Here is a 56,624-nt window from a genome sequence, read left to right on the forward strand (position 1 = left end):
CCGCCTGATGCTGTTCGCCGGGGGCGCAAAGGTGACCTGAGTCAGAAACAAACATCACTGACACCGCAGAACCGCAGTGTGGCGCTGAGCGTCACGAAAAGCATCGCCATGCAGCACAGGAGCGAGAGTCAACGCCCTATTCTGCGAAGGCTGTGCCGACCTCTTCGCGAGCAATGCGGATCGCCGCCCCGCCACATCCCACAAGATACCCGGCACTGCTCAACTGCACCCGCGAGCGTAACCACTTGTGTCCGCTACATCCCCATTCCGTACAACTCTGGCATAACACTTGCTCTGCCTCTGTCACGTAGTGAAGAAACTCTTGAATAGTGACGGATTATTGGCATGGCGCAGAGCGAAGACGTTAAAGACCCCGCACCCAAAGGCAAAGGTAAACTCAAGCTCATCATTATCGCCGTCGTGGCGCTGTTGTTGGCCGTGGGTCTGTTAGTGGGCGCGACCTGGTTTCTCATGCACAAGGGCGAAAGCAAGGTAGACCCGGCGGCAGCGGCAGCGGCGGCCAACGTCAAGCCAGTGGCGGTCTATGAACCGATGACGCCCGCGTTCGTAGTCAACTTCAACGCCAATGGTCGTCAGCGCTACATGCAGGTCAGTATCACCATGCTCGGGCGCAACGCTGCTGACATGGAAGCCCTGAAAGTGCACATGCCGCTGATTCGTAACAATCTGGTCATGCTCTTCGCAAGTATTCCATTCGAGTCGCTGGCGTCGCCGATCGGCCAGGAAATGCTGCGTCAGAAAGCGACCGCGAGCATTCAGGAAGTCGCACAGAAAGAACTCGGCAAGACTGTGATCGAACAGCTGCTCTTCACTAATTTCGTATTGCAGTAGGATTTTCACATGGCTGTGCAAGACCTGCTCTCCCAGGACGAAATCGACGCGCTGCTGCATGGTGTTGACGATGGTATGGTCCAGACCGACGGCCCCGGCGAGCCGGGCAGCGTCAAAAGTTATGACCTGACCAGCCAGGACCGGATTGTCCGGGGTCGCATGCCGACCCTGGAAATGATCAACGAACGATTCGCCCGCTACACCCGCATCAGTATGTTCAACCTGCTGCGCCGCTCTGCGGATGTGGCGGTGGGCGGTGTGCAGGTCATGAAGTTTGGCGAGTACGTGCATTCGCTATATGTACCAACCAGCCTCAATCTGGCCAAGATCAAGCCGTTGCGCGGCACCGCGCTGTTCATCCTCGACGCCAAGCTGGTGTTCAAGCTGGTGGATAACTTTTTCGGCGGTGACGGTCGTCACGCCAAGATCGAAGGTCGTGAGTTCACACCGACTGAATTGCGCGTCGTGCGCATGGTGCTGGATCAGGCATTCATCGACCTCAAAGAAGCCTGGCAGGCGATCATGGAAGTCAACTTCGAGTATATCAACTCGGAAGTGAACCCGGCCATGGCCAACATCGTCGGCCCGAGCGAGGCGGTGGTGATCTCGACGTTCCACATCGAACTCGACGGCGGTGGCGGTGATCTGCACGTGACCATGCCGTATTCGATGATCGAGCCGATCCGCGAAATGCTCGATGCCGGCTTCCAGTCAGACCTCGACGATCAGGACGAGCGCTGGGTCAACGCGTTGAAAGAAGACGTACTCGACGTCAACGTGCCGCTGACGACCACGATTGCCCAGCGTCAGTTGCCATTGCGCGACATCCTGCACATGCGCCCCGGCGATGTGATACCGGTCGAACTGAGCGACTCGCTGGTCATGCGTGCCAACGGCGTGCCTTCATTCAAGGTCAAGCTTGGCTCGCACAAGGGCAAGATGGCCCTGCAAGTAATCGAACCCATAGCACGACGTTGACCGGTCAGGTCGGCGTCGGACATTTTGCGTAACTGAAAGACTGCGTACAGAGGACAACTGATGGCTGATGAAAACGATATGACGTCTGCTGAAGATCAGGCACTGGCCGATGAATGGGCGGCTGCACTGGGCGAGGCCGGCGACGGCGGGCAAGCGGACATTGACGCGTTGCTGGCTGCGGATGCGGGCAATTCGGGTAGCCGTCTGGCGATGGAAGAATTCGGCAGCGTGCCGAAGAACACCGGCCCGGTAACGCTGGATGGTCCGAACCTGGACGTGATTCTGGATATTCCGGTGTCGATCTCCATGGAAGTCGGCAGCACCGATATCAACATTCGTAACCTGCTGCAGCTCAACCAGGGTTCGGTGATCGAGCTGGACCGTCTGGCTGGCGAGCCGCTGGACGTGCTGGTCAATGGCACGCTCATCGCTCACGGCGAGGTGGTGGTGGTCAATGAGAAGTTCGGCATCCGTCTCACCGACGTGATCAGCCCGAGCGAACGCATCAAGAAGCTGCGCTGAATGAAGCGCTGGCTGAGTGTTCTGTTGACCCTGCCGTCGTTGGCCTGGGCCGCCGAGCCTGCTGTCCAGGCGGCACCTGCGCAAGTGGCCACTACCGTGTCCGGCGGGATGGGCGGGCAATTGGTGCAGCTGCTGTTCGGTCTGATACTGGTGGTCGGTCTGATTTTCGTGCTGGCCTGGCTGATGCGCCGCGTGCAGCGCATCGGACCGAACAACGGTCAGGTTATCGAACTGGTGAGTACGCGTGCCCTGGGGCCGCGCGATCGTCTGGTGCTGGTGCAAATCGGCGACGAACAGGTATTACTGGGTATTACGCCGGGTCGAATCACGCCCTTGCATGTACTCAAGGAGCCGGTGAGTGTACCGGTGCGTGAACAGGCGACGCCTGAATTCGCTCAGCGTCTGATGGAGCTGATGGGCAAGGATAAGGACAAGAAGTAATGGGCGCCTTGCGTTTCCTGATACCGCTGTTGCTGGTCATGGTGGCGCCATCTGTTCTGGCGGCCGATCCGCTGTCGATACCGGCAATCACGCTGTCCAATGGCGCGGATGGTCAGCAGGAGTATTCGGTCAGCCTGCAAATCCTGCTGATCATGACGGCGCTGAGTTTCATCCCGGCGTTCGTCATGCTCATGACCAGCTTCACCCGGATCATTATCGTGTTCTCGATTCTGCGTCAGGCCCTGGGCTTGCAGCAGACACCGTCGAACCAGATCCTGACCGGCATGGCGCTGTTTCTGACCATGTTCATCATGGCGCCGGTTTTCGACCGGGTGAATCAGGACGCCTTGCAGCCTTATCTGGCGGAAAAGCTTACGGCGCAGGATGCGGTTGCCAAAGCGCAGGTGCCGATCAAGGATTTCATGCTGGCGCAGACGCGTACTAGTGATCTCGAGCTGTTCATGCGCCTGTCCAAGCGTACTGATATCCCGACGCCGGATGCCGCGCCGTTGACTATTCTGGTGCCGGCGTTCGTGATTTCCGAACTCAAGACGGCGTTTCAGATCGGCTTCATGATCTTCATTCCATTCCTGATCATCGATCTGGTGGTCGCCAGTGTGCTGATGGCCATGGGTATGATGATGCTGTCGCCGCTGATCATCTCCCTGCCGTTCAAGATCATGCTGTTTGTGCTGGTGGATGGCTGGGCGCTGATTGTCGGCACCCTGGCTGGCAGTTTTGGTGGCGTATGAGTCGTTTCACTGAGGAGTCTGCCCGATGACGCCGGAAGTAGCCGTCGATCTGTTTCGCGAAGCGCTGTGGCTGACCACGGTTCTGGTCGCCATACTCGTGGTGCCGAGCCTGTTGTGCGGTCTGCTGGTGGCGATGTTTCAGGCTGCCACCCAGATCAACGAACAGACATTGAGCTTTCTGCCTCGCCTGCTGGTGATGCTGGTGACCTTGATCGCTATCGGGCCCTGGCTGCTGAAAATATTCATGGAATACATGCTGGCGCTGTACACCAGTATTCCGACGCTGATCGGCTAGCGCCGCATGCAGTCGATGCTCGCGCTGACCGATACCCAGATCAGTACCTGGGTGGCGGCCTTCATGTTGCCGCTTTTTCGGATCATTTCGCTGCTGATGACCATGCCGATCATTGGTACCACGCTGGTGCCACGTCGGGTGCGTTTGTACCTGGCGGTTGCGATCACCGTCGTGGTCGCGCCGGCGTTACCGAACATGCCGCCGGTCGAAGCGCTGGATCTGAGTGCGTTATTGCTGATCGGCGAGCAGATCATCATCGGTGCCGGGATGGGGCTGTCGCTGCAGTTGTTCTTCCATATCTTCGTGATTGCCGGGCAGATCATCTCCACGCAGATGGGCATGGGCTTCGCCTCGATGGTCGACCCCACCAACGGCGTGTCTTCCGCGACGATCGGTCAGTTCTTCACGATGCTGGTCACGCTGCTGTTCTTGTCCATGAACGGCCATCTGGTGGTGCTGGAAATTCTTGTCGAGAGCTTTACCACGATGCCCGTCGGCAGTGGTCTGCTGGTCAATAATTTCTGGGAGCTGGCGAACGGGCTGGGCTGGGTATTGAGTTCCGGGCTGCGGCTGGTACTGCCTGCGATCGCGGCGTTGCTGATCATCAACATCGCCTTTGGCGTAATGACTCGCGCCGCGCCGCAGCTCAACATCTTCTCGATCGGTTTCCCGCTGACCCTGGTGATGGGCATGGTTATTCTGTGGCTGACCATCGGTGACATTCTCAATCAGTATCAGCCGATTGCCAGCCAGGCATTGCAGGCGTTACGCGATATGGTGAGGGCTCGTTGAAATGGCAGAAAACGAGAATGGCCAGGACAAGACAGAAGACCCCACGGAAAAGAAGGTCAAGGACTCACGGGCCGATGGCCAGATTGCGCGCTCCAAGGAGCTGACCACGCTGGTGGTGATGTTGATGGGGTCGGGCGGGTTGCTGATCTTCGGCTCCGACATCGCCGAGATGATGTCCGCACTGATGCGCGACAATTTCACGATAACGCGTGAAACGCTGATGGATCAGTCCTATATGGGCAAAGCGCTGCTCAGTTCAGGCCTGCATGCCCTGGTGGTGGTGCTGCCGTTTCTGATAGTCATGCTGCTGGCTGCCCTGGTGGGGCCGATCCTGCTGGGCGGCTGGCTGTTTACAGCCAAGCCGCTGATGCCCAAGTTCAGCCGCATGAACCCGGCAGCCGGGCTCAAGCGCATGTTTTCGCCAAGCGCGTTGGTCGAACTGCTCAAGTCACTCGGTAAATTCCTGATCATCCTGGCGGTTGCGTTGGCGGTATTGAATAGCGAGCGCAAGGATCTGATCGCCATCGCCCACGAGCCGCTTGAGCAGGCGATGATTCACAGCCTGATCGTGGTGGGCTGGAGCAGCTTCTGGATGGCCTGCGGTCTGGCGTTCATTGCAGCAGCGGACGTGCCGTTTATGCTGTATCAGGCGCACAAGAAACTGCTGATGACCAAGCAGGAAGTGCGCGACGAACACAAAAACAGCGACGGTAACCCGGAGGTCAAGCAGCGCATTCGCCAATTGCAACGTGAAATGTCCCAGCGGCGGATGATGGCCTCGATTCCCGAGGCCGACGTCATTATTACCAACCCGACGCACTTCGCCGTAGCCCTGAAATACGATCCCGAGCAGGGCGGGGCGCCTATGCTGCTGGCCAAGGGGTCAGACCTTGTGGCGCTGAAAATTCGCGAGATTGGTGCGCACAACCAGATACTTATTCTGGAGTCGGCAGCGCTCGCTCGCTCCATCTACTACAGCACCGAGCTGGACCAGGAAATCCCCGCCGGGCTTTATCTGGCCGTGGCCCAGGTGCTGGCCTACGTCTACCAGATCCGCCAGTTCCACGCCGGCCAGGGCAAGCGCCCCGACCCCCTCGGCGACGTCAAAATCCCCCCGGATCTGCAGCGCGATGCGTAGCCGTTAGCACGTCCTGAAGTACTGTATTTTTCTGCCACAAGGCATTCCCGCAGATGGGTGACGCTCTGCCTCCGCTCCTTGGGTGCGCAGTGCAAGGTTCTCTGGCTTCACTGATCGCGCTCGTCTTGCGCAATTTCTACCTCAAAGCCTTGCCTGTAGTGGCTTTATAAAAGTTGGACAGGTTTTTGCAACAGGGTCGATACAGGGCGCTTTTGGCGTCAATGTTTTGATCTAGTGCGCAGGTAACGAATCAGTGGATCGCTCTCAATTACTCAGTAGCGCACGCAGCAATATCAGTGGCCTGGGCCGTGGTCAGTTGGGCGTTCCGTTGTTGTTGCTGATCATGCTGGCAATGATGATGTTGCCCATGCCGCCGTTCCTGCTGGACGTGCTTTTCACGTTCAACATCGCACTCTCGATCGTCGTGCTGCTGGTCTGCGTCTACGCATTGCGGCCACTGGATTTCTCGGTATTCCCGACCATTCTGCTGGTCGCCACGTTGCTGCGTCTGGCGCTGAACGTGGCTTCCACCCGGGTGGTCATGCTGCACGGTCAGGACGGTCACGCGGCGGCGGGCAAGGTGATTCAGGCCTTCGGTGAAGTGGTCATCGGCGGCAACTACGTGGTCGGTATCGTGGTGTTCGCGATCCTCATGATCATTAACTTTGTGGTAATCACCAAAGGTGCCGGTCGTATTTCCGAGGTGAGCGCGCGCTTCACCCTCGATGCGATGCCCGGCAAGCAGATGGCCATCGACGCTGATCTCAATGCCGGTCTTATCGATCAGCCAGAGGCCAAGCGCCGGCGTGCCGAAGTCGCCCAGGAAGCCGAGTTTTACGGTTCCATGGACGGTGCCAGCAAGTTCGTGCGCGGCGATGCGATTGCCGGCCTGTTGATTCTGTTCATCAACCTCATCGGCGGGATGCTGGTCGGTATCTTTCAGCACAACATGAGCTTCGCCGATGCCGGTCGCGTCTACACCCTGTTGACCATCGGTGACGGTTTGGTGGCGCAGTTGCCATCACTGCTGCTGTCCACCGCGGCCGCGATCATGGTGACCCGTGCTTCCGGTTCGGAAGACATGGGCAAGATGATCAATCGTCAGATGTTTGCCTCGCCGAAGGCGCTGGGTGTTTCCGCCGCGATCATGATCGTCATGGGTCTGGTGCCGGGCATGCCGCACTTCTCCTTTATCAGTCTCGGGCTGGTGGCCGCTGGCGGTGCCTACCTGTTGTGGAAGAAAGAAAATCAGGTCAAGGTCGAAGCCATTGCCGAAGTGCAGCGCCAGCAAGACCTGCTGCCGTCTCCGACCCGCGTTCAGGATTCCAAAGAGCTGGGCTGGGACGACGTGACCCCGATCGACATCATCGGCCTGGAAGTGGGTTATCGCCTGATTCCGTTGGTGGACCGCAATCAGGGTGGTCAGTTACTCGCGCGTATCAAGGGCGTGCGCAAGAAGCTCTCTCAGGAGCTTGGCTTCCTGATGCCGACCGTGCACATCCGCGACAACCTCGATCTGGCCCCCAGTGCCTATCGCTTGACGCTGATGGGCGTGATCCTCGCCGAGGCCGAGATTTATCCGGATCGCGAGCTGGCGATCAATCCCGGGCAAGTCTTTGGCACCCTGAACGGCATCACCGCCAGAGACCCGGCGTTTGGCCTTGAAGCGGTCTGGATCGAAATCAGCCAGCGCAGCCAGGCGCAGTCGCTGGGCTACACGGTGGTGGACGCCAGTACTGTGGTCGCGACGCACCTTAACCAGATTCTGTACAAGCACTCCCATGAGCTGATCGGTCACGAAGAAGTCCAGCAGTTGATGCAATTGCTTGCCAAAAGCTCGCCCAAGCTCGCTGAGGAGCTGGTTCCGGGTGTGCTGTCGTTGTCGTCGTTGCTCAATGTGCTGCAGGCGCTGCTGGCCGAACACGTGCCGGTGCGTGATATCCGCAGCATCGCAGAGTCCATCGCTAACAACGCCGGAAAGAGTCAAGATACCGCCGCGCTGGTCGCGGCTGTGCGGGTCGGTTTGAGCCGCGCAATCGTCCAAAGCATTGTAGGCGTTGAGCCGGAGCTGCCTGTTATCACTCTTGAACCAAGGTTGGAACAGATATTGCTCAATAGTCTACAGAGGGCTGGTCAGGGTCAGGAAGAAGGCGTTTTGCTTGAGCCGAGCATGGCTGAAAAGCTCCAGCGTTCGTTGATCGAGGCCGCCCAGCGTCAAGAGATGCAAGGGTTGCCGGTGATTCTTCTGGTAGCAGGTCCGGTCCGGGCGATGCTGTCACGATTTGGACGATTGGCTGTACCGAACATGCATGTGCTGGCGTATCAGGAAATACCGGACAACAAGCAAGTAACCATCGTAGCGACTGTCGGGCCAAACGGCTGAGGTAGTGAGTCATGCAAGTTAAGCGATTTTTCGCCGCCGATATGCGTCAGGCCATGAAACTGGTTCGCGATGAGCTGGGCGCTGAAGCGGCCATCATCGGTAACCGGCGGATTGCCGGTGGCGTAGAGCTGACTGCTGCTCTGGATTACAAGCTGTCTGCCCTGGCCCCGCGCGTACCGAACATGGAGCTTGAAGACGAACTGCGCAAAACCCAGTCGCGCATCGTCTCCGCTCAGGCTGAATTGAACAATCGCAGCGACAGTGACACCTCGGTCAATCTTCAGCTGTTTTCCGGCAAGACCGGCAGCGCTGTCGATACGCACATCGAACCGACGCTCGAAGAGCCGCCACGTCCGTTTGCCTACGCGCCGGCACCTGCCGCAGAGCCTGCTGGCGGCCAGCGTGCCTTTGACTCGATGCGTTCGGAATTGAATGGTCTGCGCGAGCTGCTGGAAGTCCAGCTCGGCTCCCTGGCCTGGAATCAGCTGCAGGGCAGCCGTCCGCAGCAGGCCAACCTGTGGCGCCGTCTGCAACGCGTCGGTCTGTCCGGCCCGCTGTCCCGCGATCTGCTGTCGATGATTCCGGATATCGACGAGCCCCGTCAGGCCTGGCGCATGTTGCTGGCGCACCTGGCGCGGATGATCGCAGTGCCTGAAGTCGAGCCGCTGGAAGAAGGCGGCGTGATTGCCATGGTCGGCCCGGCTGGCATGGGCAAGACCACTACGCTGGCCAAGCTCGCCGCCCGCTACGTGCTGAAATACGGCCCGCAAAACATCGCGCTGGTCAGCATGGACAGTTTTCGTATCGGTGCTCAGGAGCAGCTCAAGACATTGGGCCGCATCCTCAACGTGCCGGTCACTCATATCGATCCTGGCCAGTCGCTGGTTCAGGCGCTGGAGCCATTGCTGCGCAAGCGTGTGGTCCTGATTGACACCGCCGGGCTGCAAGCCAGTGATCCGGCGTTGCGCATGCAACTGGAAAGTCTGGCAGGTCGTGGCATCAAGTCGCGCAACTATCTGGTGCTGGCCACTACCAGCCAGAAGCAGGTACTGACGGCGGCTTATCACAGTTACAAACGTTGCGGTCTGGCGGGATGCATTCTGACCAAGCTCGATGAAACAGCCAGCCTCGGCGAAGTCCTGAGCCTGGCAATCAGTCACGAATTACCAGTGGCCTACCTCACGGACGGCCCACGTATTCCTGATGATCTGCACATTCCACGGCGTCATCAGTTGGTCAGTCGTGCCGTCAGTGTGCAGATGCAGGATGAGCCTAGCGAGGAAGCGATGGCTGATATGTTTGCTGACCTCTATCACACCCCTGGCAAGAGAGTGGGTTAAGTGATGGATAGTATTGGAATGTCCCTGCATCAACGGTCTGCCAGGCATTGTTCATTTGTGAATGTGCGGTTCTCGGTGTGGTTTCGGTCTACGCAAGACAAGGTAAAGAAATAACATGGGCAGCATGCATCCCGTACAGGTGATCGCGGTGACCGGCGGCAAAGGTGGCGTCGGTAAGACTAACGTGTCAGTGAACCTCTCACTGGCCCTCGCCGAGCTTGGCCGGCGCGTCATGCTGCTGGATGCCGATCTTGGTCTGGCCAATGTCGACGTTCTGCTCGGGCTGACACCCAAGCGCACGCTTGCCGATGTGATCGAGGGTCGCTGCGAATTGCGCGACGTTCTGTTGCAGGGGCCGGGTGGTGTTCGCATCGTGCCTGCCGCTTCCGGCACGCAGAGCATGGTGCATCTGTCCCCGGCCCAGCATGCCGGTCTGATCCAGGCATTCAGCGAGATTGGCGACAACCTCGATGTGCTGGTGATCGACACGGCTGCCGGCATCGGCGAATCAGTGGTGAGCTTTGTGCGCGCTGCTCAGGAAGTACTGCTGGTGGTGTGCGACGAGCCCACGTCGATCACCGATGCCTACGCCCTGATCAAGCTGCTCAATCGCGATTACGGCATGAACCGCTTCCGGGTGCTGGCCAACATGGCCCAGAGCCCTCAGGAAGGGCGCAACCTGTTCGCCAAGCTGACCAAGGTCACCGACCGTTTTCTTGATGTTGCCCTGCAGTATGTAGGCGCCGTGCCGTACGACGAATGCGTGCGCAAGGCCGTGCAGAAACAGCGTGCCGTCTATGAAGCATTCCCGCGTTCCAAATGCGCACTGGCGTTCAAGGCCATTGCCCAGAAGGTTGATACCTGGCCGTTGCCAGCCAACCCGCGGGGTCACCTCGAGTTCTTCGTCGAGCGACTCGTCCACCAGACCAGTGCGGGGCCTGTGCAATGACTGCGAGCGGCTATCAGATGTACAGCAAGAGTTCTCGTAATTCGCAATACGAGTTGATCGAGCGGTATGCGCCGCTGGTCAAGCGTATCGCCTATCACCTGCTGGCGCGTTTGCCAGCCAGCGTGCAGGTGGAAGATCTGATTCAGGCCGGCATGATCGGTCTGCTTGAGGTCTCCACCAAATACGATTCCACCAAGGGTGCGAGTTTCGAGACCTACGCCGGCATTCGCATTCGTGGCGCGATGCTCGACGAAGTGCGCAAGGGTGACTGGGCGCCACGCTCGGTCCATCGCAATACACGCATGGTCAGTGACGCAATTCGCGCAATTGAAGCTAAAACCGGACGTGACGCTAAAGATCACGAGGTTGCGGCCGAACTCCAGTTGAGTCTTGATGATTATTACGGGATTTTGAATGATACCTTGGGCAGCCGCCTTTTCAGTTTCGACGACCTGCTGCAGGACGGCGATCATGAAGGGCTGCACGAGGACGGCGCGAGCGGTTCGCTCGAGCCGTCGCGCGACCTGGAAGACGAGCGCTTCCAGGCCGCGTTGGCCGATGCAATTGCCAATTTGCCGGAGCGTGAGCGTCTGGTGTTGGCGCTGTACTACGACGAAGAGCTGAACCTCAAGGAAATCGGAGAGGTTCTGGGGGTCAGCGAATCGCGAGTCAGTCAGTTACACAGCCAGTGCGCAGCTCGTTTGCGAGGGCGTTTGGGGGAGTGGCGAGCGCGTTGACGGCAGTGCGCGGCATTTGTCGCGCGTTGTCTGCATGCCGGCTGTGCAAAGCGTTACGTGGTAACAGGAAAGACGAGGCAAAGGCCTGTCGGGCAGTGTCTCGATGGGCTTTAGTCGCAGTCTCGATTGTCGTTGTGCCAAGCCCGTCGCCGTTTCGTATAGCTGGGAGTGTGCTGTGCCAGTATTGAGTGAACAGCGTGTTCAGGTGCTGAACGCGTTAAAGACTGCTTGGAGGTCGAATTGGACAAGAACATGAAAATCCTCATCGTTGATGACTTCTCAACGATGCGGCGGATCATCAAGAACCTGTTGCGCGATCTGGGGTTTACCAACACGTCGGAAGCGGACGATGGTCTGACCGCATTGCCGATGCTGCAGAGCGGTGCCTTTGACTTTCTGGTGACGGACTGGAACATGCCTGGCATGTCCGGTATCGATCTGCTGCGTCAGGTGCGTGCGGATGATCGGCTGAAGAGCCTTCCCGTGCTGATGGTCACTGCCGAAGCCAAGCGTGAGCAGATCATCGAAGCTGCCCAGGCCGGGGTGAACGGTTATGTAGTCAAGCCATTCACGGCTCAAGCGCTGAAAGAGAAGATCGAAAAGATCTTTGAACGCGTCAATAGCTGATGCATGCCGTGAGGGCGCTATGGATAACACAGATTCGATGGCCGACTTTGAGTCGACCCTAAAAAGACACGCGCAGGAACTCGTCACCAGCCTTGAAAAAGGCCGTTTTGGCGAAGCTGTGCAGCTGATCCATGAGCTCAACCAGACACGTGACCGCGGCCTTTATCAGGAAGTGGGCAAGCTGACTCGTGAGTTGCACAGTGCAATCGTCAATTTCCAGATCGATCCGCACATGCCTCAGGCCGAAGAGGTGTCGCAGATCACTGACGCCACCGAGCGGCTGTCGTACGTTGTACGGCTGACCGAGAATGCGGCCAACCGCACCATGGACCTGGTCGAGGAAAGCACGCCGCTCATGAACGGTCTGAGTACCGACGCCAAGGCGTTGAGCGAAGACTGGGGGCGTTTCATGCGCCGTGAAATCGGTGCCGAGGAATTTCGCGAACTCGCCAAGCGGGTTGATGGTTTTCTGACGCGTACCGAGAAGGAAACCCACGAAGTTTCTGCCCACCTCAACGACATTCTGCTGGCCCAGGATTACCAGGACCTTACCGGTCAGGTCATCAAGCGTGTCACGCAGTTGGTCACTGAAGTAGAAGGCAATTTGCTCAAACTGGTGCTCATGGCCAGTCATGTCGATCGCTTCGCAGGCATCGAACATGACGAAGAATCCATCCTTGCTGAAAAAGATCCTAAAAAACATCTCGCCAAGGGTGAAGGTCCGCAGATTCATGCCGATAAACGTGAAGACGTCGTATCCGGACAGGATGATGTAGACGATCTGCTATCGAGCCTCGGCTTCTAAGGTCTGTTGACGGTTAATTTTAGGGAGCACCCCATGAGCTTCGGCGCCGATGAAGAAATCCTTCAGGATTTTCTGGTAGAGGCCGGCGAAATTCTGGAGCAGTTGTCAGAGCAATTGGTCGAGCTGGAAAGCCGACCGGATGATGCTGATCTGCTCAATGCAATTTTTCGCGGTTTTCACACTGTAAAAGGGGGCGCCGGCTTCCTCCAGCTCCATGAGCTGGTGGAGTGCTGCCATATCGCCGAAAACGTGTTCGACATCCTGCGCAAGGGTGAGCGACGCGTTGATTCCGAACTGATGGATGTAGTCCTGGAAGCTCTGGACGCCGTCAACAGCATGTTTGGTCAGGTGCGTGAACGGACTGACGTAACGCCCGCTACACCGGAACTGCTGGCCGCGCTGGCGCGTCTGGCCGAGCCACAGTCTGCGGATGCGCCTGTGGCTGCGGAACCAGAACCTGTCGTCGAGGCTCCTGCCCCGGCGGTGGCGCAGGCAGCAGGCGGCGATGACATCACCGATGATGAATTCGAACAGTTGCTGGATTCGCTGCATGGCAGCAATCCGGCGTCGGCCGCGCCGGCCGCTGCACCAGTCCCTGCTGCCAGTGCAGCTTCGGGCGACGAGATCACCGATCAGGAATTCGAATCCCTGCTCGATCAGTTGCACGGCAAGGGCAAATTTGCGGCGGAAGTTGCAGTCGCACCTGCCCCGGCGGCAGCTGCGCAGAGCAGCAAAGCCGCGTCCGGCAATGATGAAATCACTGACGATGAATTCGAAGCCTTGCTTGATCAGTTACATGGCAAGGGATCGTTTGACGGCGCTGTAGCGGCGCCGGCTGCTGCTCCGGTTGCGGCGGTTGCCAAGGCACCTGCTGCCTCCAAGGCGGCTGCGTCGGATGAAATCACCGATCACGAATTTGAAAGCCTGCTTGACGAGTTGCATGGCAAGGGCAAATTCGAGCCTCAGGTGGTTGTTGCCAAGGCGCCTGCTCCAGCGGCCGCTCCGGCGCCTGCTGCCAAACCTGCACCGGCACCTGCTGCGAAAGCCGAGCCAGCCAAAGCGGCTCCAGCGCCGGCCCCGGCTCGCTCTGCGGCTGCTCCGGCTGAAAAACCGGTAGCCACCGAAGCTGAGACCACTGTTCGCGTCGATACCGCCCGCCTGGACGAGATCATGAACATGGTGGGTGAGCTGGTGCTGGTGCGTAACCGTCTGGTTCGTCTGGGGCTCAACAGCGCTGACGAAGCCATGTCCAAGGCGGTGTCCAACCTGGATGTGGTGACCGCAGATCTGCAGACGGCGGTGATGAAGACCCGCATGCAGCCGATCAAGAAAGTATTCGGCCGCTTCCCGCGTCTGGTTCGCGACCTGGCTCGCCAGCTCAAGAAAGAGATCAACCTGGAACTGGTCGGTGAAGAAACCGACCTCGACAAGAACCTCGTAGAGGCGCTTGCCGACCCGCTGGTCCACTTGGTGCGCAACGCGGTCGATCATGGTATCGAAACGCCGGAAGAGCGCGAAGCCACGGGCAAGTCCCGTGGTGGCCGCGTGATTCTCTCGGCCGAGCAGGAAGGCGACCACATTCTGCTGTCGATTTCCGATGACGGCAAGGGCATGGACCCGAACGTCTTGCGCTCCATTGCGGTCAAGCGTGGCGTGATGGACAAGGATGCCGCCGACCGGTTGAGCGACACCGATTGCTACAACCTGATCTTCGCGCCGGGCTTCTCGACCAAGACCGAGATTTCCGATGTGTCGGGCCGTGGTGTGGGCATGGACGTGGTGAAAACCAAGATTTCCCAGCTCAACGGGTCTATCAACATCTACTCGACCAAAGGCCAGGGTTCGAAAATCGTCATCAAGGTCCCGCTGACCCTGGCGATCATGCCGACCCTGATGGTGATGCTGGGCAACCAGGCGTTTGCCTTCCCGCTGGTCAACGTCAACGAAATCTTCCACCTGAACCTGTCGACCACCAACGTCGTCGATGGTCAGGAAGTCGTCATCGTGCGTGACAAGGCTCTGCCGCTGTTCTACCTCAAGCGCTGGCTGGTCAGTTCGGCCGCTCATGAGGAGCAGCGTGAAGGGCACGTCGTGATTCTTACTGTTGGCACCCAGCGCATCGGCTTTGTCGTCGATCAACTGGTCGGTCAGGAAGAAGTGGTCATCAAACCGCTGGGCAAGATGTTGCAGGGTACGCCGGGCATGTCGGGCGCCACCATTACCGGTGACGGTCGCATTGCGCTGATTCTCGATGTACCCAGCATGCTCAAGCGTTACGCCGCACGGCGTATCTGAACCCGGTGTTGCGGGCGGCTTGGCTGCCTGCAACGCCCATTGGAGTGTTTATGGCAGTCAAGGTCCTGGTGGTGGATGATTCCGGTTTCTTCCGCCGCCGTGTCACGGAAATTCTTTCTTCGGACCCCAACATTGTTGTTGTCGGCACCGCTACCAATGGCAAGGAAGCAATTGAGCAGGCGCTGGCGCTCAAGCCTGACGTCATTACCATGGACTACGAAATGCCGATGATGGATGGCATTACGGCAGTCCGTCACATCATGCAACGTATTCCCACCCCGGTCTTGATGTTCTCGTCGCTGACGCACGAAGGTGCGCGCGTGACGCTGGATGCGCTGGACGCCGGTGCTGTGGATTTCCTGCCCAAGAATTTCGAAGATATCTCGCGCAATCCGCAGAAAGTCAAACAACTGCTGTGCGAGAAGATCAACAGCATTTCCCGCAGTAATCGCCGTTCAAGCGGGTTGGGGGCGACGAGCGCTGCGCTTTCCGCTGCAGCTCCGGCCCCATCCAGTCGTACGCCAGCTCCTGCGACGCCTGCGCGGACCGTGCCGCCGCGTGCCGCCGCGCCTGTCGCTGCCGCGCCAACCCACGGCCATGCTCACCATGCACCCACGCACCCGACCACGACCGGGACTGCCAAGCGCAAGGCCTACAAACTGGTCGCCATCGGAACCTCGACGGGCGGTCCGGTTGCCTTGCAGCGGGTACTGACCCAGTTGCCTGCCAATTTTCCGGCACCGCTGGTGTTGATTCAGCACATGCCTGCGGCGTTCACCAAAGCGTTCGCCGAGCGGCTCGACAAACTCTGCAAGATCAGTGTGAAAGAGGCTGAGGACGGCGATGTTTTGCGTCCCGGTCTAGCGCTGCTGGCACCTGGCGGCAAGCAGATGATGGTCGATGGTCGCGGGACGGTGAAAATTCTGCCTGGCGACGAGCGCTTGAACTACAAACCGTGTGTGGATATTACCTTCGGTTCCGCCGCCAAATCCTACGGCGACAAAGTGTTGTCTGTGGTGCTGACCGGCATGGGCGCAGACGGTCGAGAGGGCGCGCGTCTGCTCAAGCAGGCTGGCAGCACCGTGTGGGCGCAGGATGAAGCGAGCTGCGTGATCTATGGCATGCCGATGGCGATCGTCAAGGCGGAGCTCGCGGATGCGATCTACAGCCTGGATGACATCGGTCGGCACCTGGTCGAGGCCTGTCTCTGATGGATGTGCTGAGTCTTATCGGCCTGATTCTGGCGTTCGTCGCGATTATCGGCGGTAACTTTCTCGAAGGCGGGCACCTTGGCGCCTTGATCAACGGCCCGGCTGCATTGATCGTGATAGGCGGCACGCTCGGTGCCTCGCTGTTGCAGTCGCCGATGAGCGCATTCATGCGCGCCCTGAAAATCGTCGGCTGGATTATCTTTCCGCCGCGCATCGACCTGCCTGGCGGGGTTGATCGGGTCATTGGCTGGAGCATGACGGCGCGCAAGGAAGGCCTGCTTGGTCTGGAGACCGTGGCCGACGCCGAGCCAGACGGTTATGCCCGCAAAGGCTTGCAATTGCTGGTCGATGGCGCCGAACCTGCGGCCATTCGCAGCATCCTCGAAGTGGATTTCATCACTCAGGAAACCCGCGATATTCTGGCGGCCAAAGTGTTCGAAAGTATGGGCGGCTATGCGCCGACCGTGGGCATCATCGGTGCGGTGATGGGCCTGATTCACGTCATGGGCAATCTGGCTGATCCCAGTCAGCTGGGCAGCGGCATCGCGGTGGCGTTTGTCGCGACCATCTACGGGGTGGCCATCGCCAACCTGATTCTGCTGCCGGTGGCCAACAAGCTCAAAGCCATCGTTCATCGCCAGTCGCGCTATCGCGAAATGCTTCTGGAAGGCCTGCTGTCCATTGCCGAGGGTGAAAACCCGCGCTCCATCGAACTCAAGCTGCAAGGCTTCATGGAGTAAGCGCACATGGCACGCCGTCGTCAGCCCGAAGAACACGAGAATCACGAGCGCTGGCTGGTGTCCTACGCCGACTTCATTACCCTGCTGTTCGCCTTCTTCGTAGTGATGTACTCGATTTCCTCGATCAACGAAGGCAAGTACAAGATCCTCTCTCAAGCGCTGGTCGGCGTGTTCAACGACACCGAGCGGACCATGAAACCGATCCCGATCGGCGAGCAGCGCCCTGTCTCGGTCAAACCTGCCGAGCCGTTGCTCAAGGACAGCGAGCAGACCGACGCCGGCATCGGCCAGGCTTCAGACGACCCGTTGCAGACCATTGCCCAGGACGTGCGCGATGCCTTCGGGGATTTGCTCAAGTCTGACCAGATGACCGTGCGTGGCAACGAACTGTGGGTCGAGATCGAGCTCAACTCCAGCATGCTGTTCGGCAGCGGCGATGCGATGCCCAGTGACAAGGCGTTTTCGATCATCGAGAAGGTGTCCGGGATCGTCAAACGCTTCGACAACCCCATCCATGTGGAAGGTTTCACTGACGACCAGCCGATCAACACGTCGCAGTTCCCCACCAACTGGGAACTGTCGTCGGCGCGCTCTGCCAGTATTGTGCGCATGCTGGCCATGGACGGCGTCAATCCGGCGCGTCTCGCCTCGGTCGGTTATGGCGAGTTTCAGCCGATTGCCCCCAATACCACGGCCGCCGGGCGCGCCAAGAACCGCCGCGTGGTGCTGGTGATCTCTCGAAATCTGGATGTGCGCCGCAGTCTGACCAGCGCCGGGACGGCCAATGTTCAGCCTGACGCCGCGTTGAAGCGTGCTGGCACACAAACTGCACCGGTGCCAGCAAAGCCGCCGGTACGCGCGAACGCCGTCAATTCTCCGTCACCCGTCCTCCAATAATCGTATCGGTATGCGCTTCGCTGTACGAAAGGAAAACATTCAATGAGAGTCTGGGCAGTAGCCAACCAGAAAGGTGGAGTCGGAAAGACCACCACGACCATTGCTCTGGCCGGTTTGCTGGCCGATGCGGGCAAGCGCGTGGTCGTTGTCGATCTCGACCCTCACGGCTCCATGACCAGCTATTTCGGGCATAACCCCGACGAACTGGAACACAGTGCCTTTGATCTGTTTCTGCACAAGGGCGCGGTGCCTGAAGGTTTGCCCGGTCAGTTACTGCTGCCGACCAGTGACCAGCGCATCTCACTGATCCCGTCGAGCACCGCGCTGGCCACGCTTGAGCGTCAATCGCCTGGCCAGAGCGGGCTGGGGCTGGTAATCGCCAAGAGTCTTGCCCAGTTATGGCAGGATTTTGACTATGCCTTGATCGACAGCCCGCCGTTGCTGGGCGTGCTGATGGTCAATGCGCTGGCGGCAAGCCAGCAACTGGCGATTCCGGTGCAGACCGAGTTTCTCGCAGTAAAAGGCCTGGAGCGCATGGTCAATACCTTGGCCATGATCAACCGCTCGCGCAAGGTGCCGTTGCCTTACACCATCGTGCCGACCCTGTTCGACCGTCGTACTCAAGCGTCGATGGGCACCTTGAAGCTTTTGCGTGACAGTTTTCCCGAGCATGTCTGGCAGGCTTACGTGCCGGTCGACACGCGCTTGCGTGACGCCAGCCGACTGGGGCTGACCCCGTCGCAGAATGACAGCAAGAGCCGTGGCGTGATCGCTTACCGGGCGTTGCTCAAGCATATGCTCGCCGAGCAGCTCAATGCTCAGGTGGCCTGACGTGAACGCCCACTCTTTCTGCACAGTTCGCTCAAGTGATCCCTCAATGCGGCCGATAACTCTATCAGGCTGCACATGCTTCATTTTTTGTTGGGTCCCGGTATGAACCGCCCTGTAGAAGTTGCAACACGACCCAAGCTGGCTTTGCAGTCTTATCTGGATGCATTGCTGTACGACGCTACGGAAGAGCTCGAAGAGCCCTCCGCCAGCATCGATGAATTTCAGGCCGCCGTGCTCGAAGAGCAGGCGTTCGACGCGCGGATGCAGGCGCAGCTCAAACCGGTGGCGGTTGCCGTCAAGGCAGCGACACCTGTTGCAGTGCCAGCGCCCGTGGTTGAAGTCGCTCCGGTGATCATTGCCGAAGCGGCGCCGGTCGAGGCATTAGAAGTTGAAACGGCGGAACCGACTGTGGGTCTGGTCGAGCCTGTCGCGGAGTTGAGCACACGGGTGACTCAGCGGACTCCCACGCCACCGCCGACCAGCGATGGTCGTCCGGCGTGGGCTGCAGAGCCGTTCGAATGCCTGTTGTTCGATGTGGCTGGCCTGACGCTGGCCGTGCCGCTGGTGTGCCTGGGCTCGATTTACCCGCTGGCGGGGCAGGAGCTGACGCCGCTGTTCGGCCAGCCGGACTGGTTTCTCGGGATTCTGCCCAGCCAGGCAGGCAACCTGAAAGTACTGGATACCGCGCGCTGGATCATGCCGGATCGCTATCGCGATGATTTTCGCCAGGGATTGCAGTATGTGATCTCGGTGCAGGGATACGAGTGGGGGCTGGCGGTGCATCAGGTGAGTCGCTCGTTGCGTCTTGATCCGAACGAGATCAAATGGCGCACGCAGCGCGGCCAGCGCCCATGGTTGGCGGGCACGGTGATCGAACACATGTGTGCGTTGCTGGACGTTGCAGAGTTGGCCGAGCTGATAGCCAGTGGCGCGGTCAAGCAGTTGAACAAGTCGAAATAATCATGGGTCTGCGCCAGAGGCGCTACCTGCAGAGAACACACGTGAGGGGTTGGGGTTATGAATAAGTCGTCTGCGCAAGGTTCCGAAGATCCGATCCTGCAATGGGTTACATTCCGTCTGGACAACGAGTCCTATGGCATCAATGTAATGCAGGTGCAGGAAGTGCTGCGCTACACCGAAATTGCCCCGGTGCCGGGTGCGCCAAGCTATGTACTCGGGATCATCAACCTGCGCGGTAACGTCGTGACCGTGATCGACACCCGTCAGCGTTTCGGTCTGGATCCGGTTGAAGTCAGTGATAACACGCGTATCGTGATTATTGAAGCCGACAAACAAGTGGTCGGTATTCTGGTCGACAGCGTGGCGGAAGTGGTTTACTTGCGTCAGTCCGAAGTCGAAACCGCACCGAACGTGGGTAACGACGAATCGGCCAAGTTCATTCAGGGCGTCTGCAACAAGAACGGCGAACTGTTGATTCTGGTCGAGCTGGACAAAATGATGTCTGAAGAAGAGTGGTCCGAGCTGGAGAGCATCTGATTGATCGTTGAGGTAGCTGTCGTCTTCCTGGGCATTCTCTGGGTCGTCACCCTGTTTTTGTTCCTGGCCCATACGAAGCGTCAGCGCAAGCTCGACGCAGCGCGTGACGAGGCGGCTGCCTTGCGTGATCAACGGATCAAGGAGTTGGCCAGGCGTCTGGACAACTACCAGAACGGCACGGTCCGCATGGGCGAGGCGTTGCACGAACTGCGTGCCACGGTTGCGCCGCTGCCTGACAAACTGACGGCACTGGAACAGCGCGATCCCTCCACGCTGTCCTTTGCCCAGGCCGCGCGCCTCGTCGGTATGGGCGCCAGCATCGACGAACTGACCCAATCCTGTGGCCTGACCCAGGCTGAAGCGCAACTGATGACCAAATTGCACGGCAACACGCCGAGCTAGTTCGTCGTCCTGCACAGCCAGCCAGTGACCATCGTGCCGGCGTTCTGCGTCGGTTCGCCGTTCTGGACGCTCCGTCTCCATTGTTCAACTATCGTGCGACGCGCCGCGTCGTCATGCCGTCTCGTGACGCTCTGCGTCACCTCTGTGCTGCAGCACCTTGTCATGCCTTGCTCATAAATAAGCGCTTTTCTACCGCGATGGCACTGACGACGCAGAGTGCGACGTAAGTGACGGCTGAGTCCTGGCGCTGATCCGGCGACCCCCGGATCAGTGNTCGCCGAGGGGTGAAAAGGTGCCTTGAGTCGAAAATAGATATCACTGAAATCGCAGAACCGCCGTGCAAAGTCAGCGTGCCGTCTTACTGCTCGTCCAGCGCAAATTCCGTCAGGCAGAACGTCGGGATCTGCAGGTCGTGCAGGCGTTTCGAGCCGCCCAGTTCCGGCAGGTCGATGATCGCAGCAGCCTCGTGAACCCTGGCACCCATGCGGCGGATCAGGTTGGCAGCCGCAATCAACGTGCCACCCGTGGCAATCAGATCATCGAACATCACCACCGAATCGCCGTCGCACAGGCTGTCTGCATGAACCTCCAGATAGGCTTCACCGTATTCGGTCTGATAACCCTCGGACAGCACGTCCGCCGGCAGTTTGCCCTGTTTGCGGAACAGCACCAGCGGCTTGTTCAACTGGTAAGCGACCACTGAACCAATCAGAAAACCACGTGCGTCCATGACGCCAATGTGGCTGAAGTCAGCTTCGATATAGCGCTGCACGAAGGCGTCGATCACCTGACGCGTGGCCTTGGGCGACTGGAACAGCGGAGTGATGTCGCGAAACACGACACCCGGCTTGGGGAAGTCTACGACCGGGCGTATCAGGGCTTTGAAAGTCGATTGATCGAAGGTCATCTGGGTGATCCATGGCAGTTTTGGCCGACAGTTTAAGCCCACCTGCCACAGATCGCACGCCTCAGGTGTGCATTGCACCGCCAGCCAGTGCGCACAACTCGACGGGCGCGAGGATGTGGATCTCTTTGCCGTCTGCACGGACCAGCTCGTTTTGCTGGAAGCGGGTGAACACCCGTGACACGGTTTCGACCGCCAGCCCCAGGTGATTGCCGATCTCGTTGCGCGACATGCTCAGCCTGAACTGATTGGCCGAAAAGCCTCGCGCCCGGAAGCGCGCCGACAAATTGACCAGAAAGGTGGCAATACGCTCGTCGGCGGTCTTTTTCGACAACAACAGCATCATTTGCTGGTCGTCACGGATCTCGCGGCTCATGACCCGCATCAGTTGCCGACGCAATTGCGGCAACTGAGCCGAAAGTTCGTCCAGGCGCTCGAACGGAATCTCGCAGACTGACGTGGTTTCCAGCGCCTGCGCCGAAACCGGGTAGGCCTCGGCGTCCATGCCCGACATGCCCAGCAGTTCGCTGGGCAGGTGGAAGCCAGTGAGCTGTTCATCACCCGAATCGCTGATGTTGAAGGTTTTCAGGGCGCCGGAGCGCACCGCGTACACCGATTCGAAGGTATCGCCCTGACGAAACAGAAACTCGCCTTTCTTCAGAGGGCGGCCGCGTTTGACGATCTGGTCAAGCGAGTCCATGTCGTCCATATTCAACGAGAGGGGCAAGCAGAGCGGAGCGAGACTGCAATCCTTGCAATGAGCCTGGGGTTGAGCGCGTTTTACTGGCTCGGACATCACTTAATTCCTTGTGGGAAATCACACATAGGTCGTAAGGGTAACTCACCCTTGCCAGATGCGGCCAGCTTCGAGGGTTAACTGTTTCATCAAGTTTCCGGGTGTGGTGCCGATGTACCTGTATCTCTCCAGCCGACTCAGGATGCCTTGCCATGTCAACGACCGTTCCGTTGATCAACAGCGTTACGATACGTCCCGCAACCGCGACGATCACCTACAGTCAGGCCGGCGACCAGAACCCCAATAACGTTGCCGAGGCGTCTGCTGGTAAAGCGAAGGGCATAGAGGTCAATCTTTCAGCCGAGGGCAAGGCTGCGGCGTCGTCAGGGTCGAGAGACTCGGATATCGAACAGAGCGGTCTTCCTTCGTCGGTGCAGAAAATCCTCAAGTCGATCCGCGAATTGCAGCGCAAGATGGAGGAAACCACCGATCAGATTCAGAAAGTCCTGGCCGACAGAAGCCTGACCCCTGAAGAGCGCCAGACCAAAGCCGGGGCGCTGCAAACCGTGCTGGGTACGTTACAGGCGCTGATGAGCAGTTCCACCGCTGATCTGTCGTCGCTGATGAACAGCCTGGGTTCCAGCAATAGCGACAAGACCTCCGCAGGTATGCTGGTTCTGGCCAAGATGTAAAGCGGCGACCCGGCCAAGAGTTAGAGGGTGCGCTCAATGCAGGAAGAATCTTGATAGGGGGGCGCGGCTCAGTGGCCCATCAGCCAGTGTTGATGCGGGCCCGGCAGGGTCCACAGGCCGAACACAATGACTAGCAGGCCTCCGGCCATGCGAATGCCGCGCCTGCGCAGCAGCGCGGTGGTGCGTTCGGCTGCAAGGCCCGTGGCCAGCAAGACAGGCCAGGTGCCCAGCCCGAACGCCAGCATCAGCAACGCGCTGTGCACAGGATTGGCCTGACTGGCAGCCCAGAGCAGCGCGCTGTAAACCAGCCCGCAGGGCAGCCAGCCCCATAACGCGCCCAACAGCAAGGCGCGGGGCAGGCTGGATACTGGCAGCAGGCGGCGGGCCAGCGGTTGCAGGTATCGCCACAGCCCACGGCCCAGACGTTCGATGTGTGTCAGACCGCTCCACCAGCCCGCCAGATACAGGCCCATGACGATGAGCAGTAGCGCGGCGGCGACGCGCAGGCCGGTTGCCAGCGGGCTTTGTGCAACCGCCCAGCCTGCCAGTCCGGACAGCGCACCCGCCAGCGTGTAGCTGCAAATCCGCCCCAGGTTATAGGCCAGCAGCAGGCGAAACCGACGGCTGCGCTGCTCCTGCGGGATGGCAAGGGTCAGTGCGCCCATCAGGCCACCACACATGCCCAGACAATGGCCGCCGCCCAGCAGGCCAAGAATCAGCGCCGAGAGCAGCAGTGGCGCGAGCTCAAGCATCGGGCTTCTCGTCGGGTCCGGTTCGGGGCCGTTGCGCTTCGACCTGATCGATTGCTGGCGGATCATCGAACAACACACTGTGTGCCGGACCTTCCATGTCGTCGTACTGGCCGCTGTCGACCGCCCAGAAGAACACGTAAATCGCGATGCCCACCAGCAGCAGGGCAGCAGGAATCATGATGTAGAGCGCGGGCATGAAACCTCCGAAGCCGATTGGGCTGATTGCGGCAGACGTGTCAGGCGCAGGGCATTGAGCACCACGATCAACGAGCTGACCGACATGCCGATGGCTGCCCAGATGGGCGTCACCCAGCCCAGCGCGGCAAACGGCAGCATCAGCCCATTGTACAGAGCGGCCCACACGAGGTTTTCGATAATGATCCGCCGGGTGCGGCGCGCGAGGTTCAGCGCGTCGATCAGCACCGGCAACCGATTGCACAGCAGCACCGCGTCGGCGCTGGTTTTGGCAAGGTCGGTGGCCGAGCCCATCGCCACGCTGATATCGGCGGCCGCCATGACCGGCACATCGTTGACGCCATCGCCGATCATCAGCACCCTGCGGCCTTGCGCCTGCAGTTGATGCAGCACGGCCAGCTTGTCGTCCGGGCGCATGCTTCCACGCGCGTCGTCGATGCCCAGCGCGTCGGCAACGCTGGCGACCATCGGCGAACTGTCACCGGACAGCATCAGCGTTCTCCAGCCGCGTGCCTTGCACGCCTGGACCAGCAAACCTGCGTCGGCGCGCAGAGCGTCATCGAGTACCAGCCATGCCAGTGGCCCTTGCGCATCGCCCAACAACAGCCACTGACCGGCTTCAGCGGGCGTGGCTGGCGCGCCGGTATGGCTCAGGGCGCAAACGAACGTCGGTTCGCCGATGCGCAAATGGCGTCCTCCGACATGCCCTTCAAGCCCCAGCCCCGGCAGATTGTGGACCTCTTCGGCAGGCTGCGGCGCCGGCCCGAAAGCGCGGGCAATGGGGTGTTCTGAGCGGTTCTCCAGCGCGGCCGCCAATCCCAGGCACTCATCGGCACTCAGCTCCCTCAGTGGCAGAATGCTGCGCAGTACCAGACGTCCTTCGGTCAGTGTGCCGGTCTTGTCGAAGATAACCGTGTCGATCCGGTTCAGGCCCTCCAGCACATGGCCTCGGGTCAATAACAGCCCGAGCCGGTGCAGCGTGCCGGTTGCTGCGGTCAGGGCGGTCGGTGTCGCCAGCGACAGTGCGCACGGGCAGGTTGCGACCAGCATCGCCAGTACAACCCAGAACGCACGCGCAGCGTCGATCTGCCACCAGACGACTCCGATCACAGCCGCCGCTACCAGTGAAAACAGCAGGAAAGCCTGCGCGGCGCGGTCGGCGATCTGCGCCAGTCTGGGCTTTTCGGTCTGCGCCCGCTCCAGCAGTCTTACAATCGCTGACAATCGGGTGGCGTCACCCAGCGCCGACACCTCGACGGTCAACGGGCTTTCGACGTTGAGTGTCCCGGCGGTGACGGCATCATGCTTGCCACGCGCTTGCGGCAGGTATTCGCCGGTCAGCAGCGACTCATCCACACTGGACTGGCCTGCAAGGATAATTCCGTCTGCCGGAACCACCGCACCGGGTTGCACCAGCACCCGATCAGCCAGACGCAGTTCGCTGAGCATGACGCGCTCGGTCTGACCTGCTTCATCCAGTCGCAGGCACGAGGCCGGCAGCAGGCTGACCAGTTGCGCGGTGGCCGCAGCCGTGCGCTCGTGGGCGCGACGTTCCAGATAACGTCCCGTGAGCAGAAACAGGGCGAACATGCCGACCGCGTCGAAATACAGCTCGCCGGTGCCGGTAATGGTGGTCCAGATGCCTGCGACATAAGCTGCGCCGATTGCCAGCGACACCGAGACATCCATCGTCAACTGATGGCTACGCAGGTCACGTAGCGCGCCGCGAAAGAACGGCGCGCAGCTGTAAAACACGATGGGCGTGGTCAGAAACAGCGCCACCCAGCGCAGGATGGTGTGCAGTTGCGGGCTGAGATCAATGTTGAATTCCGGCCAGGTCGCCATGGTGGCCATCATGGCCTGAAACCACAGCAGTCCCGCCACCCCCAGTTGCCGCAGCGCCAGCCGGTTGTCATGGGCCAGGCGTTCGGCCGCGCGGTCGGCCTGCCAGGGGTGAGCCACATAACCGATGGTGCGCAGCTCGTTGAGCAATTGGCTGAATCGCAGTTGTTCAGCGTGCCAGCGCACCTGAAGGCGATGGCTGGACAGGTTCAGGCGCGCCTCGGCGACGCCGGACAATCTGCCCAGCCGCTGTTCGATCAGCCAGCCACAGGCAGCACAACTGATGCCTTCGACCAGCAGCGTGGTTTCCGAAACAGCGCCCTCGTGGTGCACGAAGGGTGCCTGCACGTCGGGGCGGTCATAGAGTTTCAGTTCGTCCAGCAATTGGGCGGGCAGACGTTCCGGGTTGGCGGATGTCTGGCTGCGATGGCGGTAATAGCTTTCCAGCCCGCCAGCGACGATGGCTTCGACTACCGCCTGACAGCCGGGGCAGCACAGTTCGCGGGTTTCGCCCAGCACCCGCGTGGTAAAACCCTTGCCGGGCGGGACGGGCAGGGCGCAATGGTAACAAGGCGTGGGGCTGGACAGGGCGGGCACGGTCAGTTTTTCCGGCCTTGTGCGGCCTGTAGCGGTTCATCGCCGAGGATCAGGTCTTCGCGCCCGACCTGTTCTTCCTCGAACAGGCGCCAGGTCTGGCCACCTTCGATCCCCAGCAGTTCGACAAAACGGCGGCCCTCGACCTTGTCCTGCAACTGACCGACATAACGGCCAGGTTCGGACGCGCTGCGAGTCAGGAACACCCGACGGTCCCTGGCGGGCTGGGTCGGGGAAACAAGGTTCAGCTCAAGACGTTCCGGGCCGCTGTTGCCGCTCAGGCGCACCTCTGCTTCGCCGGTAAGCTCGTCCAGATGAACACGGGCACGCAGCTTGAGTGTCTGGGCCAGCACTTCGCGGTTGAGTGAGCGATTGATGCCTTTACCGGCTTCGTAATAGTTGTCGCTGACCAGATTGTCCGGATTGTTCACGGCAATGGCCACCATCGTCAGGCTCAGGGTTACCGAGCAGGTCAGGATCGCGATGATGACCCACGGCCAGAGATGCTTGTACCAGGGGCTTGAAAGGGCTGCAGCGGGCATGAGGGCACTCTTAACGAATAGTCGGTGGGCCGAGGAAGCTGCTTTTGGTTTCAATAAGCGTGTCGCCGTTATCGATGTCCTGGAGGGTGAACGTCACTTTGTTTCTGCTGGATGGCAGTTTCTCCTGCGCGCTGGACAACCCTACCGGCAGGCTGAAAATCTGGCCTGCCGACACCCTGATCTCACGCGGGCCTTGCAGTTGCAGATCAGGCAGGCCGCTGGCATTGAGCAGGTAGCTGTGATCGACCTGATCCTTGTTGATCACTTTCAGGCTGTAGACGTTTTCGATACGGCCTTCGGCATTTTCCCGGAACAGCATGCGGTCCCGGCTGATGTCCAGCCCCGCAAGAGGGCGCAGATAAAAAGCGCTGGCAAGCAGCCCGATCATCAACAGCAGGGCCAGCGCGTAACCGATCAGGCGCGGGCGCAGTGTGTGGGTGTGTTCCCCGGACAGATTGTGTTCGGTGGTATAGCGAATCAGCCCGCGCGGGTAATCCATTTTGTCCATGACCGTGTTGCAGGCGTCGACACATGCTGCGCAACTGATGCACTCCACTTGCAGACCGTCGCGAATGTCGATGCCGGTCGGGCAGACCTGCACGCACATCGTACAGTCGATACAGTCTCCGAGCCCGGCTGCCTGATGGTCGGCTTCTTTTTTGCGCGGCCCACGCGGTTCGCCGCGATCCGGGTCGTAAGAGATGATCAGTGTGTCCTTGTCGAACATCACACTCTGGAAGCGCGCATAGGGGCACATGTAGATGCACACCTGCTCGCGCAGCCAGCCTGCATTGAGGTAAGTGGCCAAGGTGAAAAAACCGACCCAGAAATACGCCCAGCCATCCGCCTCGCCGGTGAACAGGCTTATACACAAGTCGCGGATCGGCGAGAAATAACCCACGAAAGTCATGCCCGTGGCAAAGCCGATCAGCAGCCACAGGCTGTGTTTGGCGAACTTGCGCAGCAGTTTGCCGGCGCTCATCGGAGCATGGTCGAGCCTGATGCGCTGGTTGCGGTCGCCTTCGGTAACCTTCTCGCACCACATGAACATCCAGGTCCAGACGCTCTGCGGGCAGGTGTAACCGCACCAGACACGTCCGGCGTAAACCGTGATGAAAAACAGCCCGAAGGCCGCAACGATGAGAATCCCGGACAGCAGGATAAAATCCTGCGGCCAGAAGGTCGCACCGAAGATGTAGAACTTGCGCTCCGGCAGATTCCACCATACCGCCTGATGCCCGTTTCGATTCAGCCAGACCGTGCCGAAAAAGATCAGCAACAGCAGCGCACCGCCTGCCATGCGCAAATTACGAAACAGGCCTTTGAACGCGCGGGTGTGAATCTTTTCCCGCGCCGCGTAAAGCTCCACTGTTTCGCTGCCTCCACCGGGAAGCGGGGTGATGTCGTGGAGCGGAATCTGATTGCTCACTGAGGCATCCTGCGGCGAGGGCTCAACGTGCGTTGATCGAATAGCGGGCGGAGTCTTCGTTGAGCTGACTGACCCATGGATTGAGCAAAGCGACCCCGCACGATTGAAAATCTCCGGTGTTACGCGTCACCACGGTCATGCCGTGCACCAGTGCGGTGGCCGCGATCAGTGCGTCGCATTCGCTGCGTGGGTCGGACACGTGCAGCTGAGCGCAGCGCCTGGCTACATGAGTGTCGACTGCCAGTATGCGCCCGGCGAACGCTTTCAACACATTATGCTCCAGCCACAGGCGCAACGCCGCACCTTGGGTCGGGTCGCGGCGCTCGATGCGCAGAACGCCTGTTTCGAGTTCCAGCACCGTAATTGCTGAAATGAACAGGCTGGACGCCATGTGGTCCCTCGACCAGCGGACCACGTTGGTGTCGGCGTTGCGCTTGCGCAGTTCGGAGACCACGTTGGTGTCGAGCAGAAACATCAGGACAGATCCACAGGCCGGGGGGTGATAACCGCCCGTTGCGTCTCGAACTCGATATCGACGTCAGTCGGCATGATCAGCAGGTCGGCGATACTGACGGCGCCACCGGTCAGCTTCAGGTAATCCTCGATCGACAGCAGCACATGCGCGGGCCGGCCTCTGTCGGTGATGAACACCGGGCCTTCATTCGCGGCCTTCTTGGCCCCGCTGGTGTCCTGGTTGAATTCACGGCTGGAAAGGGTAGTCGTCATGCAAGCGACCTCCTGAGCGGATAGAGAAATTGGCGTGGCAATGAGCGAGTCTAGACTTGTAGAGATGTAACTACAATATACACAGTCTTTCAAATTGCAACAGCGCTTGCATCAGTCTGTGGGTTGCCGGCAGAGCGCGAACACGCGAAGCGTCGCTCGGCTTTGCCTGCGGGCTTACCGGGGCTCGGCCGGCTTGTCCTGTCGGGACAAACTGTAGACATACGCTGCCAGAATATGGACCCGGTCGTTGCCGAGCAGTGCCTGTTGCGCCGGCATCTGGCCCTGGCGACCGTCACGGATGGTTTGTTGCAATTGCGCATAACTCGATCCGTAAATAAAGGCGCGCGGATGCGTCAGATCAGGTGCACCCAGCAACGGCATGCCTTTGCCCTCTGGCCCGTGGCAGGCGGCGCACAGGGTGGTGAAGGTCTTCTGACCGGCAACCGGGTCGGCATCGGTGCCTTCCGGAAGCGGCCTCGCGTCCAGTCGGGTCAGCACGTAAGCCGACACATCACGCACGCCTTGTTCGCCCAGCGCGCCACCCAGCGCGGGCATCACGCCCATGCGCCCAGCCATGATCGACGTCTTGATCGCCTGAGCGTCGCCGCCCCAGCGCCAGTCCGCATCGGTCAGGTTCGGGAAGCCATAGGCACCTTTGGCGTCGGAGCCGTGGCAGACCGAGCAGTTGGAGGCGAACAGGCGCGCGCCGATTTTCAGCGCCTGCGGGTCTTTGGCGACTTCCTCGACGGGCATCGCCGCGTACTTGGCGAACAGCGGACCATAACGTGCTTCGGCAGTCGCGACCTCTCTTTCCCATTCATGGACACTGGTCCAGCCTTGCTGACCGTCGGAGAATGAAATTTTGCTGTCCTTGTCCCGGTACTCATAACCGGGCAGCAGGCCTCGCCAGTTGCCGAGCCCCGGGTACAGCAGCAAGTAGCCCAACGCAAAAACGAGGGTGGCAATGAACAGCTTGAACCACCAGCCGGGCAGCGGGTTGTCGTACTCCTCGATGCCGTCGAACGAATGGCCGACCTTTTCTTCGGTCGATTCCTTGCGCTGGCCTTTGCGTGTGCTCAGCAGCAGCCAGAGCATGGCGATCAGCGTACCCAGCGTCAGTACCGTGACATACAGGCTCCAGAACGTGCTCATGGCCTGTCTTCCCGTTCGGCACTGGCAGGCTCGACGTTGCTGGTTGCTTCAGGATCGTCGGCGAAAGGCAGCAGGGTCGCATCGTCGAACTGTGCTTTGCGCGCCGGGCTGAATACCCACAGCGTCAGACCGATGAACGCCAGCATCACCAACAGCGTGCCGAGGCCTCGAATCATTCCGATGTCCATCATGATCACCGCTTGCTCTTTATGAGAGTGCCGAGGCCTTGCAGATAGGCCACCAGCGCGTCCATTTCAGTCTTGCCCTGCACCGCGGCCGCGGCCCCGGCGATGTCGGCGTCGGTGTACGGCGTGCCGAGGGTGCGCAACACCTGCAGCTTCTTCGCGGTCTGCGTGCTGTCGATTTTGTTGACGGCCAGGAACGGATAGGCCGGCATGATCGAGGTGGGCACGAGGTCACGCGGGTTGTACAAATGCGCCCGATGCCACTCATCCGAGTAGCGCCCGCCGATTCTTGCGAGGTCTGGCCCGGTGCGTTTCGAACCCCACAGGAATGGGTGATCCCAGGCGCTTTCGCCCGCCACCGAATAGTGCCCGTAGCGCTCGGTTTCGGCGCGGAACGGACGAATCATCTGCGAGTGGCAACCCACGCAGCCGTTGGCAATGAACACGTCGCGGCCTTCCACTTCCAGCGCAGTGCGTGGCTTCATGCCTTCAATCGGCTGATTGGTCACGTCCTGAAAGAACAGCGGAACGATCTGGGTCAGGCCACCGATGCTGACGGCGATGACCATGAAGAACGCCAGCAGCCCGACATTTTTTTCGAGCGCATCATGCTTCATGAATGCGCTCCCGACACCGTGATCCGCGCGGCAGCTTGCGAAGCCTGCGGGTCGGCTGCGCGCACGGTACGCAGCACGTTGTAGGCCATCAACAGCATCCCGCTGGTGAAAATGGCGCCGCCGACTGCGCGCACGACGTAGCCCATATGGCTGGCCTGCATGGCTTCGACGAAAGAGTAAGTCAGCGTGCCGTCCTCACTGACTGCACGCCACATCAGGCCCTGGGTGATGCCGTTGACCCACATCGACGAGATGTACAACACGGTGCCGATGGTCGCCAGCCAGAAGTGTGCGTTGATCAGGCCGACGCTGTGCATGTGCGGGCGAGCGTAAAGTTTCGGGATCATGTGATACAGCGAACCGATGGTGATCATTGCCACCCAGCCCAAGGCCCCGGCGTGTACGTGGCCGATGGTCCAGTCGGTGTAGTGCGACAGCGAGTTGACGGTCTTGATCGCCATCATCGGGCCTTCGAACGTCGACATGCCATAGAAGGCCAGCGACACCACCAGAAAACGCAGAATCGAATCGGTCCGCAACTTATGCCAGGCGCCCGACAGGGTCATCATGCCGTTGATCATGCCGCCCCAACTGGGCACCAGCAGGATGATCGACATCACCATGCCCAGCGACTGCGCCCAGTCCGGCAGTGCGGTGTAGTGCAAGTGGTGCGGGCCGGCCCAGATGTACAGGGTGATCAACGCCCAGAAATGCACGATGGACAGGCGATAGGAATAGACCGGCCGCTCGGCCTGCTTGGGCACGAAGTAATACATCATCCCGAGAAAGCCGGTGGTCAGGAAAAAACCCACCGCATTGTGCCCGTACCACCACTGGATCATGGCGTCGGTCGCCCCGGCGTAGGCCGAATAGGATTTGAACAGGCTGACCGGCAACGAGATGTGGTTGACGATGTGCAGCATACCGGTCACGACAATGAACGCGCCATAGAACCAGTTGGCGACATAAATGTGCCGGGTCTTGCGGATGACGATAGTGCCGAAGAACACCGCGGCGTAGGCCGCCCAGACGATGGCCAGCAGGATTGCGATGGGCCATTCGAGCTCGGCATATTCCTTGGTGGTGGTGTACCCCATGGGCAGGCTGACGATTGCACCGATGATCACGGCCTGCCAGCCCCAGAAGGTGAAAGCTGCCAGAGCGTCGGAAATCAGGCGTGTCTGACAAGTGCGTTGCACCACGTAATACGAGGTGGCGAACAGCGCGCAACCACCGAAGGCAAAGATCACCAGGTTGGTGTGCAGCGGGCGCAGGCGTCCGAAGGTGGTCCACTCCAGCTCCAGATTCAGCCCCGGCCAGACCAGTTGCGACGCGATGAAAACGCCCAGCCCCATGCCGATCACGCCCCACACTACCGCCATGATGGCGAACTGGCGCACCACTTTGTAGTTATAGGCAGTCGGAGTGATTGCTGTGCTCATTGCAGACTTCCACAATTCAGAGGGTGACCAGAGACGTATTCGGATGCGGGCGATGCAGGCTCGGCGATCGCCCAACGGCAGACCGAAAGGGCAGGGGCAGGACCGGACGCCTGAGTGTTCAGACGCCGGGTGTTTGCAGCAGACCGTGCGCGACAAGCTTAACTTTGAAAGCGGGGTCTGGGAAGTCGTAGCCATCAGCTGCCCAGACTGGAATCCGCACTCCCGTGGCAGGCTGCGAAATACGCTTTCACCACCGTTTGCAGCCTCACGGAGCTGTTCGCGGTTTGGTTTATAGTGACGGGCTACTGACAGACTCCTCTGGATGAGACACGTATGAGCAAAGATTTACCGCCCGCCAGCAGCGATCAATGGTCACAGCAGGTTCGCGAGCGCGGCTGGCTATGGACAGCGGGGCAGCCGGTCGATGCGATGGAATCGCTGACCTTGGTCCTGGCGCACGGGGCGGGCGCGCCGATGGACAGTGCTTTCATGAATGACATGGCAGCGCACCTCGCGACACACGGCGTCAGCGTCCTGCGCTTCGAGTTTCCCTACATGGCCCAACGACGTCAGGGTGGCAGCAAGCGTCCGCCCAACCCGCAAACGCAGTTGCTCGACGGCTGGCGCGAGGTGTATGCAAGCGTGCGAAGTTCGATGACGGGACGGCTGGCGATCGGCGGCAAATCGATGGGTGGGCGCATGGCCAGTCTGATTGCCGATGAGTTGCAGGTCGCTGCGCTGGTTTGCCTGGGCTACCCGTTCTACGCCGTGGGTAAGCCGGACAAGCCACGTGTCGCGCACCTGGCAGCGCTCGAAACGCCGACGCTTATCGTGCAGGGCGAGCGCGATGCGTTGGGCGACCGGGAATCCGTCGAGGGCTACGTGCTGTCGGACGCGATCCGCGTGCACTGGTTGCCGACTGCCAATCATGATTTGAAGCCGCTGAAAATCGCCGGCGTCAGTCATGATCAGTGCCTGGCTGAATCCGCGCGGGAGATTGCCCGGTTCCTGCGCGCTTGAGTTCCGACGTTGTTCTCTACGCCAGGGTCTGTTCCCGTTTCATCGCGAGCTGCGTTACTCGACACTCATTTGGAACAACCAGACTTCGTNTCGTGTCTCCTGCCTTGCCTCGCGGCAAAACAGACTCCGACGCGGCCGCGATGAAACGGGAACAGACCCTAGAGCGGTGGCGGGAGGCGGTTTTGGCCGTTTGACGGCCTATCAATAATAAAAAGCAGGGCGTTGTCCTTGCGGATAACGCCCTGCCTGATGATCACCAGAGTTTCAGCAATCGTTTATTTGACACCGACGCCAAGCGCGCCATTGTGGCTCTTCAATTTGAAGTTTCCGCCGCTGACCATGTTCTTCACGTAGTACCAGTTCCATCCCCCGATCCCGGCGCTCGAGACGGTGGACGACCAGTAATTACCATTGCCCATCGGCCAGCGATTGCCGTAGGCAGAGTAAATCTCCACGAGCTCATGAATCGATGGAATCCTCGCACCGTTGTTACTCGCATTCTTGGCGATCTGACTGTAGCTGCCGCTGCCCACACCAAGGCAATGGATGACGCCGGTTACGCTGACCGGATAGCTTTTGCTGGCACCCAGGGCATCGGTCACTGTGATAGTCGTTGCACCTTTGCCTCGAACAGACACGAGCCCCTTGTTATCCACTTGCGCCACCAACGTATTGGCTGACTTATAAGTGTAGGGCGCCTTCCCGCCGCTGGCCTGGCGCTGGACGGTGGTGTTGGCCGGAAATTGTGGCAACAGATCCGGGTAACTCACCAGCAGGTAAACCTTGCCCGCCAGCTCGACAGGCGAGGTGTCGAACAGCAATTCCTGGCTGACGTTCAATTTCAAAGGCGCCGATACCTTGGGCGCCCCTGCGCGGGTAACGGCGTAGGTCACTGTGGCTGAGCCACCCGCAGTGGCACTGATCAGCGCTTTGGGCAGGTTGAACTGCAACTCGCTGCCCGTCGCAATTTGCGCCGCCGTGTCCTGACTGGACGCACCGCGCCAACTGACCACCACACTGTCCTGCGCGCCCATGCCCGGATAACTGACCCGCACCGTTGCGCCGCTGGCTGGAATCAGCGAAGGCGTGACCACGCCGTCTGCACCGACACTGTCCATGCGCGGCGCAGGCAACTCGGTCAGCCCGTCAAGAACTTGCAGGGCCAGCGTATCGGATACTTGCACCAGGCCGCTGGTACGATTGACGACGTAAGACACCGAAACCGTCTGCCCGGCGTTGGCTGATACCAGCACCGCGGCAAACAACACCTCCAGCGCTTTGCCGGCGTCAGCGCCGGTCAGCGTCCTCTCCTTGGTATCGCTGCCCTTCGGGCCCTGCCACTGCACGATGACCTGATCACCGGCCTTGAGGTTGGCGGCCGCGTCGATGACCACTGTGGCACCGGAAGAGGCGTTGCCAGGGTCAAGGGTATCGCCTGTGGCTTCTTTTATGGATGGAGTGGGGAGGGGAGTGATGGTCGCGAGCTGAAGCTGCACACTCAACGGCTCGGATTCCATGGAAAGATTTCCCGCAAGATCCGTGACCGTGTAATGGACCGGTGCCTCAATGTCGCCAATCCGTTCGAGAAACGGTCTGGCAAAATCGACCATCGTCCGTTTCAGCCCCATATCGTCCTTGCTCACCACCGCCGTCGGGCCTGGGATGTTATTCCAGTAAGTGCGGATGACGTCGCCTTCCTCCATGCCGTTATAGCTGGCGATGGTGCCGGAGAGGACGTTGCCCAGACTGTCGAGTTCTTCGGAGGTGAGGCCGTTCTGGATTTGTTTTGGAAAGATGATAGGGCCTATCAGAGGATTGCCGGGGGGGGTTTGGTCGACAATTACGTAAGAAAACCGAGAGTCATTTGTTGTTCCGTTTTCTAGCGTTTTCAGCCGATACGCAAGCCTGTGTTTACCTTCGGTCAGCGCGTCGATCGGAATGTAGGCAGTCAGGACTGTGCCTGGCAGTGTTCCCTTTTCAATCAGCTTCGCATCTCCGATAAGATTGTCGTCCCAAAGAAGTTGGTAGCTGATACCTTCCATTACGTTTGGCCAAGCCGGAAACGACACTTCAATTGGCGCACTTAACGCACTGACAGGCAATAGTCCATCGTCATTTACGCTGATCGCGACATTGGGTGCGATCAAGCTGTCCTCTTTTTCGCGAGGCGAGATCGGGGTGTTTTCTGATGTATTCATCATAAATAGTTTCCTTCAGTGGATGACAACGTCATCATGCTTCCGTGATGACGTTGTTAAGGTTTTTTTGTGTGATTAAGCGATCCAGGCACAGCCCGTTTGAGGCCAGCTCATATTGATTCTGACGCGCGTTATACGTGAGGTGGCTGGGCTTTGATTGCTGTCGCTACCGGGGATGACTTTAAAAGATGCCTCGCCATAGCCTTTGCATATACGCTTCAGGTTTTGTGCGGGTACCTTGAATGTATAGCCATTAATAACATCAGGACTGTCCAGTTCGCGCGCGTCCTGAAAGCTGGCTTCTTCAATTGGCATGTTGTTGTCGTCGAATGCCGTAAAGGTGAACTGCACGAGCTGATCTTTCTGGATATTCAAATAAGGGGCTACAAAAACGTCAGCCCCATCAGGGTTTTCAATCGGCCCGACAACACCTTGTCCGGTGGTGTTGAACGAGGGCCCTTGCAAACCTTCCACACCACCCGGTGTTTCATCTTTGGAACGTACAACTACATATTGGCTTTCAGAGCTGGACGCATTGGGATTTCCAAAGCGCGTGACTGCAAAACGTACAGGTATTTGTGCTCCAGTACCTTGCGCTTTCAAAATTGAATTGGGAATGGCAATGACCAGATCACGCTGATCCACAACATCGCTCGCTTTTATCTGATACCACTGAGAAAAGTTTTCTTGTCCCCAAGAAAGCGCCAGGCCGTCGCTGATCTCGAAACCTTTTTTCCAGGCAACAATGGCGCGGCCATTGAGCTCGTAATCGTCTTCATCGATGAAGTTGTCTTCGATGTTGGGGCTGGTCAGACTTGTGCCTTGAATGATCGGCGCTTCGATCACTTCCGGAACGGGCAAAGTGACGTTCACTTCCACCGCTCTAGCCAATGAGGACCCTACTTGCTCGCCTGCTCGATATACACTGTAAGTCACCTGAACAGCACCCTGCGGCATTGTTGCGATTGCTTCGTAAGGTACAAGAATTGAAAGGACGATTTCTGCCGCTTCGCTACCTTCCGGCAGCGGAAATGCCGCAGAGTTTTCATTGCCCCAGTGCAAAGTGATCAAGTCCAGAGGTGCCGCATCCGGATAGAGAGGTATACCGACTTCCACACCGGCTTTAGCTTCGGTGTAATCAATCAGGTTGCCCAGTGCGGGGTTGACCACAGGGGCAGGGTAGTCATTCGGCAGGCTTTCAAGCAGCAGGGTCAAAAACATGCCTAGAGAGCGGTCTGATTGATTGCCAGCGCGGTCAATGATGTCATAACTGACCGCTCCGTTGAATTTACCAAGGCTCTCCAGAAATGCTCTTGAATAGGTAATGATGACACGGTTAAACCCCATGTCGTCGGTCGTTACCACGGCGCCAGGACCCTCAGTATTACCCCAGTACGTGCGGATTACGTCGTGTTTGGCCATGCCGGTGTAGCCGCCGATTTCAACGCTCAGCTCATCGCCCAACAGTGTCAGTTCGTCCGAGGTCAGTCCGCCCTCTACCTCGGGTGGAAATTTGATAGGGCCAAGTTGAGGTCTGCCAGGCGGCGTCAGGTCCACCTCGACGCGGATAGAAAATGAATAGTTACCAGCGCCATTTTCGTGGTTGATCGCCAGGTACGCCAGGCTGTGTACGCCCTCAACAAGAAGCGCTGGGGGAATTATCAGAAAAAGAGGGTCACCCGGCTGATCGGTATCGAGAATGGTTTTAGCATCACCTACCAGTTTGTTATTCCAGTAGAGTTGATAGGTATCGTCTTCTACAGCCTCGCTCCAAACCTTAAGTTCCACAATAACCGGTTGCGTCAGTGCCGTCAGGGGGAGCAAACCTTCGTTGTCCTCATCATGGAAGGCCGCTCCAACAACAGGTAATGGCAGGTCGGGAGAAACTCCATGAATTACACGATAGTTGTGCTTGGATGAATGTTTTTTTGTTGCGTTCATTTATCATTCCTTTTTTATAGGCGCGAATTTCTACAGGCTCCCAAATAAATGGAAGTTTAATTCGCTTGCGATGTATTTCGCATTTAATAGCTAGATGAGTTAGGTAGGTTTTTGTCTAGCTGTATTTCAAGTAATCGTTTTTTCAAGCTCCTGTCAAGGGTGAGTTTGCTGCTTTCACGGCTTTTTTTTCTCCCGAGATATGTCTGAAAGTTGTAACGGTCAGCATTTTTAGCTTCTGTAGGATTTCTTTGAAGGTTGTAGTATTTTTCCTACTAGATTTTGAGATTTTCCTTCCTTTTCAAAAAGGCGTTGGCGTTATTATTGTCAGAATAATTTTGAAAGTATGGGGGCTCTTTTAATTGGGTGATGCTATGCGGCGGGAGAAAGTTGTGAGGCGATATGGTGCTAAAAGTAATCGAGTGATTTTAAGCGGTTTAACTTTTGTGGTTGGTTTAAGCAGCGCGGGTCGAGCGGAGTGGGTTCAGGCACAGCTGATGACGCCTGCCCCTACACCTGCAAATCTGTACGAAGCAAGCGATGAGCGTGCAGTTGTCGAAGACGAAATATTATATATAGATGGCACCTATGAGCCTGAAGATTATTTGGTCAATGATCGAGGGCTTCTTCAGCTTTCGGCAGGGGCAATCGTCGACAAGGTAAGAGTCCATTCAGCGCTCGCCACTGCCAGAATTGACGATTCTACTGTACGTGAAGGGCTAAATGTTTTAAGTGGTCGTGCCTATGTAAAAAACAGCAGAATTGACAATCTTGCAGATGAGGGGGTTGTTTCGTCGCTAATAATTACGCCTGCTTCCCTGTATGGCGCGTCCGTCGAGCTTCAAGACAGTATCGTGTCAGGGCAGGGGGCTGGCGGTCTAGTTGGCCCTTTGAGTGAGCTTTATGTGAGAGGGACCACCCTCTTTGGAAGTGCTGCAGGGACCCACGGTGAAGGAGTCCGGGTGTCAGGTGGAGCACTTTATGTAAGTGCTGGGAGTAGATTGGAAGGTGTTTACCGAGGTCTGTATCTAATCGACAACACTTATCGTCTTCCGGATGATATTAAGTTTTCAAATAGGGTGGTGATAGACGGATCAACGCTTGTAGGGTTGCAGGGGCCGGCCATTTTAGTAAAAACCGAAGAGTTCGGTACTGATATCAAAATAATCAACGGATCTTCGTTGGTCTCTGGCAACGGCAATCTCCTTGAAACCACAGGTGAAATGCAGACAGACTTTGAGGTCGACAACAGCACCCTCATCGGCAACCTGGTGGCTGATGACACCAGCACTTTGAACGTCACCCTGCAAAACGGCGCGCAGCTGACCGGCGACATTGTCAACGGTAACTCGTTGGCCATCACATCCGGCGGCCAGTGGCAGATGCAGGGTGACAACGCTGTCAAGTCGCTCGCCATGCAAGGTGGCAGTGTCGGGTTTGGCGGGCAGGGGTTTCACACGCTGTCGTTGAACGCGTTGTCCGGAACCGGCACGTTCGGCATGCGGGTTGATCTGAGCAATGGTGTGGGCGACCTCATCGACGTCAACGGTCAGGCCAGTGGCGAGTTCGGGTTGCGGGTACGCAACACCGGCGCAGAGGTGGTGGCGGCCGATATGGCGCCGCTTAAGGTGGTGCATACCGAGGGTGGCGATGCGCGGTTCAGCCTTTTGGGCGGGCGTGTTGATCTGGGGGCCTATTCGTATCTGCTGGAACAGCAGGGCAATGACTGGTTCATCGTGGGTAGAGACAAGGTCATAAGCCCTTCGACCCAGAGCGCTCTGGCGCTGTACAGCGCGGCACCGGCGATCTGGATGAGCGAGCTGTCAACCCTGCGCTCACGCATGGGCGAGGTTCGTGCCAGTGGCAGGGCGGGTGGCTGGATGCGCGCCTATGGCAACCGGCTCAATGCGACGACCAGTGACGGCGTCGACTATCGACAGAAGCAAAGTGGTCTGTCGCTGGGCGCCGATGCGCCGATTGAGGTCAGCAACGGACAATTGCTGGTCGGTGTGTTGGGGGGTTACAGCACGTCCGCTCTGGACTTGAGCCGTGGCACGACAGGGAAAGTCGACAGCTACTATGCGGGCGCTTACGGCACCTGGCTATCTGACGATGGTTACTACGTGGACGGCGTGCTCAAGCTCAACCGTTTTCGCAACAAGGCAGACGTTGCCATGAGCGATGCGAGCAAGGCCAAGGGTGACTACAGCAACACGGGTGTCGGTGGCTGGCTGGAGGTCGGTCGCCATATCGAGCTGGCGGATGACTACTTTCTTGAGCCGTTTGCCCAACTGTCCACTGTGGTGGTTCAGGGCCAGGAGCTACGCCTGGATAACGGTATGAAAGCGAAGAACGATCGTACTCAGTCGGTGCTGGGTAAAGTCGGCACGTCGCTGGGGCGAACGGTCTCGCTCAAGGACGGCGGGATGTTGCGCCCTTACGTTCGGGGCGCTGTTGCTCAGGAGTTTTCACGTCGTAATGAAGTGAAGGCCAATGACGTGACGTTCGATAACAGCCTGTTCGGCTCGCGTGCCGAACTGGGTGCCGGGGTGTCGGTTTCCCTGACGGAGCGTTTGCAGGTGCACGCCGACTTCGACTACATGAAGGGCAAGCACATCGAGCAACCGTGGGGTGCCAATGTCGGGCTGCGCCTGGAGTTCTGATCCAGACACGCCGACACCTGCGTAACAAAGGCCCCCGGTGAGCGATCACCGGGGGCTTTCGGCTATTTGTCGGCAAGCCCGTTATCGATAAAGCGTTGACGTTGGCGCGCCTTGGAATTGGCGGGCATCGCGTGTTCGATATTAACCTTCAACACAGGTGATGTGCCGATCAGTCGCTGATCGCGATAGAGCTCGTAGTAGACGTCTACCTGACCATACAGAATGTAGGAGACCAGGTCGTAGGAAATGCACAGCACACGGATGATGCTGTCTTCGCCCACTCGATGGAAAAGCGTTGTCGTCGACAGGTTTTTCCCCCAGTAAAAGCGGATTTCATCTCCGCAGCACATCTTGATCGAGCCGGGAATGTGCACGACCACGCCCAGGTGCGCGTCTTCGTAACTGATTGTATTCCCGTCGTTGTCGGGCAACAGGGGCGGCTTCAAGGTGTCTGAAATATCCGATGGAATATGTAGGGAAGTCATTTTTCGATAGGTGCTCTCTTGCATGGGGGCTTCTCGCACAGCGTCTGACTCTGTGGGTTTGCTCTTTTCGGAGGTGCGTGCAACTACATCCTTGGAATAATTTTTTTCCATCGTTAACTCATTTATTTACATTAAGTGATTTGTTTTTCGTCGGGCCGTCTTCTGTCGGCGCCAGAAACATTACAAGGCACATTAGTGTTCAGGTCAAGTCGTGGAAATGTGCGATGGTAGTGCAAGGTTTGCACAGGTTTTTCCGTCACATTTGGTTTCAAGTTAAGACTAAATTAATGCTTGATGGTGCTGAAAGTGCTGTAAACAGGGGGTCAAAATTATTTCAAGAGCTGTTTCGGGAATTTTTTAATGGATGATATCTGTAGGATATGTACTACAGGCTACTCCTGCATTTTAAAAAATAAGCCGTTTTGTGAAAGGTCCCACTCAAGTGTAGGACTATTCACTCAAGTTTATCATTAAGGTCTCGCACGTGTCGGCGTACGAAACCTTCAACCTTTGGAGCAATCGTGTACTTTCAGGCGTTAACTCTGCATCGACAAGGTCACCGGGCGGGCCATGATCGAGCGATTACCGGCACGGTCAGTGACCTGGTAACGGACGGTCACGCTATCGCTGTCCAGGTCAAGCAGGAACGTTTTGTCGAAAAGGATCTGTACTGGACGATCTGTCAGATTCTCGGCGGTGACCATGTGGGCAGGGCCTTCCCGGTCGTTGCAGAAGGTCTGGATGCGGTCTCCGGGCTGCATGTCGGCATAGCCGGGGATGATGCCTGTCAGGGTTTCGCCGAAGTTGATCTGATGGAAGAGGATGGGGGCGAGCAGCGGCCTGCCGGGGGCGGTGCGGTCGATTCGAATATTAGTGGTCGCTGAGTTTGTTCGAATGCCACCTGGAAACGTCAGCCACTGGTAACCAATCGCGTAATTGCCATCTTTAGCGAAGTGTTCAGGTTGAAGACTCATCACGAACAGCACCTCTTCAGGTGCGTCAGGATCAGAAATAGTCTGAACAGGCCCAGTGCCGACGCCATTGACCATAAGCTCGAAGCTGTCTTTTTCTTTGATCAGACCACGCGCGGTGAAATGGACCCAGATGCCTGATTCAAGATCACAGACTTTGATGAGGCCATCGCTTTCCGCTACGGGAACTGAAGGTGCCTCCAGTGATGGGTTAGAAAGGATATTCATACGTATCTCCAATTTTCTAGTCAAACGCCACATGGCGAAATCCAGGGTTTTGATTTGGGAAGTAAGCAATAGCCATCCGTGGTAATAAATAACTACCGCATGCCGCCTGAATTTCAACTAATAGGAGTGCCTGCCGAGTGTCAATAACCGGCAGGCAAGTTTTGCTACTGTTGTTAATATTACGGAATGATCCTACGTCTTGCTCGGCTAATACCTTGAAAGTTGTAAGGCGTGATAAGCGGCGCAATAAAAAGCCCCGAGCAACCTGAGTTGGCCGGGGCCCTGTGCAATACTTTAATTTTCAGCGATTAAAACGCTCGACCAGTGAGTATTGCGAGTTGGCAGTATTCGTCAGTTCCCCGCTCAATACTGCCGAGCGCCGGGCTTCGTCGGCGGTCTTGTCAGCCAGTTCGGCGATGGTGGAAATGTTGCGGTTGATCTCCTCGGCCACAGAGCTTTGTTCTTCGGTGGCCGTGGCGATCTGGGTTGTCATGTCGGTGATGTTGGCCACTGCTTCGCTAATGCCGACCAGTGCCTGATCCGCTTCCAGTACCCGGGCCACGCCTTCTTCGGCCTGACGACGTCCGGCGTCCATGGTCTGCACGGCGTCGGTTGCGGTCTGCTGCAATTTGGCGATCAGGCCGTGAATCTGCCCGGTGGACTCGGCGGTGCGCTTCGCCAGTTGGCGTACTTCATCGGCCACGACCGCAAAGCCACGGCCCATCTCACCCGCGCGTGCCGCTTCGATGGCGGCGTTGAGGGCCAGCAGGTTGGTCTGGTCAGCGATGCCTTTGATCACATCGACTACGCCGCCGATTTCGTCGCTGTCCTTGGCCAGTCGCGTCACGGTCAGGCCGGTTTCGCCCACCGACGTGGAGAGGCGTTGAATGGCTTCGCGGGTTTCGCCCGCAATATCGCGGCCGCGACGGGTCAGCTCATTGGCCTGCTGAGTGGCGTCAGCAGCGCGATTCACGTGGCTGGCCACTTCCTGGGTAGTGGCGGCCATCTGGTTGATGGCTGCAGCGACCTGCTCGGTCTCCACTCGCTGACGTTCCAGCCCGGTCGAGCTGTCCCTGGCCAGCGAGTTGGACTGGCGGGCCTGATGGTTCAGATGCTCGGCGGTGTCCTGCAAGCGCGTCAGGCAGGTCTTCATGCGCGCTTCCTGGCTGAGAATCGACATCTCCAGACGTGCCTGCGGGCCGCGGCTGTCGGTGTACATCTGGGCAATCAGCGGGTCGGAGGTGGTCTGTTCCGCCAGACGCAGCAAGCGTTTGGTGCCGCGCTGTTGCCACGACAGGCCGAGCAGGCCGAGCGGCACTGACAATACGGCGGCAAGTGCGAAGCCCCACTGTGAGTTCAGCCACACACCTATCAGAAAACTCAACTGGCTGACCAGAATGAACGGCAGCCAGTCCTGCAATACTGGTAGCCACTGGTCACGACCCGGCACCGCGCTTTTGCCCTGATTAAGGCGTTTATACAGCGCTTCGGCGCGGCGAATCTGTTCGGCGGTCGGTTTGATTCGCACTGACTCGAAACCGACGACGTTGCGGTTTTCCAGCACCGGCGTCACATAGGCGTTGACCCAATAGTGGTCACCATTCTTGCAACGGTTCTTGACAATGCCCATCCACGGCTGGCCGGTCTTGAGCGTAGTCCACATGTGTTCGAAAACGGCAGGCGGGACATCCGGGTGGCGGACGGTGTTGTGCGCGGCACCGAGCAACTCGACTTCGCTGTAACCGCTGATGTCGACGAAGGCATCGTTACAGTAAGTGATCGTGCCCCGTGTATCAGTGGTGGAAATCAGTCGTTGTTCGGCAGGAAATGTCCGCTCACGTTGAGTGACGGGCTGGTTATTGCGCATGGGTGTCGATCCTTCGATCCAGAAGACGATGGCGTGTTATCGGCAGGTGAGCCGATAAATTGAGTATCGCCCGTCAAATGACTGGTGGGTCAGATTACCGGGCAAGCATGGGGTAAGTGAACAGGCCGAAATGCACGGCATTGAGACCGAAGTGGCAAATAACCGCAGACGGTAAGCCGCCGATACGAAATGCGATGCCGTAGCCCAAACCTGCAAGTCCCGCCAGCAGCATCCATTCCCAGCCTGCGCCGATGTGAGACAACCCAAACAGGCTTGCGGTAATAGCAATTGCCATAGGCGTCGCGAATTTCCATCCTGCGAAGAGCCGTTGCAGGCTGCCCTGAAGATAAGCGCGAAAAAACAGCTCTTCGGTCAATGTCACCAGCAGCAGGTTGTTCACCCACCACAGGGTGCTTTGCGCGGGCCATTTGGGTGCCCAGTCTACGGTGCCAAGTGATGCCGCCACTGTCATGCAGAGAGCAGACGTCGCAATCAGCGCCAGCAGGCCCACTTTGAGTGACTGATTGACGTCGATTCTTGGCAGAATCCACGGGCAGGCAAGCAATAGCCAAAAGCCGATCAGGGGCTTGTCAAGATTCAGGTACATGGAAAAAGCGGCAGCGTCAGCTGTGAATCTGGCGTTATCAATGACTTTGGCATTATTGAACCCCGGCAAAAGGTGAGTCGCCAGCGCCAGGCCCGTCACGATAAATAGCAAATGACCGAAAAGACGGACATGTCGAGAAGCGGATCGCGCCACACAAAGCCAGGCAACAAGCAGCAAGCCAAAACTTACTGCTGCGATGGGGGCCAGGTTGCCATATACCAGCGCTAGCCCGTATCCCGTTGCGAGAAGAGCAAGAAAAAGCCCGTGTCTTGACGTCATTGAAACGCTCCTGATTCGAGAGGAGCGATACTGTATAACATTCGCGCCAGTCAGGTCACAGCTTCACCTTTCAGCCAGCGGTAGCCCTGCCCGTGATGGGCAGGGCTACCGTCATTCTGAATCAGGAAGCGATCAGCTGTCGCAACACATAATGCAGAATGCCGCCAGACTTGAAGTATTCCACCTCGTTGAGCGTGTCGATGCGGCATAACACGTCGACGGTCTCCTTGCTGCCGTCCTCGCGCTCGATGTGCAGGGTCAGGCTCATGCCCGGCTGCACGTCGGCGTTGGTCAGCCCGGTGATTTTCAGGGTTTCCTTGCCGGTCAGGCCCAGGGTCTTGCGCGTCTGGCCGTTCTTGAACTGCAACGGCAGAACGCCCATGCCCACCAGATTGGAACGGTGGATCCGCTCGAAGCTTTCGGCAATGACCGCTTTGACGCCCAGCAGGTTGGTGCCTTTGGCAGCCCAGTCGCGACTGGAACCCGTGCCGTACTCCAGACCCGCGACAATCACCAGCGGTGTGCCCTCGGTCTGATAGCGCATCGCGGCGTCGTAGATAGCCAGCTTCTCGCCGGAGGGCACATGCACGGTGTTGCCGCCTTCTTCGCCGCCGAGCATTTCGTTGCGGATCCGAATGTTGGCAAAGGTGCCGCGCATCATCACTTCATGGTTGCCGCGACGCGAGCCGTAGGAGTTGAAGTCCTGCGACTTGACGCCTTTCTCTTGCAGGTAACGGCCGGCCGGGCTGTCCGCCTTGATGTTGCCGGCCGGCGAGATATGGTCGGTGGTAACCGAGTCTCCCAGCAGGGCGAGGACGCGCGCATTTTCCACGTCCTGAATGACTGGCAACGGGCCGTCGATGCCGTCGAAGAACGGCGGATGCTGAATGTACGTCGAGTCGTCCTGCCACACATAAGTGGCGGCCTGCGGCACTTCGATGGCTTGCCATTGCTCGTCACCGGCGAACACCTCGGCGTATTCCTTGTGGAACATGCCGGTGTTGACGCTGGCGACCGCGTCGGCGATCTCTTTCTGGCTGGGCCAGATGTCACGCAGATAGACAGGATTGCCGTCCGAGCCTAAGCCTAGTGGCTCACTGCTGATGTCGATGCGCACCGAGCCTGCCAGGGCATAGGCCACCACCAGCGGCGGCGAGGCCAGCCAGTTGGTCTTGACCAGCGGATGAACCCGGCCCTCGAAATTGCGGTTGCCCGACAGCACCGACGCCACGGTCAGGTCTGACGATTGAATAGCTTTTTCGATAGGCTCCAGCAGCGGGCCGGAGTTGCCGATGCAGGTGGTGCAGCCATAACCCACCAGGTTGAAGCCCAAGGCATCAAGGTACTGGGTCAGACCTGCCGCCTCGTAGTAATCGGTCACAACTTTGGAGCCGGGGGCCAGCGAGCTTTTTACCCAGGGCTTGCGTTGCAGGCCTTTTTCGACCGCTTTTTTCGCCACCAGCCCGGCCGCCATCATCACGCTGGGGTTTGACGTGTTGGTGCAGGAGGTGATGGCTGCGATCACCACCGCGCCGTCTTTCAGGTGATAAGTCTGCCCGTTGTACTCATATTGGCTTTCGCCGCTGACCTGCGCCTCGTTGCCGACCGCTACGCCACCGCCGCCTTCACTTTCCAGACGGCCCTCTTCGACCTTGGCAGGCTTGACCTGCAACCCCAGGAAGTCGTTGAACGCCTGGGCGACATTCGGCAACGCCACGCGGTCTTGCGGGCGTTTCGGCCCGGCGAGGCTGGCCTCTACCGTGCCCATGTCCAGTTCCAGGCTGTCGGTGAACACTGGCTCCTGGCCGGGCAGACGCCATAGGCCTTGCGCTTTGCAATAGGCTTCGACCAGTTTAACGGTCTCATCGGGACGCCCGGACAGGCGCAGGTAATCCAGCGTCACTTCGTCGACCGGGAAGAAGCCGCAGGTCGCGCCATATTCCGGTGCCATGTTGGCGATGGTCGCCCGGTCGGCAAGCGGCAGATCGGCCAGACCGTCACCGTAGAACTCGACGAACTTGCCGACCACGCCTTTCTTGCGCAGCATCTGGGTCACGGTCAGCACCAGATCGGTGGCGGTGATGCCTTCTTTCAGTTTGCCGGTCAGCCGGAAACCGATCACTTCCGGGATCAGCATCGAGACCGGTTGGCCGAGCATGGCCGCTTCGGCCTCGATCCCGCCCACGCCCCAGCCCAACACGCCGAGGCCGTTGATCATCGTGGTGTGCGAGTCGGTGCCGACCAGCGTGTCGGGAAACGCGTAGGTGCGGCCGTCTTCTTCTTTGGTCCAGACCGTGCGGCCCAGGTACTCGAGGTTGACCTGATGGCAGATGCCGGTGCCAGGCGGCACTACGCTGAAGTTATCGAAGGCGCTTTGGCCCCAGCGCAGAAACGCGTAGCGCTCGCCGTTGCGCTGCATCTCGATGTCGACGTTCTGCTCGAAGGCCGCCGGGTCGCCGAACTTGTCGACCATGACCGAGTGGTCGATCACCAGGTCCACTGGCGACAGCGGGTTGATGCGCTGCGGGTCGCCGCCAGCCTTGGCCACGGCAGCACGCATGGCGGCCAGATCGACCACCGCAGGCACACCGGTGAAGTCCTGCATCAGCACCCGGGCAGGGCGGTATTGAATCTCCCGGTCTGAACGGCGCTCGGTCAACCAGTCGGCGATGGCCTTGAGGTCGTTGCCGGTCACGGTCTTGTTGTCTTCCCAGCGCAGCAGGTTTTCCAGCAGCACTTTGAGCGACATGGGCAACTTGTCGATATTGCCGAGTGAGCGGGCCGCATCGGGCAGGCTGAAGTAGTGGTAAGTCTTGTTGTCGATTTCGAGCGTTTTCAGGCTCTTCAGGCTATCGAGGGAGGGCATGAACGTCTCCTTTTGGAATGATCTCCGGACATCGGATTACGGGGCTTCATATGCATCAGGTCGGGAGCCCCGTAACAGGCTTCAGCTTCTGTGGACTGTCTGGCCGCGCCAGTGGTTCCTGGATTGGGCTATCATGCGCGGCTTTCAAGTCTGCGGGGTTACGCCCGAGTGCCCATTGCCCAGGAGTAACCCATGAATACGCTGTTTATGCATTGCCGACCCGGTTTTGAAGGGGAGGTCTGTTCGGAAATCGCCGACCATGCTGCGCGTCTGGACGTTGCCGGTTACGCCAAGGCACGACCCGACACCGCCTGCGCCGAATTTATCTGCACGGACGCTGACGGGCCTGAGCGGCTGATGAGCGGCCAGCGCTTCGACAAGCTGATTTTCCCTCGGCAGTGGGCGCGAGGCTTTTTCCTCGACCTGCCGGAAACCGACCGCATCAGCGTGATCCTCGCCCAGCTGTCGGCGTTTCCGACCTGCGGTAGCGTGTGGCTTGAGGTAGTGGACACCAACGATGGCAAAGAGCTGTCGAATTTCTGCAAGAAGTTCGAAGCGCCCTTACGCAAGGCGCTGAGCCAGGCGGGCAAGCTGGTCGATGATCCGCGCAAGCCGCGTTTGCTGTTGACCTTCAAGAGTGGTCGCGAAGTGTTTCTCGGCATGGCTGACGCCGGCAACTCGGCAATGTGGCCGATGGGCATTCCGCGCCTGAAGTTTCCCCGCGAGGCACCGAGCCGCTCGACCCTCAAGCTGGAAGAAGCGTGGCACCATTTCATTCCTCGAGATCAATGGGACGAGCGTCTTTCCGGTGACATGACCGGCGTAGACCTGGGCGCCGCGCCCGGTGGCTGGACCTACCAGTTGGTGCGCCGTGGCATGCTGGTGACAGCCATCGACAACGGCCCCATGGCCGAAAGTCTGATGGACACCGGGCTGGTGCAGCATCTGATGGCCGATGGCTTCACCTACAAGCCTCGTCAGCCGGTGGACTGGATGGTGTGCGACATCGTCGAAAAGCCTGCCCGCAATGCGGCACTGCTGGAAACCTGGCTGGGCGAAGGCCTGTGCCGCGAAGCAGTGGTCAACCTGAAACTGCCGATGAAACAGCGCTACGCTGAAGTGCGTCGCTTACTCGACCGCATCGAAGAAGGCTTTCAGGCGCGCGGCGTGCGAGTCTCGATCGGCTGCAAACAGCTCTACCACGACCGCGAAGAAGTCACCTGCCACCTGCGCCGGCTGGATGTGGCCAAAGCCGCGAAGCGCTGAGGTGAGTCGAGCCTGAGCTGCTCTCCAAGTGAGTCGCCGAGGGGCGAGAAGGTGCCTTGAGTCGTAAACAAACACGACTGACATCGCAGAACCGCTGTATGACGCAGAGCGTCACGAACTGCGTGCCAACACGGAGACGTGCACGATAGTCAATGCGGTCTTGGCACGAGGGTCATTAGCATGATGAGCAACCTGCATTTGGCCTGCTCACCGATTTGAGCGACAATCGCTACCCGCTTCTGGAGTGCCCCATGTCTGAATCCGTTGAAAACCTCACCGTTGATGCCGTGCTGGATGCCACCGGGCTGAACTGCCCGGAACCGGTGATGATGCTGCACCAGAAAGTTCGCGACCTGCCCGCAGGCGGATTGCTCAAGGTCATCGCGACCGATCCTTCCACGCGCCGTGACATCCCCAAGTTCTGCGTCTTCCTCGGCCACGAGCTGGTCGAAGAGCGGGCAGAGGCAGAAACCTTTCTGTACTGGATTCGCAAGAAGTCCGACTGATTACCGCATCACCGCACCCCGCGCCTGTTCACGATATGGACCGGTCCCAGCCTGCCCGACCCCGAGAATCTTCCATGCGCATTGTTGCTGACGAAAACATCCCCCTGCTCGACGCCTTTTTTGCTGATTTCGGCGACATACGTCGCTTGCCCGGCCGCGCCATCGACCGTGCAGCGGTGGCGGACGCCGACATCCTGCTGGTGCGCTCGGTAACGCCGGTAACCCGCGAAATGCTTGAAGGCAGCCCGGTACGATTCGTCGGTACTTGCACCATCGGCACCGATCACCTGGACCTCGCCTGGCTTCAGCAAGCCGGCATTCAGTGGTCCAGCGCGCCGGGCTGTAATGCGCGTGGCGTGGTCGATTATGTGCTCGGCAGCCTGCTGACCCTGGCCGAGATCGAAGGTGTCGATCTCCGGCAGCGTACCTACGGCGTCGTCGGGGCAGGGCAGGTTGGGGGGCGTTTGGTGACCGTGCTCAAGGCGCTGGGCTGGAATGTGCTGGTGTGCGATCCACCCCGTGCGTCGGCCGAAGGAGAAGGGTTTGTCAGCCTCGACGAAATCATCCGGCGCTGCGACGTCATCAGCCTGCACACGCCGCTGACCAACACCGGGGAGCTGCCCACCTGGCACCTGTTTGACGAGGCGCGTCTGCGTCAGCTCAGACGCGGCGCCTGGCTGATCAATGCCAGCCGTGGTGCAGTGGTGGATAACGCCGCGCTGCATGACGTGCTGCTCGCTCGTGAAGACCTGCAGGCCGTGCTGGATGTCTGGGAGGGTGAGCCGCAGGTCAACGTCGCGCTGGCCGATCTGTGTGTGATCGGCACGCCGCACATCGCCGGTTACAGCCTTGATGGCCGGCAGCGTGGCACCGCCCGGATCTATCAGGCGTTGTGCGCCTTTCTCGGCCAGCCGCCGCTGATCAGCCTCGACGAGCTACTGCCCCGGCCCTGGCTGGCGCAGGTCAGTCTCGATGCCGACACCGATGCGATGTGGGCTATGACCATGTTGTGTCGTGGCGTGTACGACCCGCGCCGCGATGATGCGGATTTTCGTCGCAGCCTGACCGGTGACACGGCCAGTCAGCGCCTGGCCTTCGATGCCTTGCGCAAACACTACCCGCCACGCCGGGAAATCGACGGGCTGAAGGTTCGGCTTGAGGGTGAGTCCGAAGCACTGGCGCAGATCGTCACGGCCCTGGGTGCGGTGCGGGTCTGATCGATCAAGGTGTGCGGCGCATAAAAAACCCGACAACGAGGTCGGGTTTCAATGGATTCGACAGGTCTTATTTTTCCGGTGTTACCCAGTTGTTGTCGCATTCCTGACAGGCTGCCTGAACCATTTCTTCGGTGATCAGTACTTCTTGCCCGTCCTCGTCGAGAATGGCACCGCCAACCGGAAGACCGGGTGTGGCTCGTACGACTTGAACTTCGGTGCTGCGCTCGTGCAGGCTCATGGTGTCTCTCCTTTCATCAGGTAACGGCGTTAAATTAACCGCGCTTGATGACCGGTCCGTGACAGATACTGTCAGCCGCTCAAACGCGATACAAGTGCAACAGAAATGATGCAAATCTGCCAGCATGCGCTTAGATCGTTGTCGTCTAGCACCGCTGTAAAGCAGTCATAACCTGACCTTTGGTGCAGGCCGCAAGTTCACTCAGAATCACGTCCAGCACCGTTTTCCTGACAGGTGCAGGCTGGCGATTCGCTCATATCGGCAGACAGGCGGGTTTATTTTCAATGATTTCACGGGTTTCCGGGCGTCAGCGCCAGGCCATACGTCTGGCCGCAAGCTTCATTGCTCCGTATCGCTGGCAGGCACTGGGTGCCTTGTTGGCGCTGGTCATCACCGCCGGCATCACCCTGTCGATCGGGCAGGGCATCAAGCTGATGATCGACCAAGGCTTCATGACCCGTTCTGCGCAACTGCTCGAGCGTTCGATCGGGCTGTTCATGCTGTTGACGGTCGGCCTGGCCATCGGGACATTTGCGCGCTTCTACCTTGTGTCGTGGATCGGCGAGCGTGTGGTGGCGGACTTGCGCAAGAAAGTCTTCGACCACCTGATCGAGTTGCATCCGGGCTTCTATGAAAATAACCGCAGCTCGGAAATTCAGTCGCGATTGACCGCCGATACCACCTTGTTGCAATCGGTCATCGGTTCATCTCTGTCGATGTTTCTGCGCAATGCGTTGATGGTGATTGGCGGCATTGTGTTGCTGTTCATCACCAACCCCAAGCTGACCAGTATCGTGGTAGTGGCCCTGCCGCTGATCATCGCGCCCATCCTCATGTTTGGTCGCCGGGTGCGCACCCTGTCGCGCGAAAGTCAGGACCGGGTCGCCAACGTTGGCAGCTATGTGGCCGAGGCGCTGGGGCAGATCAAGACGGTTCAGGCCTACAACCATCAGCAGCAGGACAAACAGCGCTTTTCGCAGACCGTCGAACAGGCCTTTGAAACGGCACGCAAACGGATTTTGCAACGTTCCTGGCTGATTACGCTGGTCATCGTTCTGGTGCTGGGGGCGGTGGCCGTGATGTTGTGGGTGGGCGGCATGGACGTGATCAACGGCCGCATCTCCAGTGGTGAACTGGCGGCGTTCGTGTTTTATGCGCTGGTGGTAGGCATGGCGTTTGGCACCTTGAGCGAAGTGATCGGCGAGTTGCAGCGCGCCGCAGGTGCCGCCGAGCGTATCGGCGAATTGCTCCAGGCACGCAGCGACATCCGCGCGCCGACGACCGATCTGCTGACCCTGCCGCAGCGCATCAGTGGGCGTCTGGCGCTGGAGAACGTCAGCTTTGCTTATCCTTCGCGACCGGAGCGCAACGCCGTCGACAACCTGACCCTGAGCGTGGAGCCCGGCGAGACGCTGGCGCTGGTCGGGCCGTCCGGGGCGGGCAAGTCAACGATCTTCGATCTGCTGCTGCGTTTTTATGATCCAGTGCAAGGGCGGATTCTGATCGAAGGCATGGCCTCCGCACAGCTTGATCCTCATGACCTGCGTCGCTGTTTCGCACTCGTCTCGCAATCGCCGGCCCTGTTTTTTGGCAGCGTCGAGGACAACATCCGCTACGGCAATGCGAACGCCAGTTTCGAGCAGGTAGAAGCAGCCGCCAGAATCGCCCATGCTCACGAGTTCATCCTGGAAATGGCCGATGGCTATCGCACCCATCTGGGCGAAGGCGGGCTGGGGCTGTCGGGCGGGCAGCGGCAACGTCTGGCGATTGCCCGGGCATTGCTGGTCGACGCGCCGGTGTTGTTACTGGATGAAGCGACCAGCGCGCTGGATGCACAGAGTGAGCACTTGATTCAGCAAGCGTTGCCGAGCCTGATGCAGGGCCGTACCACGCTGGTGATCGCGCATCGTCTGGCCACGGTACAGAATGCCGACCGCATTGCCGTTATGGATCGGGGGCGGTTGGTGGCGGTCGGTACGCATCGGCAATTGATCGACAGCAACCCGCTGTACGCGCGCCTGGCGGCGTTGCAGTTCAATGCTGACAAGGCATGATGGGGCGCCAAAGGGGGGAGGCGATGACCTCCCTCTGATCGGTCTCAGCGATATTCACACAGGTAAGCAGTATCGACGCTGACCTTGAGCTGGAACTTGCTGTTTGCCGGTACGTTGAACTGACTGCCGGTGGAGAAAGTCTCCCAGTCGCTGCTGTCAGGCAGTTTCACATTCAGCTCACCGGAAATGACGTGCATGATTTCCCGCTGTGCAGTGCCGAACTCATATTCGCCCGCGGCCATGACGCCGATGGTTGCCTGACCTTCGGCCTGGCTGAAGGCGATGGATTTGACGGTGCCGTCGAAGTACTCGTTGACCTTGAACATGAGCGGTTCCTTATGAAAGGGCTGGAAATGGCACGCCAGTATGCCCAACCCGCCAAACCCCGTCACGCCTGATTAAAGTGTCGCCCGCAAGCATGAATATTCAGTTGGTCAGAATCAGTGGCAGCAGTCTCGCGGTGTTGCGCGCATCGACCAGTGCTCTGTGTTGCTGACCGGAAAACTGCATGCCGGCCAGTTGCAGGGCGCTGTTCAGGCCCATCGGTTTTTGCAGGTGACGAGCCTGGGCAAAGCGCTGTTTGAGATTGACGTGTGGCATGCTTGAGAGGGCGCTGTCGAGTTTATGGTTGCGCCATTCCTCTTCCAGTTGCTGTCGATCGTAATCCCCCCAGCTCGCCCATCCCACCACGCGAGCGCGATGATGGGCAAGCCAGCGTTCGAACTGCGGCCATACAGCGGTGAGCGGTGCGGCGCTGTCTATGTTGCTTTGAGTTATATGGGTCAGTTCGCGACAGAAGTGGGTCAGCAGCGGCCTGCGGACGGGGCGTACGAAGCGCTCGAAGTGATCCAGTTCGCGCCCGTCCTGATTGACCAGCGTCGCGCCTATCTCGATGACTTCCATTTCTGCGACCGGCCAGCCACCCTCTTCGGTGGTAGCCTCCAGATCAATCACCAGCCAATGTGGCATTATCAAGCTCCCTTACCCTGTTGAATGACTACAGCGTAGCCACATTGACCCGCCGTGCCGGACTCTCTCGCACCGCTGGTCCTGTCTGCCTCGATACTGATCAAGCGATACCGTGTTGCTGCAGCTTGCCAGTTTATTGCACGTATAAGGCAGACAGTACTTCAAACTGGCTGACGCCGGTGATTTGACAGTTGTTTAAATCAGGGAAACCGCATAGCGTGGTGGGCTTTGATTAATGTTGTTTTTATGAAAAGACTTACAGTGACAATCGATGGGCAACTGCGCAGCACGGTAGTGGGCGTATGTCTGCTGCTCTCGCTGTTGACGGGGTCGCAGTGCTTCGCAGCGCAAGTGGTGCGTGTGGCTGCGGTGCATTTCCCGCCGTATATGGTGCGTCCTGAAAAAGGTGAAGACACCGGTCTGTTGCCGCGTCTGATCGCCGCCTTGAACGCTGCGCAGGATGATTACCAGTTCGTGATGATCCCGACCTCCGTGGCACGGCGCTTTCGCGATTTCACCGAAGGCCGTTTCGACATCGCGATCTTTGAAAACCCTGACTGGGGCTGGAAAGATATTCCCCATGAAACGGTCGACATGGGCCTTGAAGATGCTGAGGTGTACGTGGCCCGGCGGGCTGAAGGTCGTGAGCAGGACTATTTCGACACGCTCTCCGGAAAGCGCCTGGCCGTGTTTTCCGGGTATCACTACGGTTTTGCCAACTTCAATACCGATCAGAAGTTTCTGAACGAGCACTTCAATATTACCTCGACCTACTCTCACGACAGCAATCTGCTGATGGTCGTGCGCGGGCGAGTGGACATTGCGCCGGTGACCCGTTCCTATCTGATTGACTTCATGGCCCATAACAAGGACGAAGCCGGACAATTGATGGTGTCCGACCGTGTTGACCAGATTTATCGGCAATATGCGTTATTGCGCCCCGATGGCAATATCGACGTAGCGCACTTCACCGTATTGCTGGAGCAGCTGCGCAGTGCGGGAACACTGGCGGATATCTTTCAGCCGTTGCACATCAAGGTACTGCCGATGAGTACGAGCGCTGCTGTGCAATAAGGCATGAGCAAGAAAGATACTAGGGTCTGTTCCCGTTTCATCGCGAGCCGCGTTGCTGGGCCAAATCTCGCCAAGCCAGGCCAGGCGCAGGACGCAGAGAATGGCTGTTCCCTTTTCNCGCGATGAAACGGGAACAGACACTAGGGCAAAGAGGGAAGGGGGACAGCGTTAACGATCTGCCACCTTTGCTGACTCAGCGGTCTCTGGCGTCCTTGGCGTCCATTTCCGCATTGCGCTCATGAACACGCTTGAGCTGTTCTTCGGTCAGGGGCAGTTTCTTGGCTGTGTCACGCAGCATCATCAGGCCGCCGACAATCGAGCCGATGGCTACGAGCAGAATTAACCAGGCATACCAGGGCATAGCGCTCTCCTTGTTGTGATACCGGTTTGAGCAGCCAGGCTGCTCAATAGTTCAAGTGTACGCGCCACAAGCGCGTTGCGTGCAAGGCTGTTTGCACGCAACACGGGGTAGAGTCTGTTTGCGATTATCGGCCAGTCAGCATCGCATCGGCCGGTGCCTCGGCGCGCGAGCTGGCGGTCAGGCTGAAGTAGATGAACCCGATCGCCATCAGGCCCAGGAAAATCAGGCCGATCAGCAGGTTGAACCAGGCCATTGCCACCAGGCACACCACTGCCAGAACCAGAGCAATTCCAGGCACCACCGGGTAGCCCGGAGCGCGGAACGTGCGCTCCAGCTGCGGCTCGGTCTTGCGCAGCTTGAACAGGCTGAGCATGCTCATGATGTACATGACGATTGCGCCGAACACGGCCATGGTTATCATGGCAGCCGTCAAGGTCATGCCGCTCAGGTTGATCAGCCCATCGCTGTAGATCGCGGCGATACCGATCAGGCCGCCGGCGATGATCGCCCGGTGAGGTGTCTGAAAGCGCGACAGTCTGGCCAGCGAGGCAGGCAGGTAACCGGCGCGGGCGAGGGCGAAGAACTGGCGCGAGTAGCCCATGATGATGCCGTGGAAGCTGGCGACCAGACCAAACAGGCCGATCCACACCAGCATGTGCAGCCAGCCGGAACTGTCACCGACCACTGCCTTCATGGCTTGCGGCAGCGGGTCGTTGATATTGGCCAGGGTACGCCAGTCACCCACGCCACCGGCAAACAGCATGACGCCGATGGCCAGAAACACCAAAGTCAGAATGCCGCTGATGTAGGCTTTGGGGATGGTACGTTTCGGGTCCTTGGCTTCTTCGGCAGCCATGGCGGCACCTTCAATGGCCAAAAAGAACCAGATCGCGAACGGAATCGCCGCGAACATGCCGGCAATCGCTTCAGGCCCGAACGTCTGCGAACCCGCCCAGCCATTGAGGGCGAAATTGCTGAAGCTGAAGGCCGGTGCGACCACGCCCATGAACACCAGTAGCTCGGCAACCGCCAGAATGCACACCACCAGTTCAAAGGTTGCAGCCAGTTTCACGCCTACGATATTGAGCGCCATGAATACGATATAGGCCCCGACGGCCGCGTGTTTGGGGTCAAGGCCCGGGTACTGAACGTTGAGATAGGCACCAATGGCCATGGCGATGGCCGGTGGCGCAAAGACGAATTCGATCAGGGTCGCCATGCCGGCGATCAGCCCGCCTTTCTCGCCAAAGGCACGGCGGCTATAGGCAAACGGCCCGCCCGCGTGAGGAATGGCGGTGGTCAGTTCGGTAAAACTGAAAATGAAACAGGTGTACATGGTCGCAACCATCAGGGCCGTTACCAAAAAGCCCAGGGTCCCGGCTGCGCCCCAGCCGTAACTCCAGCCGAAGTATTCGCCGGAGATCACCAGCCCGACCGCAATCCCCCATAGATGAAGCGTGCCAAGCGTAGGCTTGAGTTTCGTGCTCATTGTTATCTCCCTGAGATTCGATAATCGATGAAACAT

54 protein-coding genes and 1 pseudogene are annotated in these 56,624 nt (G+C 58.9%); 30 read left to right on the plus strand and 25 right to left on the minus strand.

What is annotated here, in order from left to right:
- Positions 1-345: 345 nt before the first annotated feature.
- From fliL to ABJ99_RS09995, 22 genes are all read left to right on the plus strand, one after another.
- The gene (fliL, locus tag ABJ99_RS09890; protein ID WP_054085659.1) at positions 346-852 is read left to right on the plus strand and encodes a flagellar basal body-associated protein FliL; all 507 of its coding nucleotides are present in this window, start codon (positions 346-348) and stop codon (positions 850-852) included.
- Between the two features lie 9 nt (positions 853-861).
- The gene (gene fliM / locus ABJ99_RS09895) at positions 862-1,830 is read left to right on the plus strand and encodes a flagellar motor switch protein FliM (RefSeq protein ID WP_054080214.1); all 969 of its coding nucleotides are present in this window, start codon (positions 862-864) and stop codon (positions 1,828-1,830) included.
- A 60-nt stretch (positions 1,831-1,890) separates the two neighbouring features.
- Positions 1,891-2,352 carry a flagellar motor switch protein FliN gene (fliN, locus tag ABJ99_RS09900; RefSeq protein WP_024672559.1) on the plus strand — a complete coding sequence of 154 codons (462 nt, stop codon included), beginning with the start codon at positions 1,891-1,893 and terminating at the stop codon, positions 2,350-2,352.
- A complete protein-coding gene (fliO, locus tag ABJ99_RS09905; RefSeq protein WP_054085660.1) occupies positions 2,353-2,793 on the plus strand; it encodes a flagellar biosynthetic protein FliO in 441 nt (146 codons plus the stop codon).
- Positions 2,793-3,545 carry a flagellar type III secretion system pore protein FliP gene (gene fliP / locus ABJ99_RS09910; RefSeq protein WP_007252101.1) on the plus strand — a complete coding sequence of 251 codons (753 nt, stop codon included), beginning with the start codon at positions 2,793-2,795 and terminating at the stop codon, positions 3,543-3,545. The genes fliO and fliP overlap by 1 nt, the downstream gene beginning before the upstream one ends.
- 25 nt (positions 3,546-3,570) lie before the next feature.
- The gene (locus tag ABJ99_RS09915; protein WP_007252102.1) at positions 3,571-3,840 is read left to right on the plus strand and encodes a flagellar biosynthetic protein FliQ; all 270 of its coding nucleotides are present in this window, start codon (positions 3,571-3,573) and stop codon (positions 3,838-3,840) included.
- Between the two features lie 6 nt (positions 3,841-3,846).
- Complete coding sequence (fliR, locus tag ABJ99_RS09920; protein ID WP_054085661.1) at positions 3,847-4,632, plus strand: flagellar biosynthetic protein FliR; 786 nt, start codon at positions 3,847-3,849, stop codon at positions 4,630-4,632.
- Position 4,633: 1 nt separating this feature from the next.
- Positions 4,634-5,770, plus strand: coding sequence for a flagellar biosynthesis protein FlhB (flhB, locus tag ABJ99_RS09925; RefSeq protein WP_054085662.1), 1,137 nt, complete (start codon positions 4,634-4,636; stop codon positions 5,768-5,770).
- Between the two features lie 253 nt (positions 5,771-6,023).
- The gene (gene flhA, locus ABJ99_RS09930) at positions 6,024-8,153 is read left to right on the plus strand and encodes a flagellar biosynthesis protein FlhA (RefSeq protein WP_054085663.1); all 2,130 of its coding nucleotides are present in this window, start codon (positions 6,024-6,026) and stop codon (positions 8,151-8,153) included.
- 11 nt (positions 8,154-8,164) lie between these two features.
- A complete protein-coding gene (flhF, locus tag ABJ99_RS09935; protein WP_054085664.1) occupies positions 8,165-9,493 on the plus strand; it encodes a flagellar biosynthesis protein FlhF in 1,329 nt (442 codons plus the stop codon).
- Positions 9,494-9,608: 115 nt separating this feature from the next.
- On the plus strand, positions 9,609-10,442 hold the full coding sequence (gene fleN, locus ABJ99_RS09940; protein WP_003412391.1) for a flagellar synthesis regulator FleN: 834 nt from the start codon (positions 9,609-9,611) through the stop codon (positions 10,440-10,442).
- Positions 10,439-11,179: an RNA polymerase sigma factor FliA gene (gene fliA, locus ABJ99_RS09945; RefSeq protein ID WP_007252107.1), complete on the plus strand. Its 741-nt coding sequence runs from the start codon at positions 10,439-10,441 to the stop codon at positions 11,177-11,179. The genes fleN and fliA overlap by 4 nt, the downstream gene beginning before the upstream one ends.
- Positions 11,180-11,431: 252 nt before the next feature.
- Positions 11,432-11,806, plus strand: coding sequence for a chemotaxis response regulator CheY (locus tag ABJ99_RS09950; RefSeq protein WP_162491530.1), 375 nt, complete (start codon positions 11,432-11,434; stop codon positions 11,804-11,806).
- 19 nt (positions 11,807-11,825) lie between these two features.
- A complete protein-coding gene (locus ABJ99_RS09955; RefSeq protein WP_024671909.1) occupies positions 11,826-12,611 on the plus strand; it encodes a protein phosphatase CheZ in 786 nt (261 codons plus the stop codon).
- A gap of 33 nt (positions 12,612-12,644) precedes the next feature.
- The gene (locus ABJ99_RS09960; RefSeq protein ID WP_054085665.1) at positions 12,645-14,906 is read left to right on the plus strand and encodes a chemotaxis protein CheA; all 2,262 of its coding nucleotides are present in this window, start codon (positions 12,645-12,647) and stop codon (positions 14,904-14,906) included.
- Positions 14,907-14,956: 50 nt separating this feature from the next.
- Positions 14,957-16,117, plus strand: coding sequence for a protein-glutamate methylesterase/protein-glutamine glutaminase (locus ABJ99_RS09965; RefSeq protein WP_054085666.1), 1,161 nt, complete (start codon positions 14,957-14,959; stop codon positions 16,115-16,117).
- Positions 16,117-16,857 carry a flagellar motor protein gene (locus ABJ99_RS09970; RefSeq protein ID WP_054085667.1) on the plus strand — a complete coding sequence of 247 codons (741 nt, stop codon included), beginning with the start codon at positions 16,117-16,119 and terminating at the stop codon, positions 16,855-16,857. Before ABJ99_RS09965 ends, ABJ99_RS09970 begins: the two co-directional genes overlap by 1 nt.
- A 6-nt stretch (positions 16,858-16,863) precedes the next feature.
- Positions 16,864-17,754 carry a flagellar motor protein MotD gene (gene motD / locus ABJ99_RS09975; RefSeq protein WP_054085668.1) on the plus strand — a complete coding sequence of 297 codons (891 nt, stop codon included), beginning with the start codon at positions 16,864-16,866 and terminating at the stop codon, positions 17,752-17,754.
- Between the two features lie 42 nt (positions 17,755-17,796).
- Positions 17,797-18,585 carry a ParA family protein gene (locus tag ABJ99_RS09980; RefSeq protein WP_054080216.1) on the plus strand — a complete coding sequence of 263 codons (789 nt, stop codon included), beginning with the start codon at positions 17,797-17,799 and terminating at the stop codon, positions 18,583-18,585.
- Positions 18,586-18,660: 75 nt separating this feature from the next.
- The gene (locus ABJ99_RS09985; RefSeq protein ID WP_054085669.1) at positions 18,661-19,545 is read left to right on the plus strand and encodes a CheW domain-containing protein; all 885 of its coding nucleotides are present in this window, start codon (positions 18,661-18,663) and stop codon (positions 19,543-19,545) included.
- Positions 19,546-19,602: 57 nt separating this feature from the next.
- Complete coding sequence (locus ABJ99_RS09990) at positions 19,603-20,082, plus strand: chemotaxis protein CheW (protein WP_007252116.1); 480 nt, start codon at positions 19,603-19,605, stop codon at positions 20,080-20,082.
- Positions 20,083-20,484: a DUF2802 domain-containing protein gene (locus ABJ99_RS09995; protein ID WP_007252117.1), complete on the plus strand. Its 402-nt coding sequence runs from the start codon at positions 20,083-20,085 to the stop codon at positions 20,482-20,484.
- A gap of 358 nt (positions 20,485-20,842) precedes the next feature.
- Here the strand turns inward: ABJ99_RS09995 and ABJ99_RS10000 are convergent, their stop codons facing one another.
- Positions 20,843-21,391, minus strand: a complete 549-nt coding sequence (locus tag ABJ99_RS10000; RefSeq protein WP_054085670.1) for an adenine phosphoribosyltransferase — start codon at positions 21,389-21,391, stop codon at positions 20,843-20,845.
- A 61-nt stretch (positions 21,392-21,452) separates the two neighbouring features.
- Positions 21,453-22,184 (minus strand): fumarate/nitrate reduction transcriptional regulator Fnr, encoded by a 732-nt coding sequence (gene fnr / locus ABJ99_RS10005; RefSeq protein ID WP_054085671.1) that lies wholly within the window; start codon positions 22,182-22,184, stop codon positions 21,453-21,455.
- Positions 22,185-22,336: 152 nt separating this feature from the next.
- Here fnr and ABJ99_RS10010 point away from each other — a divergent pair, with 152 nt between their 5' ends.
- Complete coding sequence (locus tag ABJ99_RS10010; RefSeq protein WP_054085672.1) at positions 22,337-22,816, plus strand: hypothetical protein; 480 nt, start codon at positions 22,337-22,339, stop codon at positions 22,814-22,816.
- A 68-nt stretch (positions 22,817-22,884) separates the two neighbouring features.
- On the opposite strand, the gene ABJ99_RS10015 is transcribed toward ABJ99_RS10010, so the two are convergent.
- The 11 genes from ABJ99_RS10015 to ccoN all read right to left on the minus strand — a co-directional run bounded on the left by ABJ99_RS10015 (position 22,885) and on the right by ccoN (position 32,292).
- Positions 22,885-23,568, minus strand: coding sequence for a sulfite exporter TauE/SafE family protein (locus tag ABJ99_RS10015; protein ID WP_054085673.1), 684 nt, complete (start codon positions 23,566-23,568; stop codon positions 22,885-22,887).
- Positions 23,561-23,764, minus strand: coding sequence for a cbb3-type cytochrome oxidase assembly protein CcoS (gene ccoS, locus ABJ99_RS10020; protein WP_054085674.1), 204 nt, complete (start codon positions 23,762-23,764; stop codon positions 23,561-23,563). Before ccoS ends, ABJ99_RS10015 begins: the two co-directional genes overlap by 8 nt.
- Positions 23,743-26,193 carry a heavy metal translocating P-type ATPase gene (locus ABJ99_RS10025; RefSeq protein ID WP_375232674.1) on the minus strand — a complete coding sequence of 817 codons (2,451 nt, stop codon included), beginning with the start codon at positions 26,191-26,193 and terminating at the stop codon, positions 23,743-23,745. The genes ccoS and ABJ99_RS10025 overlap by 22 nt, the downstream gene beginning before the upstream one ends.
- 11 nt (positions 26,194-26,204) lie before the next feature.
- Positions 26,205-26,741 carry a FixH family protein gene (locus ABJ99_RS10030; RefSeq protein WP_054085676.1) on the minus strand — a complete coding sequence of 179 codons (537 nt, stop codon included), beginning with the start codon at positions 26,739-26,741 and terminating at the stop codon, positions 26,205-26,207.
- A gap of 10 nt (positions 26,742-26,751) precedes the next feature.
- Entirely contained in the window at positions 26,752-28,170 is a 1,419-nt protein-coding gene (gene ccoG / locus ABJ99_RS10035; protein ID WP_054085677.1) for a cytochrome c oxidase accessory protein CcoG, read from the minus strand.
- A gap of 22 nt (positions 28,171-28,192) precedes the next feature.
- Complete coding sequence (locus ABJ99_RS10040) at positions 28,193-28,645, minus strand: type II toxin-antitoxin system VapC family toxin (RefSeq protein ID WP_054085678.1); 453 nt, start codon at positions 28,643-28,645, stop codon at positions 28,193-28,195.
- A complete protein-coding gene (locus ABJ99_RS10045; RefSeq protein ID WP_054085679.1) occupies positions 28,645-28,896 on the minus strand; it encodes a type II toxin-antitoxin system Phd/YefM family antitoxin in 252 nt (83 codons plus the stop codon). Before ABJ99_RS10045 ends, ABJ99_RS10040 begins: the two co-directional genes overlap by 1 nt.
- Before the next feature lie 174 nt (positions 28,897-29,070).
- A complete protein-coding gene (gene ccoP / locus ABJ99_RS10050; protein ID WP_054085680.1) occupies positions 29,071-30,048 on the minus strand; it encodes a cytochrome-c oxidase, cbb3-type subunit III in 978 nt (325 codons plus the stop codon).
- Positions 30,045-30,236: a CcoQ/FixQ family Cbb3-type cytochrome c oxidase assembly chaperone gene (locus tag ABJ99_RS10055; RefSeq protein ID WP_054085795.1), complete on the minus strand. Its 192-nt coding sequence runs from the start codon at positions 30,234-30,236 to the stop codon at positions 30,045-30,047. The genes ccoP and ABJ99_RS10055 overlap by 4 nt, the downstream gene beginning before the upstream one ends.
- A 5-nt stretch (positions 30,237-30,241) precedes the next feature.
- Complete coding sequence (gene ccoO, locus ABJ99_RS10060; RefSeq protein WP_054085681.1) at positions 30,242-30,850, minus strand: cytochrome-c oxidase, cbb3-type subunit II; 609 nt, start codon at positions 30,848-30,850, stop codon at positions 30,242-30,244.
- Positions 30,847-32,292 carry a cytochrome-c oxidase, cbb3-type subunit I gene (ccoN, locus tag ABJ99_RS10065; protein ID WP_054085682.1) on the minus strand — a complete coding sequence of 482 codons (1,446 nt, stop codon included), beginning with the start codon at positions 32,290-32,292 and terminating at the stop codon, positions 30,847-30,849. The genes ccoO and ccoN overlap by 4 nt, the downstream gene beginning before the upstream one ends.
- A 333-nt stretch (positions 32,293-32,625) precedes the next feature.
- Here ccoN and ABJ99_RS10070 point away from each other — a divergent pair, with 333 nt between their 5' ends.
- Complete coding sequence (locus ABJ99_RS10070; protein WP_054085683.1) at positions 32,626-33,312, plus strand: alpha/beta family hydrolase; 687 nt, start codon at positions 32,626-32,628, stop codon at positions 33,310-33,312.
- A gap of 275 nt (positions 33,313-33,587) precedes the next feature.
- On the opposite strand, the gene ABJ99_RS10075 is transcribed toward ABJ99_RS10070, so the two are convergent.
- Positions 33,588-35,513, minus strand: a complete 1,926-nt coding sequence (locus tag ABJ99_RS10075; RefSeq protein WP_054085684.1) for an Ig-like domain-containing protein — start codon at positions 35,511-35,513, stop codon at positions 33,588-33,590.
- Positions 35,514-35,585: 72 nt separating this feature from the next.
- Positions 35,586-37,451, minus strand: a complete 1,866-nt coding sequence (locus tag ABJ99_RS10080) for a hypothetical protein (protein WP_217997721.1) — start codon at positions 37,449-37,451, stop codon at positions 35,586-35,588.
- 1,076 nt (positions 37,452-38,527) lie between these two features.
- Here ABJ99_RS10080 and ABJ99_RS10090 point away from each other — a divergent pair.
- Positions 38,528-40,111 (plus strand): annotated as a pseudogene (locus tag ABJ99_RS10090) (autotransporter outer membrane beta-barrel domain-containing protein); the annotation flags it as partial.
- 62 nt (positions 40,112-40,173) lie between these two features.
- On the opposite strand, the gene ABJ99_RS10095 reads toward ABJ99_RS10090, so the two are convergent.
- The 5 genes from ABJ99_RS10095 to acnA form a co-directional block, all read right to left on the minus strand.
- Positions 40,174-40,707: a hypothetical protein gene (locus ABJ99_RS10095; protein WP_054085686.1), complete on the minus strand. Its 534-nt coding sequence runs from the start codon at positions 40,705-40,707 to the stop codon at positions 40,174-40,176.
- Between the two features lie 425 nt (positions 40,708-41,132).
- A complete protein-coding gene (locus ABJ99_RS10100; protein ID WP_054085687.1) occupies positions 41,133-41,795 on the minus strand; it encodes a hypothetical protein in 663 nt (220 codons plus the stop codon).
- 301 nt (positions 41,796-42,096) lie between these two features.
- Positions 42,097-43,662 carry a methyl-accepting chemotaxis protein gene (locus tag ABJ99_RS10105; protein WP_054085688.1) on the minus strand — a complete coding sequence of 522 codons (1,566 nt, stop codon included), beginning with the start codon at positions 43,660-43,662 and terminating at the stop codon, positions 42,097-42,099.
- 94 nt (positions 43,663-43,756) lie between these two features.
- On the minus strand, positions 43,757-44,548 hold the full coding sequence (locus ABJ99_RS10110) for a CPBP family intramembrane glutamic endopeptidase (protein WP_054085689.1): 792 nt from the start codon (positions 44,546-44,548) through the stop codon (positions 43,757-43,759).
- Between the two features lie 121 nt (positions 44,549-44,669).
- The gene (acnA, locus tag ABJ99_RS10115; RefSeq protein ID WP_054085690.1) at positions 44,670-47,414 is read right to left on the minus strand and encodes an aconitate hydratase AcnA; all 2,745 of its coding nucleotides are present in this window, start codon (positions 47,412-47,414) and stop codon (positions 44,670-44,672) included.
- A 192-nt stretch (positions 47,415-47,606) separates the two neighbouring features.
- Here acnA and rlmM point away from each other — a divergent pair, with 192 nt between their 5' ends.
- From rlmM to pdxB, 3 genes are all read left to right on the plus strand, one after another.
- Positions 47,607-48,680, plus strand: a complete 1,074-nt coding sequence (gene rlmM, locus ABJ99_RS10120; RefSeq protein ID WP_054085691.1) for a 23S rRNA (cytidine(2498)-2'-O)-methyltransferase RlmM — start codon at positions 47,607-47,609, stop codon at positions 48,678-48,680.
- A gap of 251 nt (positions 48,681-48,931) precedes the next feature.
- Complete coding sequence (gene tusA, locus ABJ99_RS10125) at positions 48,932-49,186, plus strand: sulfurtransferase TusA (protein ID WP_007252147.1); 255 nt, start codon at positions 48,932-48,934, stop codon at positions 49,184-49,186.
- A 74-nt stretch (positions 49,187-49,260) separates the two neighbouring features.
- A complete protein-coding gene (gene pdxB, locus ABJ99_RS10130) occupies positions 49,261-50,403 on the plus strand; it encodes a 4-phosphoerythronate dehydrogenase PdxB (protein ID WP_054085692.1) in 1,143 nt (380 codons plus the stop codon).
- Between the two features lie 67 nt (positions 50,404-50,470).
- Here pdxB and ABJ99_RS28615 read toward each other — a convergent pair whose 3' ends face one another.
- Positions 50,471-50,641 carry a PA1571 family protein gene (locus ABJ99_RS28615; RefSeq protein ID WP_054085693.1) on the minus strand — a complete coding sequence of 57 codons (171 nt, stop codon included), beginning with the start codon at positions 50,639-50,641 and terminating at the stop codon, positions 50,471-50,473.
- A 284-nt stretch (positions 50,642-50,925) separates the two neighbouring features.
- Here ABJ99_RS28615 and ABJ99_RS10140 point away from each other — a divergent pair, with 284 nt between their 5' ends.
- Entirely contained in the window at positions 50,926-52,695 is a 1,770-nt protein-coding gene (locus ABJ99_RS10140) for an ABC transporter transmembrane domain-containing protein (protein WP_054085694.1), read from the plus strand.
- A 44-nt stretch (positions 52,696-52,739) separates the two neighbouring features.
- Here the strand turns inward: ABJ99_RS10140 and ppnP are convergent, their stop codons facing one another.
- Positions 52,740-53,021: a pyrimidine/purine nucleoside phosphorylase gene (gene ppnP, locus ABJ99_RS10145; RefSeq protein ID WP_054085695.1), complete on the minus strand. Its 282-nt coding sequence runs from the start codon at positions 53,019-53,021 to the stop codon at positions 52,740-52,742.
- A gap of 100 nt (positions 53,022-53,121) precedes the next feature.
- Entirely contained in the window at positions 53,122-53,664 is a 543-nt protein-coding gene (locus tag ABJ99_RS10150) for a 3'-5' exonuclease (RefSeq protein ID WP_054085696.1), read from the minus strand.
- Between the two features lie 246 nt (positions 53,665-53,910).
- On the opposite strand from ABJ99_RS10150, the gene ABJ99_RS10155 reads away from it, so the two are divergent.
- A complete protein-coding gene (locus tag ABJ99_RS10155) occupies positions 53,911-54,738 on the plus strand; it encodes a substrate-binding periplasmic protein (protein WP_054085697.1) in 828 nt (275 codons plus the stop codon).
- Between the two features lie 193 nt (positions 54,739-54,931).
- Here ABJ99_RS10155 and ABJ99_RS10160 read toward each other — a convergent pair whose 3' ends face one another.
- Together ABJ99_RS10160 and eat are read right to left on the minus strand one after the other, a co-directional pair.
- Entirely contained in the window at positions 54,932-55,099 is a 168-nt protein-coding gene (locus tag ABJ99_RS10160; RefSeq protein WP_007252154.1) for a DUF2897 family protein, read from the minus strand.
- Between the two features lie 124 nt (positions 55,100-55,223).
- Positions 55,224-56,588 carry an ethanolamine permease gene (eat, locus tag ABJ99_RS10165; protein WP_054085698.1) on the minus strand — a complete coding sequence of 455 codons (1,365 nt, stop codon included), beginning with the start codon at positions 56,586-56,588 and terminating at the stop codon, positions 55,224-55,226.
- Positions 56,589-56,624 lie beyond the last annotated feature (36 nt).

The organism is Pseudomonas syringae pv. cilantro, assembly GCF_001293775.1.
GTDB classification, from domain to species: domain Bacteria; phylum Pseudomonadota; class Gammaproteobacteria; order Pseudomonadales; family Pseudomonadaceae; genus Aquipseudomonas; species Aquipseudomonas syringae_P.

Bases quoted from the DNA above. Each gene is read 5' to 3' on its own strand.
- fliL (WP_054085659.1), top strand. From the start codon at position 346: ATGGCGCAGAGCGAAGACGTTAAAGACCCCGCACCCAAAGGCAAAGGT.
- fliM (WP_054080214.1), top strand. From the start codon at position 862: ATGGCTGTGCAAGACCTGCTCTCCCAGGACGAAATCGACGCGCTGCTG.
- fliN (WP_024672559.1), top strand. From the start codon at position 1,891: ATGGCTGATGAAAACGATATGACGTCTGCTGAAGATCAGGCACTGGCC.
- fliO (WP_054085660.1), top strand. From the start codon at position 2,353: ATGAAGCGCTGGCTGAGTGTTCTGTTGACCCTGCCGTCGTTGGCCTGG.
- fliP (WP_007252101.1), top strand. From the start codon at position 2,793: ATGGGCGCCTTGCGTTTCCTGATACCGCTGTTGCTGGTCATGGTGGCG.
- ABJ99_RS09915 (WP_007252102.1), top strand. From the start codon at position 3,571: ATGACGCCGGAAGTAGCCGTCGATCTGTTTCGCGAAGCGCTGTGGCTG.
- fliR (WP_054085661.1), top strand. From the start codon at position 3,847: ATGCAGTCGATGCTCGCGCTGACCGATACCCAGATCAGTACCTGGGTG.
- flhB (WP_054085662.1), top strand. From the start codon at position 4,634: ATGGCAGAAAACGAGAATGGCCAGGACAAGACAGAAGACCCCACGGAA.
- flhF (WP_054085664.1), top strand. From the start codon at position 8,165: ATGCAAGTTAAGCGATTTTTCGCCGCCGATATGCGTCAGGCCATGAAA.
- fleN (WP_003412391.1), top strand. From the start codon at position 9,609: ATGGGCAGCATGCATCCCGTACAGGTGATCGCGGTGACCGGCGGCAAA.
- fliA (WP_007252107.1), top strand. From the start codon at position 10,439: ATGACTGCGAGCGGCTATCAGATGTACAGCAAGAGTTCTCGTAATTCG.
- ABJ99_RS09950 (WP_162491530.1), top strand. From the start codon at position 11,432: ATGAAAATCCTCATCGTTGATGACTTCTCAACGATGCGGCGGATCATC.
- ABJ99_RS09955 (WP_024671909.1), top strand. From the start codon at position 11,826: ATGGATAACACAGATTCGATGGCCGACTTTGAGTCGACCCTAAAAAGA.
- ABJ99_RS09960 (WP_054085665.1), top strand. From the start codon at position 12,645: ATGAGCTTCGGCGCCGATGAAGAAATCCTTCAGGATTTTCTGGTAGAG.
- ABJ99_RS09965 (WP_054085666.1), top strand. From the start codon at position 14,957: ATGGCAGTCAAGGTCCTGGTGGTGGATGATTCCGGTTTCTTCCGCCGC.
- ABJ99_RS09970 (WP_054085667.1), top strand. From the start codon at position 16,117: ATGGATGTGCTGAGTCTTATCGGCCTGATTCTGGCGTTCGTCGCGATT.
- motD (WP_054085668.1), top strand. From the start codon at position 16,864: ATGGCACGCCGTCGTCAGCCCGAAGAACACGAGAATCACGAGCGCTGG.
- ABJ99_RS09980 (WP_054080216.1), top strand. From the start codon at position 17,797: ATGAGAGTCTGGGCAGTAGCCAACCAGAAAGGTGGAGTCGGAAAGACC.
- ABJ99_RS09985 (WP_054085669.1), top strand. From the start codon at position 18,661: ATGCTTCATTTTTTGTTGGGTCCCGGTATGAACCGCCCTGTAGAAGTT.
- ABJ99_RS09990 (WP_007252116.1), top strand. From the start codon at position 19,603: ATGAATAAGTCGTCTGCGCAAGGTTCCGAAGATCCGATCCTGCAATGG.
- ABJ99_RS10000 (WP_054085670.1), bottom strand. From the start codon at position 21,391: ATGACCTTCGATCAATCGACTTTCAAAGCCCTGATACGCCCGGTCGTA.
- fnr (WP_054085671.1), bottom strand. From the start codon at position 22,184: ATGTCCGAGCCAGTAAAACGCGCTCAACCCCAGGCTCATTGCAAGGAT.
- ABJ99_RS10010 (WP_054085672.1), top strand. From the start codon at position 22,337: ATGTCAACGACCGTTCCGTTGATCAACAGCGTTACGATACGTCCCGCA.
- ABJ99_RS10015 (WP_054085673.1), bottom strand. From the start codon at position 23,568: ATGCTTGAGCTCGCGCCACTGCTGCTCTCGGCGCTGATTCTTGGCCTG.
- ccoS (WP_054085674.1), bottom strand. From the start codon at position 23,764: ATGCCCGCGCTCTACATCATGATTCCTGCTGCCCTGCTGCTGGTGGGC.
- ABJ99_RS10030 (WP_054085676.1), bottom strand. From the start codon at position 26,741: ATGCCCGCTGCAGCCCTTTCAAGCCCCTGGTACAAGCATCTCTGGCCG.
- ABJ99_RS10040 (WP_054085678.1), bottom strand. From the start codon at position 28,645: ATGTTTCTGCTCGACACCAACGTGGTCTCCGAACTGCGCAAGCGCAAC.
- ABJ99_RS10045 (WP_054085679.1), bottom strand. From the start codon at position 28,896: ATGACGACTACCCTTTCCAGCCGTGAATTCAACCAGGACACCAGCGGG.
- ccoP (WP_054085680.1), bottom strand. From the start codon at position 30,048: ATGAGCACGTTCTGGAGCCTGTATGTCACGGTACTGACGCTGGGTACG.
- ABJ99_RS10055 (WP_054085795.1), bottom strand. From the start codon at position 30,236: ATGGACATCGGAATGATTCGAGGCCTCGGCACGCTGTTGGTGATGCTG.
- ccoO (WP_054085681.1), bottom strand. From the start codon at position 30,850: ATGAAGCATGATGCGCTCGAAAAAAATGTCGGGCTGCTGGCGTTCTTC.
- ccoN (WP_054085682.1), bottom strand. From the start codon at position 32,292: ATGAGCACAGCAATCACTCCGACTGCCTATAACTACAAAGTGGTGCGC.
- ABJ99_RS10070 (WP_054085683.1), top strand. From the start codon at position 32,626: ATGAGCAAAGATTTACCGCCCGCCAGCAGCGATCAATGGTCACAGCAG.
- ABJ99_RS10075 (WP_054085684.1), bottom strand. From the start codon at position 35,513: ATGATGAATACATCAGAAAACACCCCGATCTCGCCTCGCGAAAAAGAG.
- ABJ99_RS10080 (WP_217997721.1), bottom strand. From the start codon at position 37,451: ATGAACGCAACAAAAAAACATTCATCCAAGCACAACTATCGTGTAATT.
- ABJ99_RS10095 (WP_054085686.1), bottom strand. From the start codon at position 40,707: ATGGAAAAAAATTATTCCAAGGATGTAGTTGCACGCACCTCCGAAAAG.
- ABJ99_RS10100 (WP_054085687.1), bottom strand. From the start codon at position 41,795: ATGAATATCCTTTCTAACCCATCACTGGAGGCACCTTCAGTTCCCGTA.
- ABJ99_RS10105 (WP_054085688.1), bottom strand. From the start codon at position 43,662: ATGCGCAATAACCAGCCCGTCACTCAACGTGAGCGGACATTTCCTGCC.
- ABJ99_RS10110 (WP_054085689.1), bottom strand. From the start codon at position 44,548: ATGACGTCAAGACACGGGCTTTTTCTTGCTCTTCTCGCAACGGGATAC.
- acnA (WP_054085690.1), bottom strand. From the start codon at position 47,414: ATGCCCTCCCTCGATAGCCTGAAGAGCCTGAAAACGCTCGAAATCGAC.
- rlmM (WP_054085691.1), top strand. From the start codon at position 47,607: ATGAATACGCTGTTTATGCATTGCCGACCCGGTTTTGAAGGGGAGGTC.
- tusA (WP_007252147.1), top strand. From the start codon at position 48,932: ATGTCTGAATCCGTTGAAAACCTCACCGTTGATGCCGTGCTGGATGCC.
- pdxB (WP_054085692.1), top strand. From the start codon at position 49,261: ATGCGCATTGTTGCTGACGAAAACATCCCCCTGCTCGACGCCTTTTTT.
- ABJ99_RS28615 (WP_054085693.1), bottom strand. From the start codon at position 50,641: ATGAGCCTGCACGAGCGCAGCACCGAAGTTCAAGTCGTACGAGCCACA.
- ABJ99_RS10140 (WP_054085694.1), top strand. From the start codon at position 50,926: ATGATTTCACGGGTTTCCGGGCGTCAGCGCCAGGCCATACGTCTGGCC.
- ppnP (WP_054085695.1), bottom strand. From the start codon at position 53,021: ATGTTCAAGGTCAACGAGTACTTCGACGGCACCGTCAAATCCATCGCC.
- ABJ99_RS10150 (WP_054085696.1), bottom strand. From the start codon at position 53,664: ATGCCACATTGGCTGGTGATTGATCTGGAGGCTACCACCGAAGAGGGT.
- ABJ99_RS10155 (WP_054085697.1), top strand. From the start codon at position 53,911: ATGAAAAGACTTACAGTGACAATCGATGGGCAACTGCGCAGCACGGTA.
- ABJ99_RS10160 (WP_007252154.1), bottom strand. From the start codon at position 55,099: ATGCCCTGGTATGCCTGGTTAATTCTGCTCGTAGCCATCGGCTCGATT.
- eat (WP_054085698.1), bottom strand. From the start codon at position 56,588: ATGAGCACGAAACTCAAGCCTACGCTTGGCACGCTTCATCTATGGGGG.